This is a genomic window from Pseudomonas sp. NPDC077186, assembly GCF_044543505.1.
In the GTDB taxonomy this organism is placed as follows: domain Bacteria; phylum Pseudomonadota; class Gammaproteobacteria; order Pseudomonadales; family Pseudomonadaceae; genus Aquipseudomonas.
Genome location: NZ_JBITWE010000001.1, coordinates 1167972 through 1222065, shown reverse-complemented (window position 1 = coordinate 1222065; position 54094 = coordinate 1167972). Strand labels below are relative to the sequence as shown.

Here is a 54094-nt window from a genome sequence, read left to right as displayed (position 1 = left end):
GGGTTGTAGCGGGTCAGCAACAGGTGTTCCTTGATCGGCTCCTCGCCCTTCTCGGCGCGGCGCGACTTGCTCGCCAGCAGGCCGAGCATGCGGTCGGAGTCGCGCACCGAGGAGACTTCCGGGTTGGTCACGACGATCGCCTCGTCGGCGAAGTACATGGCCAGGTGCGCGCCTTTCTCGATACCGGCCGGCGAGTCGCAGACCACGTAGTCGAAGGTCTGCGACAGTTCGCCGATCACCTTCTCCACGCCTTCCTGGGTCAGCGCGTCCTTGTCGCGGGTCTGGCTGGCGGCCAGCACGAACAGGTTCTCGATGCGCTTGTCCTTGATCAGGGCCTGGGTCAGGGTGGCTTCGCCGTTGACCACGTTGACGAAGTCGTACACCACGCGGCGTTCGCAGCCCATGATCAGGTCGAGGTTACGCAGGCCGACGTCGAAGTCGACGATGACGGTCTTGTGCCCGCGCAGGGCGAGGCCGGTACCGATGGCAGCGCTGGTGGTGGTTTTACCGACGCCACCCTTGCCGGAAGTGACTACGAGGATTTTGGCCAAGGTGATTCACCCCAAGAAATGAAGAAAAAGCGGGAATCCGTAGGCGTCTTAGGCTTCCAGATGCCCTTTTTGTGTCCTGCCGTCCCCGGCGGCCACCCTCCGGGCCGTCGCAGGGCGACGTCAAAAAACGCTCCCGGCGTTCTTTTGTGTCCCTGAAAATTGGCCGCAGTATCCGTTAAAGGCGGGTGATGTTCAACACGTCACCCGACAGGCTGACATGCACCGCATCGCCCCACAGCGGGTCGCGGCGCAGGTCTTCGGCGACCTTGTAATGACCGGCGATCGACAGCATTTCGGCGCCCATTTGCTGACAGAAAATCCGCGCTTTGCCGTTGCCCTTGACGCCGGCCAGGGCGCGACCGCGCATGGGCGCGTAAACATGGATGTTGCCGTCGGCGAGAAGTTCCGCCCCGGCGCTGACCGGGGCCAGGACGATCAGGTCGCCGCCCTGGGCGTAGACCTGCTGGCCGCCGCGCACCGGGCTGGTGATGATCTTGCTCGGCTTGTGCTCGGGTTCGGCCGGCTTCTCGACCTTCTTGGGTGCCGGGTCGAGCGGTCGTTCGCGCGCGCCGGAGGGCGGCAGCACCGGCAGATCCATGGCCTCGGCGGCGGCGATATCGGCCTCGCGGCTGGCGCGGATGGCCAGGGTGCGCAGACCGTGGCGGCGGCACAGGGCCATCAGCTCGGCCAGGTCCAGTTCGCCTTCGCCGTCCGGCAGCTTGTCCAGGGCCAGCACCAGCGGGGTGTTGCTGAAGAAGGCCGGGGCCTGGGCGACCTTTTCCGCCAGTTGCGCGTCGAGGCGGGCCAGGTCGTTGTGCGCCAGTTCCATCACGGTGATGGCGAGCATGCTGCCCTTGAGCTGGAACACGGGGTCTTGGGCGAGGAGGTCGGCTTGGCTCATGGGAGGGCGATGGGCCTTGTGGCGAGTCGGAAAGGTGCCCGGACTTATAGCGATTCGAGCTGCAAGCCGCAAGCCGCGAGCCATCCGGCAATCGCGGCGCCGCGCCAGCCTGTTAGAATGCGCGGCTTTGCCAGTGACCGGAAACCTTTCATGGACCGCCCCCGTTTTCGCGCCTATTTCCTCCACCCGCGTTTCTGGCCGCTATGGCTCGGCCTGGGCCTGCTGTGGCTGATGGTGCAGTTGCCTTACGCGGTGCTGCTGCGGCTCGGGCGCGCGCTGGGCTGGCTGATGTACCGCACGGCCGGCTCGCGCCGACGCATCGCCGCGCGCAACCTGGAGCTGTGCTTCCCGCAGCTGAGCGCCGCCGAGCGCGAACGCTTGCTCAGGGAGAACTTCGCCTCCACCGGCATCGCCTTCTTCGAGATGGCCATGAGCTGGTGGTGGCCCAAGGCGCGCCTGGCGCCGCTGGCGCATATCGAGGGGCTGGAGCACCTCAAGCAGGCGCAGGTCGAAGGCCAGGGCGCGATCCTCATGGCGGTGCACTTCACCACCCTGGAGATCGGCGCCGCGCTGCTCGGCCAGCGCCACACCATCGACGGCATGTACCGCGAGCACAAGAATCCGCTGTTCGACTTCATCCAGCGCCGCGGCCGTGAGCGGCACAACCTCGACGCCAGCGCCATCGAGCGCGAGGACATCCGTGCCATGCTCAAGGTGCTGCGCGCCGGCCGCGCCATCTGGTACGCGCCTGACCAGGACTACGGGCGCAAGCAGAGCATCTTCGTGCCGCTGTTCGGCATCCCCGCCGCCACCGTCACCGCCACCAGCAAGTTCGCCCGCCTGGGCAAGGCGCGGGTGATTCCCTTCACCCAGCAGCGCCTGGCCGACGGCAGTGGCTATCGCCTGAGCATCCACCCGCCGCTGGCGGACTTTCCCGGCGACAGCGAGGAGGCCGACTGCCTGCGCATCAACCAGTGGATCGAGCAGGTGGTCGGCGTCTGCCCCGAGCAGTACCTGTGGGCGCACCGGCGCTTCAAGACCCGCCCCGAGGGCGAGGCCAAGCTCTACGGGAAGCGCAAGTAGCTCGCCTATACTCGGATAAACCCCAGGATTTGCCCCGATGACCGTCATTGCCCGCCCCCACGAGCCTGTCACCGGGCTGATCCTCTCCGGCGGCGGGGCGCGGGCGGCCTATCAGGTCGGCGTGCTGGCGGCCATCGCCGACCTGCTGCCGGATGCCGCGCACAACCCCTTTCCGGTGATAGTCGGCACCTCGGCCGGCGCGGTGAACGCCGTCGGCCTGGCCTGCGGGGCGCTGCATTTCAGCGAGGCGGTGCGACGCCTGACCGCGGTGTGGCAGGGTTTTCACACCCATATGGTGTACCGCAGCGACTGGCCGGGGGTGCTGCGCCAGGCGGCGCGCTTCGTCGGCCACAGCCTGCTCGGCCTGGGCCGCGAGGTGCCGGTGGCGCTGCTCGACAGCTCGCCGCTGCGCGAGCTGCTGGCGCGCGAGCTGGATTTCTCCGGCATCGCCGCGGCGGTGCGCCATCGTCAGCTGCGCGCCGTGGCTGTGACCGCCTTCGGCTACGAGAGCGGCCAGGCGGTGACCTTCTACCAGGGCCGCGCCACCATCGACCCCTGGTTCCGCCACCGCCGCGTCGGCGTGCCGACCCGCCTGCAGCTGGAACACCTGCTGGCCAGCGCCTCGATCCCGCTGATCTTCCCGCCGGTGAAGATCAACCGCGAATATTTCGGCGACGGCGCGGTGCGCCAGTCGGCGCCGATCAGCCCGGCGCTGCACCTGGGCGCCAGCCGCGTGCTGGTGATCGGGGTCAGCGGCAACGCCCAGCTCGAGCCCAGTCAACCGGCGCCGCGCCTGCTCAGCAATCGCCCGCCGAGCCTGGCGCAGATCGGCGGCCATCTGCTCAACAGCACCTTTATCGACAGCCTGGAAAGCGATATCGAGCTGCTCGACCGGCTCAACCAGTTGAGCGGCCTGGTGCCGACGGAGCATCGCCCGCGCGGCCTCGGCCTCAATCCGGTGGACGTGCTGGTGATCGCCCCGAGCCGGCCGCTGGATCAGATCGCCGCGCGCCACCAGCGCGAGCTGCCGCGGGCGCTGCGCCTGTTCCTGCGCGGGCCGGGGGCGACCAAGGCGGGCGGCGCCGGGGTGCTCAGCTACCTGCTGTTCGAGCCCGGCTACTGCAGCGAGCTGATCGAGCTGGGCTACCAGGACGCCATGGCGCGCAAAGCCGACCTGTGCGCCTTTCTCGGTCTGGCCGAGGTGGCGCAGCCGGCCTGACGCCGCGCCGGATCAGGCCAGCACGCCGTCGCGGAAGTCGCGCAGGGCCTGCTCGATCTCCTCGCGGCTGTTCATCACGAACGGGCCGTACTGCACGATGGGCTCGTTGAGCGGCGTGCCGGCGATCAGCAGCACCCGTGCGCCCTGGGCGCTGGCCAGGTGCAATTCACCCGCGTCGGACAGCCGCACCAGGCGCCCGGCGGCGACCGGCTGGGCGCCGGCCTGCGGCAGCTCCAGCACGCCTTCGTAGACATAGAGCATCGCCCGCTGGCCGTCGGCCAGGCGCGGCGCGATCCGGCTGCCGGGCGGCAGGTGCAGGTCGAACAGCTGCGGCTGGGTGTGCGGGCGCTGCACGGCGCCGGCCTGGCGGAGCTGGCCGTCGTCGAACTGGCCGGCGATCACCACCGCTTCGACCCCGCCTGCCGTGGTCAGGCGCGGAATCTCCTCGGCCGGAATATCGCGGTAGCCGGGGTCGCCCAGCTTGTCCCGGGCCGGCAGGTTGAGCCACAGCTGGAAACCGCGCATGGCGCCGGACTGCTGCTCGGGCATCTCGCTGTGGACGATGCCGCGCGCGGCGGTCATCCACTGCACGCCGCCCGTGCCGAGCAGGCCGACGTTGCCCAGGTGGTCCTCATGGCGCATGCGCCCCTCGAGCATATAGGTGATGGTCTCGAAGCCGCGGTGCGGGTGCGGCGGGAAGCCGGCGATATAGTCGTCCGGGTCGCTGCTGGAGAATTCGTCGAGCATCAGGAAGGGATCGAAGCGCTCCAGGCCGGGGCCACCGATGACCCGGTTGAGGCGCACGCCGGCGCCGTCCGAGGCCGGCTGGCCGGGTTGGATGCTGAGGATGCGGCGGGCTTGGGTCATGGCGTGGACTCCGTCGGTCGAGGCGATGGAGACCATGCTACGCCTATCCTGTCGATCAAATAGCGCAAGTTTTGCGGGCTACTGATCGATCTGTTCGATGTTTCAGTGGGCGGGGCAGGGGCTGGCCGGGCGGTTTTCGCCGGGCAGGTCGAAGTCCTCGATCAGCTGGCAGATGGCCTGGCCGTCGGCCGCGCATTGCGGCCGCGCGGCCCAGTCGGCGAGGGCGCGCTGCATCACTCCGGCCAGGCGCTGGCATTCGGCGATATGCGCCTCCAGTGCGTGCAGGCGCTCGCCGAGCAGTTCGCGCACCTCGGCGCAGGGCTCGGCGCCGCTGTCGGCGCGGGCGAGGATGGCCTGCACGTCCTTGAGGCTGAAGCCCAGGCGGCGGGCGCGGGCGATAAAGCGCAGGCGCTTGAGGTCCTCGGCGGCGTACAGCTGGTAGCCGTTGTGCGGATCGCGCCGCGGTTTGAGCAGGCCGAGGTCGGTGTAGTGGCGCACGGTATCGCCGCTGACGGCGGCGGCCTTGGCCAGTTGGGCGACGCGCATGCTGCACTCCTTCAGGTGGCGAGAGGCCGTCAGCTTAAAACCGCGGGGCGGCCCCGCGGTCAACGGGGTTATCCCGCCGCTCGGCGGCCTGTCATTCGGCGATCTTCAGCTTGCGCGACTCGTGATAGAAGTAGCGCAGCTTCTCGTACTCGAACGGCGAGTTGAGCTGGCCGTAGCGGAAGCTGGTGTGCGCCCGCTCGTCCACCGCGCGCAGCGCCGTGATGCCGGGGTTGCGGCTGCTGGCGTCGGCCACATCGAGGTAATTGACCGCGCTTTCCAGGCTGTAGTCCGCCACCAGCCCGCCGGTGTCGCGCAGGTTGGAGGGGCCGAGCAGCGGCAGCATCAGGTAGGGGCCGGCCGGCACGCCGTAGTGGCCGAGGGTCTGGCCGAAGTCTTCGCGCAGCCGGGGCAGGCCCATCCGGCTGGCCGGGTCCCAGATGCCGCCGATGCCGAGGATGGTGTTGAACAGCAGCCGCGCGGTGCTGTTCATCGCCCGCTGGCCCTTGAGCTGCAGCAGGCTGTTGGCCAGGGTCGGCACTTCGCCGAGGTTGCTGAAGAAGTTGTGCACGCCGCTTTCCACCAGGTTCGGGGTGACGTAGCGGTAGCCGTCCACCAGCGGCAGGAACACCCACTGATCGAAGCGGTAGTTGAAGTGGTAGACGCGGCGGTTCCACGACTCCAGCGGGTCGTACACCTGCAGGGCGTCGTTGGAAGCGCGCTCGAACTCCTGCTGATCCAGCCCCGGGTTGAACCGCAGGTGCTGCAGCGGGTTGGTGAAGCCGTCGGGGTCGGCGTGGTGTTCGGCCAGGGCCGGCGCGCTGGCCAGCGCCAGGGCGATCAGAATCCAGTGCTTAGCCACGGAAGAACTCCAGCATGGCGTCGCTGTTGACGCGGTAGTTGAGGTTGCCGCAGTGCCCGCCGCGCGGGTACAGGGTCAGGCGCTCGCCGAAGGCGCGGCGCAGGAAGCCGATGTCGCCGGGGCCGAGGATCAGGTCGTCGGCGTTGTGCATCACCGCCACCTTGTCGCTGCCCTTGAGGTAGTCCTCCAGCGCGTAGAGGCTGGCCGCATCGATCAGCTGGTTGAGGCTGCCGCCGTCGTAGCGGGCGCGCCACATCGGCACCAGCTGTTCGGCAATGTAGCAGTCGAAGTCGCAGCGCAGCGCCAGCTGGAAGAAGGGCGTGAGGCTGGTGCCCTCGCTGATGCGGTAATCGCGTGGGGTGATCAGGCCGCGGCGGTTGAGCAGGTCCGAGCTGAACACGATGTCGGCGGCGGCGAAGCGGAACACCGTGCCGATGAGCATGGCCATCTGTTCGTCGGAGAGTTTCTCCTTGGACTGCTGGAAGTCGTAGAGCATGGCTTCGTTGATATCCAGGTAGCCCTTCTCGTTGAAGTAGCGGGTCAGCTTGCCGAGCACCAGGTCGTAGAAGTTGGTGCTGTTGTCGATGCCCTCGACCTTGGTCTGCACCAGGCGGTCGAGGTTGCTGATCGAGGTGTAGAGGTTGACCGGCGGGTTGAGCAGCAGCACGCGCTTGAAGTCGAAGGCGCGGCGGGTCTCGTCGAGCTGGCTGACGAAGGCGGCGTGCAGGCCGCCGAGGCTGTAGCCGGTGAGGTGGAACTCGCTGACCTCGAGCTTGGGGTGCTGGGCGCGTACCGCCTGCATGGCGCGGTACAGGTCGTCGGCGTCGTCCGGGGTGTAGCCCGGGGTGGCGAAGCGCGAGGCGGCGGCCATGAAGTCGTAGCTGGTCGGCGAGGACAGCTGCACCACATGGAAACCGGCGCCGTAGAACAGCTTCTTCAGATATTCCGGGGTGCCGCTGGCGTAGTGCGCGCCGGTGCCGGCGATGATGAAGATCAGCGGCGCGCGGCCCTTCTGCTGGGCCAGGCGGTACTGCAGCTTGGTCACCGGCCAGAAGTTCTCCAGCAGCTCGAACTGGCGATCCGGGCGGATGCGCACGGCATAGTCGCGCTGGTCGATGGCCTCATCCGCCGGCAGCGCCGGGCGCAGCGCCGGCGGGGTGGTGGCGATGGTCGCCTCGAATGGGTTGGCCAGCGGAAAGCCATAGCTTTCGGCGTCCACGTCCGTCGCCGCGGCGGACGCACAGAAGGCCAGGCCGCCGAGCAGGGCGGCGAGTCGGGCAAGGCTGGGCATGTGGCAAGTTCCTTTTAAGAAAAGAACGTCTCGATTGAACAGCCCGCTTATGACAGCAATAGCTGGGGCAAAGTGCCAGAGCCGCCGTCTATCGGGGCTGTCCGGCCAGCGCGCCCAGCGCCTCGCCGGTCAGGCGGTAGACCGTCCAGTCGTCCTGCGGCGTGGCCCCCAGGCTCTCGTAGAAGCCGATGGCCGGCGTGTTCCAGTCCAGCACCGACCACTCCAGGCGGCCGCAGCCGCGATTCACTGCCAGGCGTGCCAGTTCGGCCAGCAGCGCCTTGCCCAGGCCGGCGCCGCGGGCGGCGGGGCGCACGTAGAGGTCTTCCAGGTACAGACCGGGACGGCCGAGGAAGGTGGAATAGTTGTGGAAGAACAGGGCGAAGCCGGCGGCCTCGCCGTCCACCTCGCCGATCAGCACTTCGGCGAAGGGGCGCGGGCCGAACAGGTGTTCGGTCATCTGCAGCGGATCGGCGACTACCTGGTGGCTGAGCCGTTCGTACTCGGCCAGCTCCTGGATAAAGTCGAGAATCAGCGAAATATCGGCGGGTTGCGCGGGGCGCAGGCTCAGCTTGGACATGGCGGCTCCTTGTGGATGCCGCCGAGTATGCCGCGGGTGCCCAGGGCTCTGGCAAGTCGCCGATCAGACGTGGTGGTGCAGCCAGGCATGCCCGGGAATGGCCGACTCGCGCTGCTTCGCCTCCAGGCGCGCCCAGAACTTCTCGTGGAAGTAGAAGCCCACCGAGTTGCACAGCGGCTCGACCGCCGCCACCAGGCCGCTGACCGCGATGCTGCCGGTCAGCGCGTAGGCCACGCCGAAGGCGATGCAGAAGTGCATGAGGGTGAAGGTCAGGGTCTTGAGCATGCTGCACCTCGATGAGAATCGTTTCGCGTCGAAAGCAAGGCTAGTCGCCCTGTTGTCCGTGTGGAAATACGGGCTGTGCATGGCTTCGATAGTCAGGCTGTATGAATTTTTCTTTATTGAAAGTGCACTTCTATTCAGCTCGCGCCGCTGTGGTGCTGGGCTAAGCTGAGTCGCCCTGTTGAGCGGAGTCCTGAGCATGCAGATCGACGATATTCCCTTCGGCGTTACCGATTGGGCCGCGCTGCCGCGCAGCGAGCATCCCGGCGAGAAGGGCACGGCGTACTGGCGCACCTGCCAGTTCGGCGCGCTGCCGGTGCGCATGGTCGAGTATTCGCCCGGCTACCTGGCCGATCACTGGTGCCACAAGGGTCATGTGCTGCTGTGCCTGGAAGGCGAGTTGCATACCGAACTGGAAGACGGCCGGGTGTTCGTGCTCAAGCCCGGGATGAGCTATCAGGTCGCCGATGCCGCCGAGGCGCACCGTTCCTCGACAGCGAGCGGCGCGCGACTGTTCGTGGTGAACTGATGCTGCTGCGCCTGGCCGCCGATGCGCTGGTGCTGCTGCACCTGGCCTTTATCCTCTTCGTGCTGGGCGGCGGCCTGTTGCTGCTGCGTTGGCCGCGGCTGGCCTGGCTGCACCTGCCGGCGGTGGCCTGGGGCGCGACGGTGGAGTTCTTCCACCTGCTGTGCCCGCTGACGCCCTGGGAGAACCAGTTGCGCCGCGCGGCGGGGCAGGCCGGTTACGACGGCGGCTTCGTCGAGCACTACCTGATTCCGCTGATCTACCCGGCCGGGCTGACGGCGCAGCTCCAGCTGTGGCTCGGCGCCGTGGTGCTGCTGGTCAACGGCGCGGTGTACGGCTGGCTGATCTGGCGCTGGAAGCGCAGGCCGTAGCGCCGATTTGCCCTGCCTATTCATAAGCCTGATGAAGGGCTGGCGGCACTATTTCCTTCGCTACACTGCCAGCCATTCCAACCGGACATTGAAAGGCAGACCGCTATGCAAAACCGCATGATGATTACTGGCGCCGGTTCCGGCCTGGGGCGCGAGATCGCCCTGCGCTGGGCGCGCGATGGCTGGCGTCTGGCCCTGGCCGACGTCAACGAGGCCGGCCTGGCCGAGACCCTCAAGCTGGTGCGCGAGGCCGGTGGCGACGGTTTCACCCGCCGCTGCGACGTGCGCGACTACAGCCAGCTGACGGCGCTGGCGCAGGCCTGCGACGAGCAGTTCGGCGGTATCGACATCATCGTCAACAACGCCGGGGTGGCGTCCGGCGGCTTCTTCAGCGAGTTGTCGCTGGAAGACTGGGACTGGCAGATCGCGATCAACCTGATGGGCGTGGTCAAGGGCTGCAAGGCCTTCCTGCCGTTGCTGGAGCAGAGCAAGGGCAAGATCGTCAACATCGCCTCGATGGCGGCGCTGATGCAGGGCCCGGCGATGAGCAACTACAACGTGGCCAAGGCCGGCGTGGTGGCGCTGTCGGAAAGCCTGCTGATCGAGCTGCGTCAGCAGGAGATCGGTGTGCACGTGGTCTGCCCGTCGTTCTTTCAGACCAACCTGCTGGACTCCTTCCGCGGTCCGACCCCGGCGATGAAGGCGCAGGTCGGCAAGCTGCTGGAAAGCTCGCCGATCAGTGCGGCGGATATCGCCGAGTACATCCACGCCGAACTGGCCAAGGGCAGCTTTATGATCCTGCCGCACGAGATGGGCCGCATGGCCTGGGCGCTCAAGCAGCAGAACCCGCAGGCGCTCTACGACGAGATGGCCAACATGGCCGACAAGATGCGCGGCAAGGCCAAGCCCGCGGGCTGACCGAAAGGTCAGTTAATTGCCGGCGCAGGCTTGCCCGAGCGGGCCTGCGGGGGTAGGGTGGCCGATCCGGCCTGCCTGCCGTTCTGACCTTGGATAATCCGTGAAACCAGTCCCTCGGGCCCTGTTGCTGGTGGCCCTGGTGCTGGCGGCGATCAACCTGCGCCCCGGCATCACCTCCCTTGCCCCGCTGATCGAGCGGATCGCCGCCGAGCTGTCGCTGAGCCGCAGCTTTATCAGCCTGACCACCGCGCTGCCGGTGCTGTGCATGGGCCTGCTCGCCCCGCTGGCGCCGCGCCTGGCGCTGCGCTGGGGGCTGGAGCGCACCATCGTGTTGTGTCTGGCGCTGATCGCCCTGGCCCTGCTGGCGCGCCTGGCGGCGCACCAGAGCGCGGTGCTGATCGCCAGCGCCATCGCCCTCGGCGCCGCCATCGCGGTGGCCGGGCCGCTGCTGTCGGGTTTCATCAAGCGCTATTTCGCCGGGCAGATGGGCCGTGTGGTGGGCTGGTACTCCCTTGGCATGGCCATCGGCGGCGCCGCCGGTGCGGTGCTCACCGCGCCGGCCACCGCGTTGCTCGGCGATGCCTGGCACCTCGGCCTGGCGGTCTGGGCCGCGCCTGCGCTGCTCGGCGTGCTGCTCTGGCTGTGCCTGCCCAACCAGCTCGGCGCCGGCGAGACGCAGGAGGGCGGCCTGCCCTGGCGACAGCCGCGGGCCTGGTTGATCAGCTGTTTCTTCGCCCTGCAGGCCGGCCTGTTCTACGCCCTGGCCACCTGGGTGGTGGCGCGCTACCACGAGGCCGGGCTGAGCCTGCTGCGCAGCAACTCGCTGCTGAGCATTTCCATGCTGATGGGGCTGCCCAGCTCCTTCCTGCTGCCCTGGCTGGCGCAGCGTTTCGATGCCCGCTACTCGCTACTGCTGGCGTGCGGTGCGCTGAGCAGCCTGTGCCTGGCGATGATCAGCTTTGCCCCGAGCCTGGTTCCCGAGCTCTGGGCGGTGCTGATCGGCTTCGGCCTCGGCGGCTCCTTCGCCCTGTCGCTGGTGCTGCCGCTGTACGAGGCCGGCTCGCCGCTGGCGGTCAGCCGCTGGACCGCGATGATGCTGTTCACCGGCTACGGCCTGGCCTGCACGACGCCGATCCTCACCGGCCTGGCACGCGACCTGTCCGGCAGCTACCGCCTGCCGTTCGCCGCGCTCACCGGCCTGGCCCTGCTGATGACGCTGATCGCCTGGCTGCTCGGGCGCAGCCAGCGGCGCCAGCGGTGAAGAATTCGCGCCAGTTCCTTTCTTGCCCGCCGGGGCTGTGTTAGAAGGCGGTCTGTTTTTCCTGGAGTGCCGGTGTGGAGTCCGAATCCATCGTCTATGGCTGCATCCGCGACTGGCCCTCGGATGATCCCGAGCTGCGTCGCCTGCGCCGCGAAACCAACCACGGCGTGCTGGCCGACCTGCCGGCCGGCGACCTCTGGCCCTTCCTCGGCCGCGAGATGTTCTCCTTCTGCGAGCAGCCCGGCGCCGGCCTGTACCAGACCCAGGTGATCCACTTCGGCGCCAGCTACGGCGCGGTGGAGTACGAGTGGAACCTGTGGATCGAGGCCTTCGAGGCGCTGCTCAAGCGCCTGTACTGGGCCAATGCGGTGGTGCACCTGGAAACCGAGCTCAATGGCGTGCACACCTTCCGCTGGGAATCCGACAGCGGCTTCCACAGCCCCCAGGAGGGCGCCCTGCGCGTGCGCTGCGCCTGGGAACGCGAAGGCATGCTGCGCGGCTGAGGAGGCGAACGTGCTCAACTACCTGTGGTTCCTGCTCGCCGCGCTGCTGGAGATCGCCGGCTGCTACGCCTTCTGGATGTGGCTGCGGCTCGACCGCAGCGCCTGGTGGATAGTGCCCGGGCTGCTCAGCCTGGCGCTGTTCGCGCTGATCCTGACGCGGGTCGAGGCGGCGTTCGCCGGGCGCGCCTACGCCGCCTACGGCGGGGTCTATATAGTCGCCTCGCTGGCCTGGCTGGCGCTGGTCGAGAAGACCCGGCCGCTGGCCAGCGACTGGCTGGGCGCGGCGCTGTGCCTGGCGGGCGCCACCATCATCCTGTTCGGGCCGCGCTTCGCGCCGTCCTGAACCGCGGGCCAGAGCACTGCGCTGCTTATAGATAATCGAAGTAAAAAAGTTCCGTTGTCATGAAATCTTTATATATCGGCAACTGAGCTGAAATAACCCCTCGCCAAGATTCCCCCCAGCACGAACGAGCCCAGCGCTCGGGTGTTTTCAACACTAAAAGTCCAACAGGGGAATCTCGATGATCCGTAAGCACTTCGCCGGTTTCGCAGCCAGCGCCCTGGCCCTGGCCGTTTCCGCCCAGGCTTTCGCCGGCACCGTCACCACTGACGGCGCCGACCTCGTGATCAAGACCAAAGGCGGTCTGGAAGTCGCCACCGTCGACAAGGCCTTCAGCTTCAAGCTGAACGGCAAGCTGCAATGGGACGCCATCAACTTCGACGGTCTGCAGGCGGCCAGCCAGAACCAGCCGTTCGACGATACCTTCAACACCTTTATCCGCCGCGGTGAGTTCGGCCTGGAAGGCGTCGCCTACTCCGATTGGGGCTGGGGCCTGCGCCTGAGCTACGACGACAGCGCCGAAGGCGACAACACCGCCGTCGACCGCGCCTTCATCACCTACGCCGGCCTGGGCTTCGCCGACGTCACCATCGGTCGCTATGGCGTCGACTACGGTCTGGAAAACACCACCAGCTCCTCCTGGATCACCGGCATGGAGCGCCCGTTCATGTACGACCTGCTCAACGGCGACGAGGACACCAAGTTCGGCGTCAACGTCATGCACGCCGGCGACAACTACGGCCTGATGGCCCAGGTGGGTCACTACAACACCTACGAGTCCGCCGACAGCGGCAACGACGAAGCCTACGGCTACACCCTGCGTGCCAACTGGGCGCCCTACCTGAACGGCACCGACGTGATCCACCTGGGCGCCAACTTCCACAGCTCCAACCCGGACGACGACCGTGCCCGCGCCCGTACCCGCCTGGGTATCCGCAGCGACAACGACGACCGCCTGGTATTCGCCGATTCGCGCGTGGCCGACAAGGACACCGAATGGGTTCTGGAAGCCGGTGCCCAGTTCGGTGCCTTCCGCGCCCAGGCCGAGTACTTCCAGCGCAACATCTCCGGCGAGACCGCCGGCGGCGCTTCGGCCGATGCCGACCTGAGCGGCTACTACGGCCAGGTGTCCTATATGTTCGGCGGCGTGCGCGGCTACAAGGCCGGCGCCGGCAAGTGGGACAAGCCGACCCAGGCCGGTGCCATCGAAGTCTTCGCCCGCTACGAGAGCAATACCGTCGACTCCGACGCCGGCGCCATCCCCGGTCAGCTGAACGACCAGGTCGCCGGCATCATCGCCGCCGATGTCACCGACGAGTTCGAGGCCAACGCCTTCGTGGTCGGCGTCAACTACTTCCCGACCCCGGCCGTGCGCATGAGCCTGAACTACGTCGACTACGAGGTGGACAACATCGACACCACCCAGCAGATCGCCGGCGAAGACGTCCAGGACGACGGCAAGGCCATCATGGGCCGCCTGCAGTACGTGTTCTAAGCAGCCATTACTGCTCCTTTGAGCCCCGCCCCGTGCGGGGCTTTTTTGTGAATCCGCGTTATCAGGAGTTGCCACATGAACAAGATGTTGAGTCTGTTGCTGGCGGCGGGGCTGAGCCTGTCGGCCGCTGCCGAGGATTACCGCGCCGCCCAGCCGGGCGAGCTGCTGCAGGTGCGTCTCGAACAATTGCACCCGACCCAGGCGGCGGTCGGTCACGACCAGATCCACTACAAGCTCGCGCGTTTCGCCAGCGAGCCGCAGAAACTGTTCGACGAGTACTGCGAGGCCAACGGCCAGGGCGAGAGCAGCCGGGTGCCGAAGGGCGCCGATCTGCACCGGCCCGACAGCTTCGCCTGCCAGGGCGAGGTCGGCTCGCGCGCCGGCGAGATGAAGACCGTGGTGGTCGGTCCCGGCGGCCAGCTGTTTCTCACCGACGGTCACCACACCTTCACCAGCCTGTGGGAGCAGCCCGGCGCCGGCGCGCAGCTGCGCATGTGGGTCAAGGTGACCGACAACTTCAGCGACAGCGCCGACCTGGCCGCCTTCTGGCAGCGCATGCAGGCGGCGCGCAAGGTCTGGCTGCGCGACGGCGCCGGGCAGCCGCTGCAGCCGCGGCAACTGCCGGCGCAGCTCGGCCTGGCCAATCTGGGCGACGATCCTTACCGGGCGCTGGTCTACTTCACCCGCGAGGTGGCCTACGACAAGCCGCGCTCCGGCGAAGTGGCGCCGGAGTTTCTCGAGTTCTACTGGGGCAACTGGCTGCGCGAGCGTCTCGACCTGAGCCGTTTCGACCTGCGCGAGCGCGGCGGCTATCGCGATGCGGTGCAGGCCGCGGCCGAGCTGATGGTGGCGCTGCCGGCCGAGGAGCGGGTCGGCGACAGCGGTTTCATGGCGCGCGAGCTGGGCGGTTATGCCGCCATCGACCGCAAGGAGCTGAACAAGGTGGCCAGCCGCAAGCTGAGCCTGCTGGTCGGCTACAAGCCGCGCGGTTGATCTGCAAAGGAAGCGACAAGGCTAGTCCCGCGCAGGCGGGACAGTGGCCTCATCGCCGAACAGCGTTTGCGCTGGCCCGAAGGGGAATAATCCACAACCGCTGCAGTACCTGGGCTCCCGCCTTCGCGGGAGTGACGGTTCAGTACTTCCCTGGGTTCGGGTGGCGGGTCGATGCCCGGTTCTGGCTGTGTGCACCGCGTCGCCCGCCAGCATCGCGGATAAATTCGCTCCTACAGGGTCTGTAACGACTAACGATGACCTGGCCAACAAAAAAGCCCCGGAGTTCCGGGGCTCTTGCCTGGCGTCGGCCTCAGGACTGCTTGGTGTAGCTGTCCATCGCCTTCTTGATCATCTCGCGAGCTTCGGCGGCGTTGCCGTAGCCGTTCAGCTCGACCTTCTTGCGGCCCTCCGGCAGCTGCTTGTAGACGCGGAAGAAGGCCTCGATGCGCTGGCGCTCGACGGCCGGCAGGTCGTCGATGTCCTGGATGGCGTCGTAGGTCGGGTCGATGTCGCTGCTCGGCACGCCGATGATCTTCTCGTCGGCCTCGCCGCCGTCGATCATCTTCAGGTAGCCGATGGGCCGGAACTTGATCAGCACGCCCGGGTGCAGCGCCTCGCGGGTCAGCACCAGGCCGTCCAGCGGGTCGTTGTCGCCGCCCAGGGTGCGTGGCAGCGAACCGTAGTTGGCCGGGTAGGTGACCGGCATCGACTGGAAGCGGTCGACGAACACCAGGCCCTCGCCGTTGATCTCGTACTTGGTGAAGCTGCCGGCGGGAATCTCCACGGCCATGTGCACGTCGTTCGGCGCGTTCTCGGCCTGGGCCGCGTGGAAGGGGTGGACGATGGCCGGTTCGGCCTGCAGCAGAGGGCTGCCGAGCAGGCAGGCGGTGCTGAGGGCAAGCAGGGTCTTGCGCATGATGGCTCCTAGCGGGTCTTCGAGTTGTGGGTGCGGGCTCGCGGCGTCATCATGCTCGGCCATTGTTAGAGATATATTGCAGCCCCGCCGCCGGAGTGCCGCCATGACCCTGCGCCTCGCCGCTTCCCTGCACGACGTACCGGCCGCCAGCTGGGACGCGCTGCTGGCCGACGCCCAGCCCTTTCTGTGCCACGCCTTTCTCAGCGCCCTGGAAGACAGCGCCAGCGTCGGCGGGCGCAGTGGCTGGCAGCCGGCGCACCGGCTGTGGCTGGATGCGCACGGCACGCTGCGCGCCGCCATGCCGGCCTACCTCAAGCAGCATTCCTACGGCGAGTACGTGTTCGACCACGGCTGGGCCGACGCCTGTCGCCGCGCCGGCATCGCCTATTACCCCAAGCTGCTCGGCGCGGTGCCCTTTTCCCCGGTCGGCGGCGCGCGCCTGCTCGGCGATCGGCAGGCCGCCGGGCAGCTGCTCGACGAGCTGTGTACGGGGCTGCAAGAACAGGGGCTGTCCGGCCTGCATATCAACTTCACCGCGCCGGCCTGCGACGCCCTGCTGCAGGGCCGCGCCGGCTGGCTGGAACGCCTCGGCTGCCAGTTCCACTGGAAGAACCGCGGCTACCGCGACTTCCAGGACTTTCTCGAGGCGCTGAGTTCGCGCAAGCGCAAGCAACTGCGCAAGGAGCGCGAGCAGGTGGCGGGGCAGGGCATCGACTTCGACTGGCGCCAGGGCGGCGAACTGAGCGAGGCGGACTGGGACTTCGTCTACCAGTGCTACGCCAACACCTACCAGGTGCGCGGCCAGGCGCCGTACCTGACGCGCGCCTTCTTCAGCCTGCTGGCCGAACGCATGCCCGACGCCATCCGCGTGGTGCTGGCGCGCCAGCGCTCGCGTCCGGTGGCCATGGCCTTCAGCCTGCTCGGCGGCGGCTCGCTCTACGGCCGCTACTGGGGCTGCCTGGCCGAGTTCGACCGGCTGCATTTCGAGACCTGCTTCTACCAGGGCATGCAGTTGGCCATCGACCAGGGCCTGGCCCGTTTCGATGCCGGCGCGCAGGGCGAGCACAAGCTGATCCGCGGTTTCGAGCCGGCGATCACCCGCTCCTGGCATTACCTCTGCCATCCCGGCCTGCGCGCCGCGGTGGCGGATTTCCTCGCCCAGGAACGCCCCGGCGTGCTGGCCTATGCCGAGGACGCGCGGCGCTACCTGCCCTATCGCCAGGGCTGAGGGCGGCACCGCGCGCCGGCTCGAACGGCCGTTCGCCGGAAGTTCCCCGGGCTGGAGCTTTCTGTAAAAACTCCAGAGCTTTTTGCAAGAAGCCCGCGCCGCTCTGCCACTAAATTCCGCCCTTCACTTTTCGTCACGACCGTTTCCGGCCGCGCCCATTGGTCAGACCAGCGATGCTGAGCTAGACCGATAACAGCGGCCAGCACGGTGGTGGCGCGATTCGGTGGCCGCAGGCGTCAGCCAGGGAGGTCAGGGAGGGTGCCCAGGCACTTGCCGATGCAGTGACGATGCGGTGGAGATCCCACAGCGCCGGTTTCTGCCCTTGCCTGTGCCCGCCAATGCGCCGGTGCGACGAGTGACAGAGAGCGGAGCCCGGCACTCGCCACGAGCGGGTGCGTTTTGCCATTCAGGGCATGGGCGGTCGCCGATGCCCGATAACAACAAACGAGAGGGGAGCCCCCCAATGACAGCTAGTACTCCAATGCTCGTCACCTTCGTGGTGTACATCGCAGCCATGGTGCTGATCGGCCTGGTCGCCTATCTGCGCACCAAGAACCTTTCCGACTACATCCTCGGCGGCCGCAGCCTCGGCAGTTTCGTTACCGCGCTGTCCGCCGGTGCCTCCGACATGAGCGGCTGGCTGCTGATGGGCCTGCCGGGCGCCATCTTCATCGCCGGTATCTCGGAAAGCTGGATTGCCATCGGTCTGGTCATCGGTGCCTACCTCAACTGGCTGTTCGTCGCCGGCCGTCTGCGCGTGCAGACCGAGCACAACGGCAACGCCCTGACCCTGCCGGACTACTTCACCAACCGCTTCGAAGACAACAGCCGCATCCTGCGCATCTTCTCCGCCGTGGTGATCCTGGTGTTCTTCACCATCTACTGCGCCTCCGGCGTGGTCGCCGGTGCCCGTCTGTTCGAGAGCACCTTCGGCATGAGCTACGAGACCGCACTGTGGGCCGGCGCCGCCGCCACCATCGCCTACACCTTCATCGGCGGCTTCCTCGCGGTGAGCTGGACCGACACCGTGCAGGCCACGCTGATGATCTTCGCCCTGATCCTCACCCCGATCGTGGTGCTGATCGCCACCGGCGGCGCCGATGCGACCTTCGCCGCCATCGAGCTGAACGACGCCACCAACTTCGACATGCTCAAGGGCGCCACCTTCGTCGGCGTGATCTCGCTGATGGCCTGGGGCCTGGGCTACTTCGGCCAGCCGCACATCCTGGCGCGCTTCATGGCCGCCGAGTCGGTGAAGGCCATTCCGGCCGCACGCCGCATCTCCATGACCTGGATGATCCTGACCCTGGCCGGTGCCGTGGCCGTCGGCTTCTTCGGCATCGCCTACTTCGCCGCCCACCCGGAACTGGCCGGCCCGGTCGCCGAGAACCCGGAGCGGGTGTTTATCGAGCTGTCCAAGCTGCTGTTCAACCCCTGGATCGCCGGCATCCTGCTGTCCGCCATCCTCGCCGCGGTGATGAGCACCCTGAGCTGCCAGCTGCTGGTGTGCTCCAGCGCCCTGACCGAGGACTTCTACAAGGCCTTCCTGCGCAAGGGCGCCTCGCAGACCGAACTGGTCTGGGTCGGCCGCGCCATGGTGCTGCTGGTGGCGCTGATCGCCATCTGGCTGGCCGCCAACCCGGAAAACCGCGTCCTGGGCCTGGTGTCCTACGCCTGGGCCGGCTTCGGCGCCGCCTTCGGCCCGGTGGTGATCCTCTCCCTGGTATGGAAAGGCATGACCCGCAACGGCGCCCTGGCCGGCATGCTGGTCGGCGCCACCACGGTGATCGTGTGGAAGAACTGGATCGGTCTGGGCCTGTACGAGATCATCCCCGGCTTCATCCTCGCCACCCTGGCCATCCTGATCTTCAGCCGCATCGGCAACGGCCCGAGCAAGGCCATGCTGCAGCGCTTCGACGAAGCGGAGAAGGAATACCAGTCGGTCTGATCCCCCGGCTGTGACGACACAGGCGGTGGTTGCCTCGGCAACCACCGCCTTTTTTGTACCTGCACTGCGGGTCGGCCAGCCTTTGCGCCAGCGCCAGGCGGCCCGGCAGACGACGCCCGGCCGCCGACTGGCTATGCTTAGGCCTGAGTTCCCTATCACAGGGGCCGCTTTCCTTCAGTCGCGCGGAGGGCGCGGGCATGGCCAACGATTTACTCGGCGTCGGCGAGGCCGCGCCCTGGTTCGTCTGTCCCACGCAGAGCCGGCAGCGCTTCGTGTTCGACACGGTCGGCGGGCGCTACATCCTGCTGTGCTTCTTCGCCTCGGCCGCCGAGCCCGCCAGCCAGGCGCTGCTGGCCGGGCTGAACGCGCAGCGCCAGCGCTTCGACGACCTCAACCTGGCCTTCTTCGGCGTCTCCGTGGATGCCGACGACGCGCGCCTGCAGCGCGTCGCCGAGTCGCTGCCGGGGGTGCGCTACTTCTGGGATTTCGACCGCCAGGTCAGCCGCCTGTACGGCGCCTGCCGCGAGGACGGCCGCTACCAGCGCGTCAGCTACGTGCTCGACCCCATGCTGCGGGTGCTGGCGGTGCTGCCCTTCGCCGGCGAGGTGGCGGCGCACCTGCAGGCGCTGACACAGGTGCTGGACAGCCTGCCGCAGATCGGCGCGCCCTGTCGCGCGGCGTTCCAGGCGCCGGTGCTGGTGCTGCCGCGGATCTTCGAGCCGAGCCTGTGCCGCGAACTGATGAACTACTACCAGGCGCGCGGCGGCGAGCCGTCCGGTTACATGCAGGACATCGACGGCAAGACCGTGCAGGTGATCGGCCAGACGCACAAGAGCCGGCGCGACTGCCTGGTGGAGGACGAGGCGCTGCGCGAAGTCTGTCGCCAGCGCATCCACCAGCGCCTGGTGCCGCAGATCGAGCGCGCCTTCCAGTTCAAGGTCTCGCGCATGGAGCGCTACCTGATCGGTTGCTACGACGCCGAGGAAGAGGGGCACTTCCGCCCGCACCGCGACAACACCACCAAGGGCACGGCGCACCGCCGCTTCGCCGTCTCGCTGTTTCTCAACAGCGGCGAGTACGAGGGCGGCTGGTTGCGCTTTCCCGAGTTCGGCGCGGCGCTGTACAGCGCGCCGCCGGGCGGCGCCGTGGTGTTCGCCTGTTCGCTGCTGCACGAGGCGCTGCCGGTGACCCGCGGGCGACGCTTCATGTTCCTGCCGTTTCTCTACGACGAGGCGGCCAAGCAGATCCGCGAGGCCAACCTGGGCTATCTCGAGGAAGGCGTGCGCGGCGCGGCCGATGTCGCCGACGACTCGCCGGCGGCGAGCAACTGAGCGGGCTTTCGCCGGCGGCCGCCTTTGGCTAAGGTGGCGGCCCTTCCCCCAACCCGCACAGGCTGCCCCATGACCGCGAAAGACCCGCTCCACGGCCTCACCCTGCAGGCCATCCTCAGCGCCCTGGTGGAGCGCCTGGGCTGGGACGGCCTGGCCCGGCACATCGATATCCGCTGCTTCAAGCACGAGCCGAGCCTCAAGTCGAGCCTGGCCTTCCTGCGCAAGACGCCCTGGGCGCGGGCCAAGGTCGAGGCGCTCTACCTGCAGCAGTTCAAGGATCGGGCCTAGGCGCGCGCCTCTCGCTGTTTCCCGATCCGGATGCCTGGCAAGCCGCGCCCGGATTGCATCCGGGCGACGTGCTGGCACCGTGCAAAAACAGCGGTGAATCCCCCGGCCGCCGCCTAGTTCAAACCCAGCCCCAGGGCCTGCAGGGCCTGGCGGTAGCTGCTGCCGGCCATGCGCAGGCCGTTGTTGTGGTTGGCGCCGTCGATCAGCAGCAGCTGCTTGGGCTCGCTCGCCGCGGCGTACAGCGCCTCGCTGAAGCGCGCGGGGATAAAGCGGTCGTCGCGGCCGTGGGCGATCAGTACCGGCATCCCCACCTCGGCGATCTTGCTCAGCGAGTCGAACTCCTGCGACAGCAGCCAGTGCACCGGCAGGCGCGTGCGGGTCACCGCGCCGGCGACATCCGCCAGGTTGGTGAAGCTGGATTCGACGATCAGCCCGCCGGCCTGCGCCGCCTCGTCCGCTGCGGCCAGCTCGCGGGCCAGATTGATCGCCACCGCGCCGCCGAGGGAATGGCCGTAGATCAGGCGCTTGGCCGGCTGCGGCTGCAGCCTGGCCAGATGCTCCCAGGCGATGCGCGCGTCCTGGTAGACGCTGCGCTCGGAGGGCAGCTGGCCGCGGCTCTGGCCGAAGCCGCGGTAGTCGACGGCCAGCACGGCAAAGCCCATGGCGTGCAGCTGTTCGATGCGAAACAGCTGGCCGGTGAGGTTCCAGCGCGAGCCGTGAAGGTACAGCAGGGTCGGCGCCTCGGCGCGCGCGGCCGGCCACCACCAGGCGTGCAGGCTTTCCTCGGCCGTCAGCTGCGGCGACTGCAGCTGCAGCTCCTCGATGCCGGCGGGCAGGCCGCTGAACCAGCGCGCGGTACCCGGCTCGATGCGAAATACCAGCTCGCGCTCGGTCTGCTCCAGCTTGGCGCAGCCGATTGGCAGCAGCACCAGCAGGCAGGCCAGGACGAACAGACTCAGGCGCCGGCGGCGCAGCAGGGCGATCCAGGATGGGGGCATGGCGGCTCCAGACGAAAGTCCTAGGCTAAACGGACACTGCAGCCATGGACTGCTCGTTCGTCGCCCGGTTGCGCGCTGGCGGCGCCGGCGTGGTTACCGGGTGTTACCGCCAGCTGATCTGCGGCGCGCTCTGCGGCGCCTGGCACAGGGTGGCGCTGCCCGGCTCCAGGTAGGGCGCGAGGATCGGCGCCATGCCCTTGAGCACCTGCACCGGCAGCGCCGAGGTGAAGGTGAATTTCTCCGCCTCGCGGCCGGGGACGAAGGCGGTGAGGGTGCCGTAGTGGCGCGGGCCGAGGAAGAACACGAAGGTAGCGGTGCGGTTCATCGCACGCGAGCTGAGCACCCGGCCGCCGGCGCCGACGCTCTCGATGCGGTTGTCGCCGGTACCGGTCTTGCCGCCGAGGGTCAGGCTGCGCCCGTCCTGCAGCAGGAAGCTGCCCTGCAGGCGCCGCGCGGTGCCGCCTTCGACCACCTGCGACAGCGCGCCGCGCAGCGCCGCGGCGACCTCCGAGGACATCACCCGCTTGGCAGTGCGGGTATCGCGCGCGACCCGCGTCTCGTAGGGCGTGGCGGCGGCGAAGTGCAATTCCTCGATGCGCAGCACCGGCTGGCGGATGCCGTCGTTCTGGATGATGCCCATCAGCTCGGCCAGCGCCGCCGGGCGGTCGCCGGAGCTGCCGATGGCGGTGGCCAGCGACGGCACCAGGTGGGCGAAGGGATAGCCGAGGTTCTGCCAGCGCCGGTGGATGTCGGAGAAGGCCTCCACCTCCAGCATGATGCGGATGCGGCTGTCGCGGGCGCTCTTGTGCCGGCTGCGGAACAGCCAGCCGTAGACCTCCTGGCGCTCGTCGACGCTGGCGGCGACGGCGTCGCCGAAGCCGGCCTGCGGGTTCTCGATGAGAAAGCCCAGCAGCCACAGCTCCAGCGGGTGCACCCGGGCGATATAGCCCTGGTCCGGCAGGCTGTAAGCGCCGGGGCCGTAGTCCAGGTAGAGGCGGGCGATGCGCTGGTCGGTCAGTTTCTCCTGCGGCACCTGGGCGCGCAGGAAGGCGGCGAAGCTGGCCTCGTCGGCCTGCGGCATCAGGTAGCGGTGCACCGCGGCCAGGCGTACCGAGGTCTGCCGCAGGCCGCTGAGGAAGGTTTCCAGGCGCTGCTGCTCCGCCTGGCCCTGGTACTTGCGCCAGAAGCGCAGGAGGAAGGTGCGCCCCTCGCGGTCGGCGAAGCCGCGCAGGTATTCCTCGCGGCGCGGGTCCTTGTCGTCCTTGAGCAGCTCGGCGCTGCTCTGGTAGGTGCTGTAGCGCACCAGGTCGCGCATCAGGCGGATGAACGGCAGGTTGATCGACTCGCGCAGCGACTCGCGCAGGGTCGGGTTGCGGCCGTTGTCCTCGCGGCGGAAGTTGCCGAAGGTGTGCAGGCCGCCGCCGGTGAAGAAGCGTTCGTGCGGGCTGGCGGAGTATTTGCGCTCCAGCGCCGCGTCGAGCATGGCCGGCAGGCTGGCGCCGGGGTTGCCGCGCAGGTAGTCGATCGCCCAGCGGCTGAGGTTGTCCTGTGGGGCTATGTCCAGCGCGCGCAGCTCCTCGGCGCTCTTGCCGGCATGGCGCTGGTGCAGCTCGGCGATCATCTCCAGGTAGGTGGCCAGCACCCGCAGCTTGGCGGTGGAGCCCAGCTCCAGCTTGCTGCCCTCGTTGATGTCGAACGGCTGGTCGGTGCTGTCGGTCTGCACCCGCACCCGGCTGCCGCTGGCGGTGCGCTCGAACAGGGTGAAGCTGTAGCGCACCTCGGCGGTCTTTTCCGGCGACAGCAGGCGTTCGCCGAACAGGCCGATCTGCCCGGCGAACTCCGGCTCGGCCAGGCGCTGCAGGTAGGCGCTGGCCTGCTGCTGCAGGTCGCGCTGCAAGGTGGTGCGGGCGGCCAGGTCGAGGCGATCGAGGTCGTACAGCGGCATATTGAGCAGGTTGGACAGGCGCGAACGGGCCACGCTGATGCCCTTGTCGCTCTCCACCGGGCGCAGGTTGGGCTCCAGCTGCCAGTCGCGGTAGCGCAGCTTCTGCGCCAGGGCGGCGTCGCGCAGGGCGCCGTCGATCAGCCCGCCGCCGGCCAGCAGGCGGATATGGCTGTCGGTCAGCGCCTCCATCTCCTTGCGGCCCTGGGCCAGGTAATAGGACGGGCGACGCTGGGCGATCATCAGCGACAACACCTGGCGTAGTGCCAGGCCGCGCTCGGCCAGGCTGGCCTCGGGCGTGCGGGCGGGGTCGAGCAGGGCGTTGCTACGCTCGAAGTCGGCGCCGTACCAGATGCGCAGGCCGTCGGCCAGGCCGTGCACCTCGCCGTGCCCCGGCGCGGCGGACAGCGGCACGCTGTTGAGGTAGTCGCGCACGATGTTCTGCCGCGCTTCCAGGGTCTGCGGGCCCTGCTGGTAGGCGCGCACGCTGGCGGACACCATCTGCCGCAGTTTCTCCCCGGCCGACAGGGTCAGGCCGTCGGGCGAATGGCGGTACTTCTCCAACTGGGTGGCCAGGGTGCTGCCGCCGGCGGACTGGTCCTGTACGTCGAGCAGCTTGCCCAGCTGCGACAGTGCCGCCATGGCGAAGCGCGGCCAGTCCACCGCCGGGTTGGCCAGCGGCTGGCGCGTGTCGAGCAGATGACGGTTCTCGATGAACAGCAGGCTGTTCACCACCAGCGGCGGGATGGCGGCGAAGTCGGCATAGCCCTGCTGCGGGTAACGGAACTCATAGAAGGGCGTGCCGCGGCAGTCGGCGATGCTCAGGCCGCTCTGGCTCTTCTCGACGAACGGCGGGAAGAAGCCGCGGCGGCTATAGGCCAGTAGCGCCGGGGAGAAGCGTGCCTGCTCGCTGATCAGAAAGTCGCGCTGCTGCAGGCGTTCGAGCATCAACGGCAGGTAGGCGTAGCCCTGGCGTTTGTCGAACGGCCCGTCGCTCGGATAGACGATGGCCGGGCTCGGCCCGGGTTCGATGCGATAACTCAGGCTGGCGGCGTAGCGGCTCAGTTCTCGGGCCTGGAAGTGCGCGCTGCGCAGCTCGAAGGCGAGCAGCGCGGCGCCGAGCAGCAACAGTAGCGCCACCAGCAGGGACAGCAGCAGGCGCCAGCGCCGCGACGGCGGACCCGGCGTCGGTTCGGTCGCCGCGATAGCGTCCGACGCAAGGTCGCGCTGCTGAGGATCGGATTGCCATAATGCGCCCATAATCCACCGGCCTGGCCTGTCAGCTCACGGAAATCCCCCGGGTGGGCACCGCCGCAAGGCGGCTCACCGCGTTTGCCTGATATCAGCTTAGACGCTGGCGCAGCGTCTAGAATCCACTCCACCGCAAAAATGCAGGAAATTGGCATGCAGCGCGATCATCGAGAACAGCTTCAGCAGAGCTGGCAGGCCAACGCCGATGCCTGGGCCGCCGCGGTGCGCGAGCAACGCATCGAGAGCCGGCGGCTGGTCACCGATGCGGCGATTCTCCAGGCGGTGCTGGCCCTGGCGCCCAAGTGGGTGCTGGATATCGGCTGCGGCGAGGGCTGGTTGTGCCGCGGCCTGGCCGAGCACGGCATCGAGTCGGTCGGCGTGGATGCCTCGGCGCCGCTGATCGAGGCGGCCCGCGCCGCCGCAGGTGGACGCAGCCAGTACCGGGTCTGCGGTTACGCCGAACTGGACAGCCAGGCCGAGGCGCTGGGCCGCTTCGAGGTGCTGGTGTGCAACTTCGCCCTGCTCGAGGAGCCGCTGCAGCCGCTCCTGCACAGCCTGCACGGGCTGCTGGCGCCGGGCGGCAGCCTGCTGATCCAGACCCTGCATCCCTGGCGCGCCAGCCACGGCGAGGCCTATCGCGACGGCTGGCGGGTGGAGGACTTCGCCGGTTTCGGCGAGGGCTTCCAGGCGCCCATGCCCTGGTTCTTCCGCACCCTGCAGTCGTGGCTGACGCTGATCGGCGAGACCGGCTGGCGCCTGGAGTGGTTGCAGGAGCCGCTGCACCCGGAAAGCGTGCAGCCGGTGTCGCTGCTGTTGTTGCTCAAGCCGCTCTAGCCATGCAGCTGCTGCTCAATCTCGACGTGCCCGACCTGGCGGCGGCCGAGGCCTTCTATACCCACGGCCTGGGCCTGCGGGTCGGGCGCCGGTTGTTCGCGGGCAGCGTGATCGAGTTGCTGGGTGCCGCAGTGCCGTTCTATCTGCTGCACAAGGCGGCGGGCAGCGCCCCCTGCGGGCGGCAAGGGATCGTCCGCGACTATGGTCGCCACTGGACGCCGCTGCATCTGGATGTCGTCGTCGACGACCTGGATGCGGCCTTGGCCCGCGCCCTGGCCGCCGGCGCCCGTCAGGAGGGCGCAATCAGCGAACAACAATGGGGGCGTCTGGCGACGCTCAGCGATCCCTTCGGCCATGGTCTGTGCCTGTTGCAGTGGCGTGGCGATGGCTATGAGCAGGTCAGAAGTCTTTCAGGAGAGAGCGATGCGAACGATTGAACTGTCCGGTATTGAGGTGCCGGTGATCGGCCAGGGCACCTGGCGCATGGGCGAGGACCGCCGCCAGCGGGCGCGCGAAGTGGCGGCCCTGCGCGAAGGCCTCGAGCTCGGCCTGCGGCTGATCGATACCGCGGAAATGTACGGCGAGGGCGGTGCCGAGGAAGTGGTCGGCGAGGCCATCGCCGGGCGCCGCGAGCAGGTCTTTCTGGTCAGCAAGGTCTATCCGCACAATGCCAGCCGCCAGGGCGTGCAACAGGCCTGCGAGCGCAGCCTGCGCCGCCTGGGTTGCGAGCGCATCGACCTGTACCTGCTGCACTGGCGCGGCCAGCACCCCCTGCAGGAGACGGTGGAAGGCTTCGAGCGCCTGCGCGAGCAGGGCAAGATCGGCGCTTGGGGCGTGTCCAACTTCGATCTGGACGACCTGGTCGAGCTGGACGAGGCGGCCTGCGCCGCCAACCAGGTGCTGTACAACCTCGAGGCGCGCGGCATCGAGTACGACCTGCTGCCCTGGCAGCGCCGCGCCGGCATGCCGCTGATGGCCTACTGTCCGCTGAGCCAGGCCGGCGCCCTGTTGCGCGAGCCGGCGCTGGGCGAAGTGGCCGCGCGGCACGCCGCCACGCCGGCCCAGGTGGCGCTGGCCTGGACCCTGCGCCAGGGCGGGGTGATCGCCATTCCCAAGGCCGTGGAGGTCGCGCATCTGCGTGACAATGCCGCCGCGGCTGCGTTGGTGCTGAGCGAGGATGACCTAGCCCTGCTCGACGCGGCCTTTGTCCCGCCGCAAGGCAAGCAGGGCCTGCAGATGGTCTAGGCGCAAGGCGCGCGCTAAGGCTTGACGTACCAGTAGTCGTACCAGAAGCCCATGACCTTGGCCGGGTATTTCAGCTGGCCGAGGCTGCCGTTGTAGCGGGCCAGGGCGCGGCTGAGGTTGCCGTTTTCGCGCTTGAGGTAATAGGCCAGGATGGTGCAGCCGTAACGCAGGTTGGTGGCGTTGTCGGTGAGGTTGTCCTGCGGCCGGCCCAGTTCGGCCTTCCAGAAGGGCATCACCTGCATCAGACCCTGGGCGCCCACCGCAGAAATGGCGAAACGGTCGAAGTGGCTTTCGGCGTGGATCAGGGCGATCACCAGGTCCGGGCGCAGCCCGGCCTTGCTGGCCTCGGCGTGCACCAGGCGCAACAGCGTCAGGCGCTGCTGGTCGTCGGGGATATAGCGGGTCAGGCGGGTGGACATGTCCAGCAGCCAGACCTCGGCATCGAAGCGGTCGGCGAAACTGTCGGCCTGGCTCACCGTGCGTTGCAGCAGTTCGCGCAGTTCCGGCTCGGGCGCCTGGCGCAGGTTGGCCTCGGCGGCACCGGCGGCCAGCAGCAGCGCCGCCAGCAGCAGTCGAGGCAGGGGCACGGGCGCCTCAGTTCACCACAGGGTCGGCGGCCAGGCGGCCGGCGTCTTCCAGCAGGGCCTTGAGGAAGGCGTCCTGCAGTTCCGGGTCGTTGCGGGTCAGCTCGATCAGGCTCTGCTCCAGCTCGCTGGCTTCTTCTTCCAGGCCCAGGTCGGACAGGCGCTTGACCCGGTGCACCCACTGCGCCACGTCGTCGTCCTCGAGGTCGTCGAAGATCAGGTCGTGGGCCTCGCGCAGCTTGCCGCGCAGGCTGTGGCTGACCAGCAGGCTGGCCTCGGCGCGGGTCTCGTCGCGGTCGTCCTCGACGCTGAGCAGGAGCATGCCGAGGCGGCCGATGTCCTGTTCGGTGAAGGGGCTGTCCAGCAGGTTCAGGCGCAGCACGCCGCTGCGGTCGGTGAGCAGCTCGAAGCTCTGCTCGCCGGCCTTGACCAGCACCGGACGCTCGGCCCAGGGCAGGCTGGAGTATTCCATGCGGCGATCCTGCTGAACCTCTTCGATGCTCGCCAGGTTCTGCTCGGCGCGGCCGTTGGACTCGACGTTCATGAAGGGGTTGAGCCCGGCCATGCCGTAGCTGATCCAGTCGCGTGTCGCGCTGTCCGGCAGGCTGCCGAGCAGCACCACGTTGAGCACGTTGGCGCCGATGCCGGCGACCACCGCCACCGCGCCCAACGGCACCTCGTACAGCTCGCGCCAGGGCTGATAGGGGGTGTAGCGGTCGTAGCGGCGGGTGACTTCGAAGGCGGTGACCTCGAAGTTCTTCTGATCATGCACGCGCACCCGGCGCTGCGGCAGCTCCAGTACCTTGGGCTCGCCCACGTCGATCTGCAGCTGGTGGTCCAGCAATTTGCGTTCGACGCGCTCCTCATGCTCGCTGCGTTGCGGCAGATGGTTGGCGCAGCCGCTGAGGAAGAGGGCGCCGCACAGGGCGGCGCCGATGAGGCGAAGGTTGTTGCTCGTGTGCATGATGTCTCGGTGCGGCGTGATCAGCGGCTGATACGGGCTTGCAGGAAGGGCAGGATCTCGGCCAGCGGCACGGCCTGGGCTTCGGTCTCGGCGCGGCTCTTGTATTCCAGGTTGCCGTCGGCCAGACCGCGGTCGCTGACCACCACGCGGTGCGGAATGCCGATCAGCTCCATGTCGGCGAACTTGATGCCGGGGCTGGTCTTCTTGTCGCGGTCGTCCAGCAGCACCTCGAAACCGGCGGCGGTCAGCTCGGCGTAGAGTTTGTCGGTGGCCTCGCGGACCTGCTCGGTTTCGTAGCGCAGCGGCACCAGGGCGATGTGGAAGGGCGCCAGGGCGTCGTTCCAGAGGATGCCGCGCTCATCAAAGTTCTGCTCGATGGCCGCGGCCACCACGCGCGACACACCGATGCCGTAGCAGCCCATGGTCAGGGTCACCGGCTTGCCGTTTTCGCCCAGTACCTGGCAGTTCATCGCCTCGCTGTACTTGCTGCCGAGCTGGAAGATATGCCCGACTTCGATGCCGCGCTTGATCTCCAGGGTGCCCTGGCCGTCCGGGCTGGGGTCGCCGGCGACGACGTTGCGCAGGTCGGCTACCGCAGGCAGCGGCAGGTCGCGCTCCCAGTTGACGCCGAAGTAGTGCTTGTCCTCGATGTTGGCGCCGGAGGCGAAATCGCTCATCAGCGCCACGCTGCGGTCGACGATGCAGGGGATCGGCAGGTTGACCGGGCCCAGCGAGCCGGGGCCGGCACCGATGGCGGCGCGAATCTCGGCTTCGCTGGCCATCTGCAGCGGGCTGGCGACCTGCTCCAGGTTGGCGGCCTTGATCTCGTTGAGCTCGTGGTCGCCACGGACGATCAGGGCGATCAGTTTGCCTTCCTCGGCAGCGTGCACTACCAGGGTCTTGATGGTCTTCTCGATGGCCAGGCCGAAGCCCTGCACCAGGGCGTCGATGGTCTTGGTGTCGGGGGTGTCGACCAGGCGCATCTCTTCGGTGGCGGCGCCGCGCGCTTGCTCGCGCGGGATGGCCTCGGCCTTCTCGATATTGGCGGCGTAGTCGGAGACGTTGCTGAAGGCGATATCGTCTTCGCCGGACTCGGCCAGCACGTGGAACTCATGCGAGCCGGTGCCGCCGATGGAGCCGGTATCGGCCTGCACCGGGCGGAAATTCAGGCCCAGGCGGCTGAACACGTTGCAGTAGGCCTGGTGCATGCGCTCGTAGGTTTCCTGCAGCGAGGCCTGGTCGGCATGGAAGGAGTAGGCGTCCTTCATGATGAACTCGCGGCCACGCATCAGGCCGAAGCGCGGGCGGATCTCGTCGCGGAACTTGGTCTGGATCTGGTACAGGTTGATCGGCAGCTGCTTGTAGCTGTTCAGCTCGTTGCGCGCCAGATCGGTGATCACTTCCTCATGGGTCGGGCCGACGCAGAAGTCGCGCTCGTGGCGATCCTTCAGGCGCAGCAGCTCGGGGCCGTACTGCACCCAGCGGCCGGACTCCTGCCACAGCTCGGCCGGCTGGATGGCCGGCATCAGCACTTCCAGGGCGCCGGCGGCGTTCATTTCCTCGCGCACCACCTTCTCCACCTTGCGCAGCACGCGCAGGCCCATCGGCAGCCAGGTGTACAGGCCGGAGGCCAGCTTGCGGATCATGCCGGCACGCAGCATCAGCTGGTGGCTGATCACCACGGCATCGGAAGGGGTTTCTTTCAGGGTCGAGAGCAGGAACTGACTGGTACGCATGTTTGGCCGTTCTGTCGGTTGCTAGGGCTTGGAATAGGGCGGCATTGTACGGTGCCTGTACAGTGGCGTATAGGACGGGGCGCCGGCAGACCGGCCGCGTGCCTGCGCAACGACGGCGATAAGCGGGAGGTCGAGGTGGCGGGATTGACTGCGGGGGAGGTTCAGGCGCTGATTCGCGCGGGGCTGCCGATGGCCGAGGATATCGATCTGCACATCGACCGGCTGGACGGCGAGAGCGTGCTGGCGCGGGTGCCCTTTCAGGCCAAACTGGTGCGTCCGGGCGGCACCCTGTCCGGGCCGACCATTATGGCCCTGGGCGATGCGGCCATGTACGCCATGGTGCTGGGCCGCCTCGGGCGGGTGGAAATGGCGGTGACTTCTAACCTCAATATCAACTTCCTGGTCAAGCCCAGGCCGGTGGACCTGCTCGCCGAGGCGCGCATCCTGCGCCTGAGCCGCCGCCAGGCGGTGTGCGAGGTCTCGCTCTATTCGGCGGGCAATGAGGACGAGTTGGTGGCGCATGTAACGGGGACTTACGCGTTGCCGCTTTGAACGCTTCGGTTAATTGAAGTGCAAAGAAAAAGCCCGGCGAATGCCGGGCTTTTTTAACTAGCTATCGAATAACGCAGGAGTTACAGCACTTCCAGCGGGTATTCGACGATCAGGCGGAAGTCGTTCAGGTCGGAGCCGTATTCAGCGTTCTGCACGCTGTTGGCGCGCCAGATGGAGCTGCGGATGCGGAACGACAGGTCCTTGGCTGCGCCTTCCTGAACGACGTACTTGGTTTCGAAGTTGAACTCGTGTTCTTTACCTTCTTCATCGAAACCTTCGACGTCGATATTATCGCCGTAGATGTAGCGAGTCATGAAGCTCAGGCCCGGTACGCCGTACTCGGCCATGTTCAGGTCGTAGCGAGCCTGCCAGGAACGCTCGTCCTTGCGGTCGAAGTCGGAGTATTGAACCGAGTTGGCCAGCCAGATGGTGCCGCCGCCGTCCACGCCATAGGCGTAGGCGCTGTCGCCGGAGGAGCGCTGGTGAGCGACGGTAAAGGTATGGGCGCCCAGCGAGTAAGCCGCTGCCAAGCTCCAGATCTTGTTGTCGACTTCGCCCGACAGTGCCTGGCCGTCATCCCTGGTGCGGTAGCCGTTGAAGTCGAAGTTCAGGGCCTGATCTTCTGCCAGCGGCAGGTTGTAATTCAGGTTGATGTACTGCTTCTTGAAGTGATCTTCGACGTCGGAAGCGTGAATGGCGCCGCTGAAGTTGTCGGTGAAGCTGTAGCTGGCGCCAACGATATTGGCTTCGGTCAGGGCGAAAGTGTCGCGATCGGTGCTGACCTGGCTGCTCATGGCGGTGAAGCGACCGGCGGTCAGTTCCAGGCCTTCGATTTCGTTGCTGGTGATCAGCGTGCCGGTGGTGGTTTCCGGCAGGATACGGCTGTCGTCGGTGCTGAACACAGGGCTGGCAGTGAACATGTTGCCGTGCTTCAGGACGGTGTCGGAAATACGGAACTTGACGGCGCCGCCGACTTCGGTCTGGGTATCGTCACCACGGCCGTCGCCAGTGGTGTCGAACAAGCCATTGCTGTGGCGGCCGCGGCCGCTGTCGAGCTTGATGCTGCTCAGGGAGTGAGCGTCGAAACCGACGCCTACGGTACCTTGGGTGAAGCCGGATTCGTACAGCAGGCGAATGCCCAGGCCGGTTTCTTCGCGATAACCATTCTTGGCGCCGGTGACGCTGTTGAAGTTTGCGCCGCCATTCTTGAAATCGCGGTTCATGTACAGAACGCGATTGAAGATGTTGAAGCTGGTATCTTCAATGAAGCCGTTGGATTCGGACTGGCTGGACGCCACTGCCATTTGGGAAGTGCCCGCGGCTACTGCCAGGGCGATTACGCTCCACTTCATCACTTGCATCGTGATTGCTCCTTTGGTTTAGAAGAGTTGCGCTGCCCATCTAATTATTGTATGGGCGGCTCTTTCTTTTTGTGTCGGCGCTAACTTATAGCACGCAGCCAATGTTGGCGATAGTTGCAATCTATTCGTTGCGATTTCTTCACAGCAGTGTCGCAAAGGCTTATGAAGGATGTCGCAAATCTGTAGTTCTGCACTTGCGTCCCGTGGCGCCGACTGGTTCCGCGGTTTGAGTTGCCGGATACCGCTGTTATTGACCCGCTGCGCGGCGTGCCGAGCATTGCCCAAACCGATAGCAAAAGTCGTGCTCAAAACCCCAGTTCGGCGTTAAAAGCTCGCTTTTGCCGGCGGCCAGGGGCGCTTGGGCCCAGGCCGAGCCGGCTCCGCCGCGGGTTCGCCGTGGCCGCGTCGACGCATTGCTGCGGAGGCGGGGGAGGCGCCTTGAGGCCCTTGGCGGCCGCATCGGAAGCCGCGTGCGGTAACGTGCGACGGCGGTTATTACGGTAGGAAACAAAATGGTGCACGCCTGCGGTGCGCGTCGCGCCTAACTGCCTTGCGCTGGTGCGTGGCGGCGGGGTGAATTGTCGCCGCCGGCCACGTATGCTGCGCGCCCAGTGCGCCGAGCTGGTCCGGCGCTAAGCTTGGTTGATGGCTTGATGCGAGGAGAGTCGCCATGTTCGTCCTGGATTCGCGTTTGCAGCAGGACTGCCTGCTGATCGGGGACTTCCCCCTGTGTCGTCTGTTGCTGATGAACGATGCCCACTACCCCTGGTTCATCCTGGTGCCGCGGCGCGAGGAGGTCAGCGAGTTGTTCCAGCTGGATGCCGCCGACCAGACCCGGCTCTGGCAGGAAACCACCCTGCTGGCCGAGAAGCTCAAGGACACCTTCGCCGCGGACAAGATGAACGTGGCGACCCTGGGCAACCTGGTCAGCCAGCTGCACATGCATGTGATCGTAAGGCGCCGCGAGGATGTCGCCTGGCCGGCGCCGGTCTGGGGGCGGCAGCCGGCGCAGCCCTACGCCGAGGACCAGGTGCGGCAACTCAAGGACAAGCTGCGCCTGGTGCTGACCGAGGATTTCCAGTTCGACGGAGAGGCGGCATGAGCCTCGAAGCGCGGGTCATGGAACTGGAAAGCCGCCTGGCCTTCCAGGACGACACCATTCAGGCGCTGAGCGACGAGCTGGTCGAGCAGCACAAGCGCATCGAGCGCCTGCAACTGCAATTGACGGCCCTGGCGCGGCGTCAGGAGGAGTTGCACGGGCAGGCGGGCGTCGCCGAGGACGAGGCGCCTCCGCCGCACTATTAAAGAAACTCTGAATAGCCGTCATTCCCGCGCAGGCGGGAATCCAGAACCTGCGTAGTCCCTGGGCTCCCGCCTTCGCGGGAGTGACGATAGATGGCTTTTTCAGAATTTCCTTAAGGCCACAAAAAAGCCCGCGATGATCGCGGGCTTTTTTGTGGCTGCGAGGTTCAGCGCCGTGCGGGCGCGGCGGCGATCACGTCTTCGGCCTGCAGGCCCTTGTCGCGCTGCATCACCGAGAATTCCACGCGCTGACCTTCGACCAGGACGCGGTGGCCCTCGCCGCGGATGGCGCGAAAGTGCACGAAGATGTCTTCGCCCGAGTCGCGGGAGATAAAGCCGAATCCCTTGGAGGTGTTGAACCACTTGACCGTGCCGGTTTCGCGGTCGTCCTGCTCGCTGGTCGCGGCGTGCTGACCAGGTTGCGCGCGCGGGCTGCGTTGACTGCTCTGGCGCGGCTGCTGGCGCAACTGGCTGGTCAGGTGCAGCAGGGTGGCGACGGCGGCGATCAGCAGGCTCAGCCAGATGGCGGGCTGGCCGCCGATATTCGGCAGCGGCGCGAGCAGGATCAGGCCCTGAACCACGGCGGCGAGGATCAGCAGGGCCGATGCCAGACCCTGCAGCTGCTGGCGGGCTGCGCCGAGGTTGAGCGCTTGCTGCGGCGCGAGCAGCAGGTTGAGCAGGCCGATCAGGGCCAGGTAGGGCGCGTCGGGGGTGGCGAGGAACGTGCCGGAAAAACTGGGAACGGCAGACAGCAGCAGGGCGGCAAACCCTGTCACAAGATGGGCAATCTTCAACATCTTCGATGAACTCACTGATTGAATGACGACTTAGGGTGCTGCGGATGCGGCGAGTTCGCCGGGCCAGCTGGACGACCATGGCGCACGCCGGTGTATTGCGTCGCGCGCGCCGCAGGACAAGAAGCGGCGCGCGGGGCGTATTTAACAGCAAAGGCAGGGGCTTCTCAAATCAAGCGCTTAGCATGCTTTCGCCGGCGGCGGGGTGAACCTGGTTGCGGCCATTGCGCTTGGCCTGATAGAGCGCGTCGTCGGCGCGGGTGAGCAGGGCTTCGAGGCTGTCGCCGGCTTCGGCCAGGGCGCAACCGAAGGAGGCGGTGATGCTGTCGAGTACCTGGTCGGTGCGGCGCACCTTGACCCGCAGGGCCTGGATCTTGTGGCGCAGCTGCTCGGCGAAGTTGCGCACGCCGGCGAGGTCGGTGCAGCCGCGCAGCACCACGCAGAACTCCTCGCCACCGTAGCGGGCGGCGAAGGCGCTCGGCGGCAACAGCTCGCGCATCAGCTGGCCAACGTGTTGCAGCACGCGGTCGCCCAGGGGGTGGCCGTACTGGTCGTTGAACTGCTTGAAGTGGTCGATATCGAGAATCACCAGGGCCAGGCCCTCGTGCGATTCGCTCAGCGCCTGCTCCAGCAGGCGGGTGAAGGCATGGCGGTTGAATACGCGGGTCAGGCTGTCGAGAGTGGCGGCCAGGTGGGCGCGCTCCAGCTGGCCGCGCAGGTGCTTGATCTCCTCCTGGGCGGCGCGCAGGCGATAGAGGAATTTTTCCTGCTGATCCTGCATCAGCTGGGTGCTTTCCTGCAGCTCGCTGAGCACGCTGGGCAGGTCGTCGATGATCGGCTCCTGCAGGGCGCTGAGGCCGTGGTTGAGGCTGTGCTGGTAGTTCTGGCTGCCGATCACGCTGCGCGAGACGTCGCCTTCGATGTCGTCGACCAGCTCGATCACCTGTTGCTGGCCGGCGCGGGCCTCGTCCAGCTCGGCGCGGATGATGTAGTCGCGAAACAGCTTGACCGCGGTATCCGGCGGGAACACGTCGAAGTCTTCCACGGCCTTGTCCAGGCGGCGGTTGAGCTCCGGCTCGCTACCCTTGCTGTAGGTGTACCAGAGGGCGTAGTGCACCGGGTTGGGGGCGATGGCGTGGCGCATCATCAACGGCACGGCCTGTTTCAGCAGGGCCGCCGCTTCGCGGGTTTCTTCCGGGTAGAGCTCGAGAATGCTGGGGGATCTGGGCGGCTGACTCATATGCGTCACGAAACTCGGTGGCGAATGGCCAGAGCATAGAACAGGCGGGGGTCGACTGCCTAATGAAAAGGCCCGGATTGCCGGGCCTCGGGGCGGGTCAGGCGGCGAGCAGGCTGCGCAGCATCCAGGCGGTCTTCTCGTGCACCTGCATGCGCTGGGTCAGCAGGTCGGCGGTGGGTTCGTCGCTGACCTTGTCCAGCAGCGGGAAGATGCCGCGAGCGGTGCGCACCACGGCCTCCTGGCCCTGCACCAGTTGCTTGATCATGTCCTCGGCGCTGGGCACGCCTTCCTCTTCCTTGATCGACGACAGGCGGGCGTAGGCGGCGTAGGTGCCCGGCGCCGGGAAACCCAGGGCGCGGATGCGCTCGGCGATGGCGTCGACCGCCAGGGCCAGCTCGTTGTACTGGCCCTCGAACATCAGGTGCAGGGTGTTGAACATCGGGCCGGTGACGTTCCAGTGGAAGTTGTGGGTCTTCAGGTACAGGGTGTAGGTGTCGGCCAGCAGGCGCGACAGGCCTTCGGCGATGGCGGCGCGATCCTGTTCGGCGATTCCGATATTGATTTCCATAGGGTTTTCTCCTCTCAGGTGAGCCCGGGGTGTCGATCCCTTAGAGCCTGTTTTTAACGCAGTAGGGCCGACGCGCAGCAGATCGTGGATAGGCTCTCAGTGTTGGGCGGAGCCTAACACGGGACCATTCGGGGCAATCTTGGCTTGTGTCAATGAAAGCCATGTTTAGAAGCTATCGATAGCTTGCGGTTCACTTTTTATGCAGAAGCTTGGCCAGCAGCCTGGGGTAGGCCGCCGGTAGCAGGCGTTGGACGCGGTCGAGAAAGCGCGCGTCGCTGCCGATCAGGATGCGTGGCCGGCCGGCCTTGATCCCGGCGACTATCGCCTCGGCCGCCTGCGCGGCGCTGGTGCGTGCCAGCTTGTCGAAGTTGTGGGCGGCGCGCGCGGCGTCCTGCGAGCCGTCGATGCCGCGGTAGAAGCGCGCGGAGCGGGCGATATTGGTCTTGATCCCGCCGGGATGCACGCAACTGACCGCCACGCCGCGGCAGGCGACTTCCTGGCGCAGGGCCTCGGTGAAGCCGCGCACGGCGAACTTGCTGGCGTTGTAGGCGCCCTGGGTCGGCAGGCTGACGATGCCGAAGATGCTCGACAGGTTGACGATATGCCCGCTGCCTTGCTTGAGCAGGTGCGGCAGGAAGGCCTTGCTGCCGTGTACCACGCCCCAGAAGTTGATGTTCATCAGCCACTCGAAGTCGTCGTAGCCGAGCGCCTCGATGGTCTGCGACACGGCGACGCCGGCGTTGTTGACGATCAGGTCGGCGCTGCCATGTTCGGCCAGCACGCGGTCGGCGAAGGCGTAGACCGCCGCGCGCTCGGCGACGTCCAGGGCGTGGCAGCTGACGCGCGCGCCGCTGCTGCGCAGGGACTCGGCGTTGCGTTCGAGCTGCGCCAGGTCGATGTCGGCCAGGGCCAGTTGGCAGCCTTCGGCGGCCAGGCGGGTGGCCAGGGCCTGGCCGATGCCGGAGGCGGCGCCGGTGATCACGGCGACCTTGCCGGAGAGAGAGTGCATGGTGGCTCCTTGCGCGCGGTGGTTGTCCATGGAGGCCGGAGCTTAGCCACTCGCGGCGGGGCGGCACAACAGTTTCAGCCGTGGGCCAGGTTGGGGTCCTGCTGCAGGGTGCGGTTGAACACCTCGACCCAGTGCGCGCTGAACTGCTGGCCGGCGAGGTTGTTGATCTCCAGGATGGCGCGCAGCAGCGGGCGCTTGCTCAGGGTCTGGTGGGCGCGCTCGTGGGTGCGCGCGTCGAAGGCGTCGGCGATGTGCAGGATCAGCGCGCCGGGGCTGATCTCCGCCTCGCGCAGGCCCTTGGGATAACCGCTGCCGTCGGCGTGCTCCTGGTGCTGCAGGACGATCTCCATGGCCGGCGCCCAGTCCGACATGCGCCTGAGCAGGTCGCCGGCCAGGCGCGGATGGCCCTGCATCAGGCGGCGTTCCTCGCGGCTCAGGTCGGCCTGCTTGTGCAGCAGCTGCAGCGGCAGGAAGGCCATGCCCAGGTCGTGCAGGCAGACCGCCGCCGCCAGCTGTTCCGGGCGTTCGGCCAGGCCGCCCTGGGCGTTAATGCTCAGGCTCAGGTCGAGCAGGCGCAGGTTGCGCCCTTGCCAGTAGCGCGAGCGCTGCTCGGCGGCCTGGGTCAGGGCGGCGAAGAACTGCAGGTCCGGGTGCGCGGCGATGCCGTGGTGGGCCAGCAGGGCATCGGTCGGGCTCTGCAGCGGCGCGAGCGGGGCTTGCAGCTGGGTGCTGGGGTCCAGTCGCTGCAGCAGCTGGCGGCGGATTTCCCCCTGCTGGCTCGCCGGCGCCATGGCCAACGCCTGCAGGGCCTGGCACAGCTGGTCGAGCTGGGCGGCGCCGAGGCGTGCGTTGGGGCCGCCGAGGGCCTGGTCGATCAGGGCGCGCAGGTGGTCGAGGGTCAGCAGCAGGATGTCGCCGAGCAGGCTGTCGAACGCCAGGCGTTCCTCGCGCAGCGCGCCGAGCACGTCCTCCATGGCCTGCGGCAGCGGCATCAGTGCATCGAGGCCGACGTAGCCGAGGTTGCCCTTGAGCGTGTGCACCAGGCGAAACAGCTCGCGCAGCCGCTCGCCGCTGCTGGGTGCGCGCTCCAGTTCGATCAGCAGTTGTTCGCAGCGCGGGAACTGCTCGGCGGCGTCCAGGCGAAAGTCGTCCAGCAGGTCGCTGGAGAGGTCGGCGGGGCGGGGCAGGGGCATGGCGGTTCTCCGCGGCGAAGGCGCCCTTCATTATAGAAGCCATCCGCCGGGCGGCTGCGCCCCGGCGATTTACCCTATATAATCCCGCTCTTTTCAAGACGCGGCGGGCGGCTGGACGCTTGCCGCGGCGTGGCCTCTGCCCAGTGCGCAGGGCGCCGCCTGACCAATCCAAGACCTAGAGAAGCGAACCACGATCATGATGCGCAGCCACTATTGCGGCCAACTGAACGAGAGCCTGGATGGCCAGGAAATCACCCTTTGCGGCTGGGTGCACCGTCGCCGCGACCACGGCGGGGTGATCTTCCTCGACATCCGCGATCGTGAAGGCCTGGCCCAGGTGGTGTTCGACCCGGATCGCGCCGAGACCTTCGCCAAGGCCGACCGCGTGCGCAGCGAATACGTGGTCAAGATCACCGGCAAGGTGCGCCTGCGCCCGGCCGGTGCGGTCAACCCGAACATGGCCAGCGGCGCCATCGAAGTGCTGGGCTACGAGCTGGACGTATTGAACGAGGCCGAGACCCCGCCGTTCCCGCTTAACGAATACACCGACGTCGGCGAAGAAACCCGCCTGCGCTACCGCTTCATCGACCTGCGTCGCCCGGAGATGGCCGAGAAGCTCAAGCTGCGTTCGCGCATCACCAGCAGCATCCGCCGCTACCTGGACGACAACGGTTTTCTCGACGTCGAGACGCCGATCCTGACCCGCGCCACCCCGGAAGGCGCGCGCGACTACCTGGTGCCGAGCCGTACCCACGCCGGCAGCTTCTTCGCCCTGCCGCAGTCGCCGCAGCTGTTCAAGCAGCTGCTGATGGTGGCCGGCTTCGACCGCTACTACCAGATCGCCAAGTGCTTCCGCGACGAGGACCTGCGCGCCGACCGTCAGCCGGAATTCACTCAGATCGACATCGAGACCAGCTTCCTCGATGAAAGCGACATCATGGCCATCACCGAGACCATGGTGCGCAACCTGTTCAAGGAAGTGCTGGACGTCGAGTTCGGCGAACTGCCGCACATGCCGCTGGCCGAAGCCATGCGCCGCTTCGGTTCGGACAAGCCGGATCTGCGCATCCCGCTGGAGCTGGTGGACGTCGAGGATCAGCTCAAGGACGTCGAATTCAAGGTCTTCGCGGGACCTGCCAACGACCCGAAATGCCGCGTCACGGCGCTGCGCGTACCGGGCGGGGCGAGCATGCCGCGCAAGCAGATCGACGACTACACCAAGTTCGTCGGCATTTACGGCGCCAAGGGCCTGGCCTATATCAAGGTCAACGAGCGCGCCGCCGGCGTTGACGGTTTGCAGTCGCCGATCGTCAAGAACATCCCGCTGGACAACATCAACGTCATCCTCGACCGCGTTGGCGCCGTCGATGGCGATATCGTGTTCTTCGGTGCCGACAAGGCCAAGATCGTCAGCGAAGCCCTGGGTGCGCTGCGCATCAAGCTGGGTCATGACCTCAATCTGCTGACCTGCGAGTGGGCGCCGCTGTGGGTGGTCGACTTCCCGATGTTCGAGGAAAACGACGACGGCAGCCTGACCGCCATGCACCACCCCTTCACTTCGCCGAGCTGCAGCCCCGAGGAGCTGGAGGCCAACCCGGCCGCCGCGCTGTCGCGCGCCTACGACATGGTGCTCAACGGCACCGAGCTGGGTGGCGGTTCGATCCGTATCCACGATAAGGCCATGCAGCAGACCGTGTTCCGCGTGCTCGGCATCAGCGAAGAGGAGCAGCAGGAGAAGTTCGGCTTCCTCCTCGATGCGCTCAAATACGGCGCGCCGCCCCACGGCGGCCTGGCCTTCGGCCTGGATCGCCTGGTGATGCTGATGACCGGCGCCAGCTCGATTCGCGAAGTGATCGCCTTCCCCAAGACCCAGAGCGCCGCCTGCGTCATGACCCAGGCGCCAGGCATCGTCGACAACAAGTCGCTGCGCGAGCTGCATATCCGCCTGCGCGAGCAAGCCAAGGCCGAGTAAGCCTGTACAAGAAGCCTGGATTGCCAGGCTTCTTCGTTTTGGGGTGGAGAGACTCGAACCCTCGCACCCTGGCAACTGTTAAATGAAAGAAACGGAGTGAGTTATGGCTGGTCATTCCAAATGGGCCAATATCAAGCACCGCAAGGGTCGTCAGGACGCCAAGCGCGGCAAGATCTTCACCAAGCTGATCCGTGAGCTGACGGTGGCGGCCAAGCACGGCGGCCCGATCCCGGCGGATAACCCGCGCCTGCGCCTGGCGGTGGACAAGGCGTTGACCGCCAACATGTCGCGCGACGTCATCGACCGCGCCATCGCCCGCGGCGCCGGCAACAACGAAGCCGACAACGTCGTCGAGTTCAGCTACGAGGGCTACGCGCCGAGCGGCGTGGCGATCATCGTCGAGGTGATGACCGACAACCGTAACCGCACCGCCGCCGAAGTGCGCCATGCCTTCAGCAAGTGCGGCGGCAACCTCGGCACCGACGGTTCGGTGGCCTATATGTTCGAGCGCAAGGGCCAGCTCAGCTTCGCTCCCGGCGTGGATGAGGACACCCTGATGGAAGCGGCGCTGGAAGCCGGCGCCGACGATGTGGACATGGGCGAGGACGGCTCGGCGCTGGTGTCGACCAGCTTCAGCGACTTCCATGCGGTCAACGAGGCGCTGGCGGCCGCCGGCTTCAAGGCCGACGAGGCGGAAATCGCCATGATCCCCTCGATCAGCGCGCCGATCGGCGATCTGGAAACCGCGCAGAAGGTGATCAAGCTGATCGACATGCTGGAAGACCTCGACGACGTGCAGAACGTCTACCACAACGCGGAAATCCCCGACGAGATCATGGATCAACTGGGCTGAGCCATAGGGCAAGCCGAGAGCCGGAAGTCGCCGCGAGCGCTTCCGGCTTTTTCATATCCAGACGCCGGGCATCCGCTACTGGATGACGGCGGCCTGTCGGCGCCCCTATACTCGCGCCCTGGATAAATAGACAGTGTGACGCCTGGTGCGTCATCGATGGATAACAGGCATGACGCTGATTCTGGGGATAGATCCCGGCTCGCGCATCACCGGCTACGGCGTGGTGCGCGATACCGGCCGCGGCTGCGAGTACGTCGCCAGCGGCTGCATTCGCACCGGCGACGGGCCCCTGGCCGAGCGCCTGCAGGTGGTCTTTCGCGGCGTCGGCGAGGTGATCCGCAGCTACGGGCCGGTGACCATGGGCATCGAACAGGTGTTCATGGCGCGCAATGCCGATTCGGCGCTCAAGCTCGGCCAGGCGCGCGGCGCCGCCATAGTCGCGGCGGTCGAAGCCGGGCTGGAGGTGGCCGAGTACACCGCCACCCAGGTCAAGCAGGCGGTGGTCGGCACCGGCGCGGCGGACAAGCAGCAGGTGCAGATGATGGTCATGCACCTGCTCAAGCTGACGCAGAAGCCGCAGATCGACGCCTCCGACGCCCTCGGCATCGCCCTGTGCCATGCCCACCATCGGCAGAGCCTGATTCCCCACGGCCTGGCCGGCGCCAAGCGGCGTGGCGGGCGCCTTCGTTTGTAATCTGATTAAAGGACAGCAGCGGTGATCGGACGTTTGCGCGGCACCCTGGCGGAAAAGCAGCCGCCGCATTTGCTTCTGGATGTAAATGGCGTCGGTTATGAGCTGGAAGTGCCGATGACCACCCTATATCGTCTGCCCTCGGTGGGCGAGCCGCTGTGCCTGCACACCCACCAGGTGGTGCGCGAGGATGCCCAGCTGCTCTACGGCTTCTTCGAGAAGCGCGAGCGCGAGCTGTTCCGCGAGCTGATCCGGCTCAACGGCGTCGGCCCCAAGCTGGCCCTGGCGCTGATGTCCGGGCTGGAGGTGGACGAGCTGGTACGCTGCGTGCAGGCCCAGGACGCCGCGGCGCTGACCAAGGTGCCGGGCGTCGGCAAGAAGACCGCCGAGCGCCTGCTGGTGGAACTCAAGGATAGGTTCAAGGCCTGGGAAAGCCTGCCGGCCATCGCCACCCTGGTGGTTGAACCTCGCGCCGGGGTGGCAGTCTCAAGCGCGGAGAACGACGCGGTGAGCGCCCTGATTTCCCTGGGTTACAAGCCGCAGGAGGCCAGCCGGGCCGTGGCGGCTGTCAAGGAGGATGGTTTGAGCAGCGAAGATTTGATCCGCCGCGCCTTGCGCGGCATGGCGTAGGGTGGATGACGCTTTTCTCATCCACCGGCTTTCGGGTGGAAAACGCTGCGCGGTTTTCCACCCTAGATTGCAGTTCAACGGACTCTTAGTGGAAAACCCTCGATGATCGAAGCCGATCGCCTGATCACCGCCAGCCCGCGCGAGCGCGAAGAGCAGCAGGATCGCGCCATCCGCCCGCTGAAGCTGGCCGAGTACATCGGCCAGCCCGGCGTGCGCGAGCAGATGGCGCTGTTTATCCAGGCTGCCAAGGGCAGGGCGGAAGCCCTCGACCACACCCTGATCTTCGGCCCGCCGGGTCTGGGCAAGACCACTCTGGCCAATATCATCGCCCAGGAAATGGGCGTGTCGATCAAGAGCACCTCCGGCCCGGTGCTGGAGCGGCCGGGCGATCTGGCGGCGCTGTTGACCAACCTGGAAGCCGGCGACGTACTGTTCATCGACGAGATCCATCGCCTCTCGCCCATAGTCGAAGAGGTGCTGTATCCGGCGATGGAGGACTTCCAGCTCGACATCATGATCGGCGAAGGGCCGGCCGCGCGCTCGATCAAGCTCGATCTGCCACCCTTCACCCTGGTCGGCGCCACCACCCGCGCCGGCATGCTGACCAACCCGCTGCGCGACCGTTTCGGCATCGTCCAGCGCCTGGAGTTCTACGGTGTCGACGACCTGGCGACCATCGTCGCTCGTTCTGCCGGTATCCTCGGCCTGCCCACTGAAGACCAGGGCGCCTACGAGATTGCCCGTCGCGCCCGCGGCACGCCGCGTATCGCCAACCGCCTGTTGCGCCGGGTGCGCGACTTCGCCGAGGTGCGCGGGCGCGGCCATATCACCCGCGACATCGCCGATCAGGCGCTGAATATGCTGGATGTCGACGAGCATGGCTTCGATCACCAGGATCGCCGTTTGTTGCTGGCCATGATCGACAAGTTCGACGGCGGCCCGGTCGGCATCGACAACCTGGCCGCGGCCATCGGTGAGGAGCGCGGAACCATCGAGGATGTGCTCGAGCCCTACCTGATCCAGCAGGGCTACATGATGCGCACGCCACGTGGGCGCGTGGTGACCCGTCACGCCTACCTGCACTTCGGCCTGAACCTTCCCAAGCGCCTCGGCGAGCAGCCGGGTGCGGACCTCTTCGCGGTGGGCGACGAATGACGAAAAAATTGTTACCAAGCCGGATTGGCAAGCGACAGGGTGGGGACTAGAGTATGCGCGCGCAAAACGGAGTCCAGCCGTTCAGCCACCGTTGCCGGGTCTACTACGAGGACACCGACGCCGGCGGTATCGTCTACTACGTCAACTACCTCAAATTCATGGAGCGGGCTCGCACCGAGCGTCTGCGTGAACTGGGTTATGCCCAGTCGGCGCTGGCCGGTGAGGGCCTGTTGTTCGTCGTGCATTCGGCCGAGGCGCGCTATCACGCGCCGGCGCGGTTGGACGACGAGCTGTGCATCAGCGCCGAGGTGATCGAATTGAACCGTGCCAGCCTGCGTTTTCGTCAACAGGTCAGGCGGGCCGCGGATGCTGTGCTGCTCTGCGAAGGGCAGTTCCTGGTGGCCTGTGTGCGCGCCGACAACTTGAAACCCCGGGCCATCCCCGAATCCCTGCGCCATGAGTTCGCCGGGGTGCAGGCGCCGGGCCTAATTGCAGCAGGAGAGTAAGCGTGGAAGCCAACGCCAACGCCGTTGACCATATGTCGATGTGGAGTCTGATCAGTAACGCCAGCCTGGTGGTGCAGTTGGTGATGCTCACCCTGGTGGCCGCCTCGGTCATTTCCTGGGTGATGATCTTCCAGCGCAGCAATGCCATCCGCGCCGCCAAGCGCGCCCTGGACGCCTTCGAGGATCGCTTCTGGTCCGGTATCGACCTGTCCAAGCTGTATCGCCAGGCCGGCAGCAACCCCGATCCGGATTCCGGTCTGGAGCAGATCTTCCGCGCCGGCTTCAAGGAGTTCTCCCGCCTGCGCCAGCAGCAGGGCGTCGACCCGGATGCAGTGATGGACGGCGTGTCGCGCGCCATGCGCGTGGCCATCTCGCGCGAAGAAGAGAAGCTGGAAACCGCGCTGCCGTTCCTCGCCACCGTCGGCTCCACCAGCCCCTACATCGGCCTGTTCGGCACCGTATGGGGCATCATGAACTCCTTTCGCGGCCTGGCCCAGGTGCAGCAGGCCACCCTGGCCACCGTCGCCCCGGGCATCGCCGAGGCGCTGATCGCCACCGCCATCGGCCTGTTCGCCGCGATTCCGGCGGTGATCGCCTACAACCGCTTCGCCGCCCGCGGCGAAATGCTGATCGGCCGTTACTACACCTTCGCCGACGAGTTCCAGGCCATCCTGCACCGCAAGGTGCATACCTCGGACGAATAACGCGCGCGCAGAGGATAGGTGTTAGCCATGGCGAGAATTCGCAACAGACGCAAACCGGTCGCCGAGATGAACGTGGTGCCCTACATCGACGTGATGCTGGTGCTGCTGGTCATCTTCATGGTCACCGCGCCCATGCTCAACCAGGGGGTCAAGGTCGACCTGCCCAAGGTCAGCAGCGAGGCGCTGCCGCAGGACAACGACGCCCAGGTGCTGACCATTTCCATCAAGGCCGACAAGACCTACTACTGGAACATGGGCAGCGAGGTGGACGTCGACACCGAGCAGGAGCGTGCCTCGACCCTGGAACAGATGACCCAGGCGGTGTCGGCGATCATTGCCGAGAACCGTCGTCAGGGTAAGCCGGTGCAGGTGTTCGTGCGCGGCGACAAGTCGGTCGACTACGGCACGGTGATGGCCGCCATGGGCGGCCTGCAGCAGGCCGACGTGGGCAACGTCGGATTGATTACCGAGGCGCCCTGATGCAGCACAGCGAGCGTTCGCCCTCGGAAAGCTACTTCTGGCCCGTGGTCTGGGCCGTGGGTCTGCACGTCCTGATGTTTGCCATGCTGTTCGTCAGCTTCGCCTTCAGCCCCGAGCTGCCGCCGGCACGCCCGGTGGTGCAGGCCACCCTGTATCAATTGAAATCGCAGAGCCAGGCCACCACCCAGACCACCCAGAAGGTGGCGGGCGAGGCGCAGAAGACCTCGGCGCCGCAGTTCGAGACCGAGCGTCTGGAGCAGAAGAAGGCCGAGCAGCAGAAGCTCGCTGCGGCCAAGGCAGCGGAACAAAAGAAAGCCGAGGAGGCTCGAAAGGCGGAAGCGGCCAAGGCCGAGGCGGCGAAGAAGGCGGAGGCCGAGAAGAAGGCCGCCGAGCAGAAGCGTCAGGCCGACATCGCCAAGAAACGCGCCGAGGAAGAGGCGAAGAAGAAAGCTGCCGAAGAGGCCAAGAAGAAGGCCGCGGCCGAAGAAGCGAAGAAGAAGGCAGCCGCCGAGGCGGCCAAGAAGAAAGCGGCCGAGGACGCCAAGCGCAAGGCCGAAGAGGCGCGGCGCAAGGCGGCCGAGGATCAGAAGGCGGCGGCACTGGCCGAGCTGCTGTCGGACAACGTGCAGAACCAGCAGGCGCTGGCCGAGACCCATGGCGACCAGGTGGCGGGCAACCTCGACGACCTGATCATCAAACTGATCACTGAGAACTGGCAGCGGCCGATGTCGGCGCGCCGCGGCATGAGCGTCGAACTGCTGATTCAGATGCTGCCCGATGGCACCATCGCCAACGCCAGCGTGTCGCGCTCCAGCGGCGATGCGCCGTTCGACAGCTCCGCCGTGGCCGCGGTGCGCAACGTCGGCCGTATTCCCGAAGTGCAACAATTGGATCGCGCTACCTTTGACTCCCTGTACAGGCAGCGTCGCGTTATTTTCAAACCGGAGGATTGAGCGCTGTGAAAACCCTGATTCGTATGGCCCTGCTGGGGCTGGTCATGCTGGTCGGCAGCGTGCAGGCGGCCGATCCGCTGGTGATCTCCCATGGCGCCGACCGGGCCACGCCGATCGCCGTGGTGCCCTTCGGCTGGCAGGGCGGCTCGGTACTGCCCGAGGACATGGCCGAGATCATCGGCAACGACCTGCGCAATTCCGGCTACTTCGAGCCGATTCCGCGGCAGAACATGATCAGCCTGCCGACCCAGGCCAGCGAAGTCATCTACCGCGACTGGAAGGCCCTCGGTGCCCAGTACGTGCTGGTCGGCAGCCTGGTGCCGAACGCCGGTCGCCTGCAGGTGCAGTACGCGCTGTTCAACGTCAGCACCGAACAGCAGGTGATGACCGGCAGCGTCGGTGGCGGCACCGATCAACTGCGCGACATGGCGCACCATATCGCCGATCAGTCGTTCGAGAAGCTCACCGGGGTCAAGGGCGCGTTCTCCACCCGCCTGCTGTACGTCACCGCCGAGCGTTTCGGTGCCAACAACACCCGCTACACCCTGCAGCGTTCCGACTACGACGGCGCCCGTGCGGTGACCCTGCTGCAGTCGCGCGAGCCGATCCTGTCGCCGTCCTTCGCGCCTGATGGTCGCCGTATCGCCTACGTGTCGTTCGAACAGCGCCGTCCGCGCATCTTCGTCCAGCATATCGACACCGGCCGCCGCGAGCAGATCACCAATTTCGAAGGCCTCAATGGCGCCCCGGCCTGGTCGCCGGACGGCAATCGCCTGGCCTTCGTGCTGTCGCGCGACGGTAACCCGGAAATCTACGTGATGGACATGGGCAGTCGGCAGATGCGCCGTATCACCAACCATTACGCCATCGACACCGAACCCTTCTGGGGCAAGGACGGTCAGACCCTGTACTTCACCTCGGATCGTGCCGGCAAGCCGCAGATCTACAAGACCAACATCAATAACGGAGCGGTGGAGCGCGTGACCTTCGTCGGCAACTACAACGCCAACCCGAAGTTGTCAGCCGACGAGAAGACCCTGGTGATGATTCATCGCCAGGACGGTTTCACCGTGTTCAAGGTGGCCGCGCAGGACCTGGAAACCAACCGCCTGCGCATCCTCTCCGACACCAGTTTGGACGAGTCGCCCACTGTTGCGCCCAATGGCGCCATGCTAATCTACGCCACCCGCCAGCAGGGCCGGGGAGTCTTGATGTTAGCGTCCACCAATGGGCGCGTGAGGCTCCCTCTTCCTACCGCTCAAGGCGAAGTTCGAGAGCCTTCTTGGTCCCCTTACCTGAACTGATGCGGCGCTACACCTTTATTGCTTAACACAACTGGGGTTCATTAGGAGTTACATGATGGAAATGCTGAAATTCGGTAAGTTCGCTGCACTGTCCCTGGCTCTCGCCGTCGCTGTTGGTTGTTCCTCCAAAGGCGGTGACGCTGCCGGTGAAGGCGCGGTCGACCCGAACGCCGGTTACGGTGCCAACACTGGTGCCGTCGACGGCAGCCTGAGCGAAGAAGCCGCCCTGCGCGCTATCACCACCTTCTACTTCGAGTACGACAGCTCCGACCTGAAGGCCGAAGCCATGCGCGCTCTGGACGTACACGCCAAGGACCTGAAAGGCAATGGCGCTCGCGTCGTTCTGGAAGGCCACGCCGACGAGCGCGGTACCCGCGAGTACAACATGGCTCTGGGCGAGCGTCGTGCCAAGGCCGTTCAGCGCTACCTGGTACTGCAGGGCGTTTCCCCGGCTCAGCTGGAACTGGTTTCCTACGGTGAAGAGCGTCCGGTTGCCATGGGCAACGACGAGCAGTCCTGGGCTCAGAACCGTCGCGTAGAGCTGCGCAAGTAAGCTGCCATGCGTAATTGCCGCCGTACCCTGACCCTTCTGACGCTCGCCCTGCCGCTCGCGGCGATGGCGGAAGTTCCCGTACTGGAAAGCAGCTCCATGCCGCAAGGCAGCAGCTATCCACCGGCGGGTTATGGCACGGCCGGCTCCTACGCCGGGGGCGGGGCGCAAGCCCCGGCCTCGGCGCAGGGTATGCTGTTCAATCAGCTCGAGCAGATGCAGCAGGAAATCGCCCAGCTGCGCGGCATGCTCGAAGAACAGCAGAACGAAATCCAGCGCCTCAAGCAGGAGAGCCTCGAGCGCTATCAGGATCTGGACCAACGCCTGTCTTCCGGTGCTGGCTCCGCTGCTCCCGCACAGAATTCCGCCGCTGGCGCGATCAACGCCAACGGTACCCCGACGCCACCTGCCGCCCAGCAGCAGGCCAGCGCCGAGCCGGGTGATCCGGCCAAGGAAAAGCTCTATTACGACGCCGCCTTCGACCTGATCAAGGCCAAGGATTTCGACAAGGCGTCGCAGGCCTTCACCGCCTTCCTCAACCGCTATCCGAACAGCCAGTACGCCGGCAACGCGCAGTACTGGCTGGGCGAGGTCAATCTGGCCAAGGGCGACCTGCAGGGTGCCGGCCAGGCCTTCGCCAAGGTCAGCCAGGCTTACCCGAGCCATGCCAAGGTGCCGGATTCGCTGTTCAAACTGGCCGACGTGGAGAAGCGCCTGGGTAACAACGACAAGGCCCGCGGCATCCTCCAGCAGGTCATCGCTCAGTTTCCCGGCAGTTCGGCCGCGCAACTGGCCCAGCGCGACCTGCAGCGCCTGCCGTAACGGCCCCACAGCCTGCGAAGAACCCGCGCACGTCGCGGGTTTTTTGTGGCTGGCCATCTCGTAGGGTGTGCCGCGCGCACCGATACCTCCCCTACGGCCGAGCAATGGCTGTGTGCAGGGCGCGCCCCATGGGTCGATGGCAGGGTGAAATATCGGCCAGGCGGTTTTTCGTTTAGAATCGCCAGCCCCGCAACGGGGGCGAAGTTTCAGCTCGGCTGATGCCTTCGCCGTGCGGGTAACCGATCGCTGCCGCTGCTTGCGGCAAGCATCCCGATTCAACGCAACGGAGGCGGATGGCCTGTTTCGTCATCACGCCCGTGGCCACTATGCAAACAACCCTGCGCATCACCGAGATCTTCTACTCGCTGCAGGGCGAGACGCGTACCGCCGGCTTGCCGACGGTATTCGTGCGCCTGACCGGCTGTCCCCTGCGTTGTCAGTACTGCGACACCGCCTACGCCTTTAGCGGCGGCGAGCTGATTGCGCTGGACGCCATCCTCGACCAGGTGGCGGCCTACAAGCCGCGCTACGTCTGCGTCACCGGCGGCGAGCCGCTGGCCCAGCCCAATTGCATTGCCCTGCTCGAGCTCCTGTGCGACGCCGGCTACGAGGTGTCGCTGGAGACCAGCGGCGCGCTCGACGTATCGGCCGTCGATCCGCGGGTGAGCAAGGTGCTCGACCTGAAGACCCCGGGCTCGGCCGAGGTGCAGCGCAATCGCTACGAGAACATCGACTGGCTGAGCGCCAACGACCAGGTCAAGTTCGTCATCTGCTCGCGCGAGGACTACGACTGGGCGGTGTCCAAGCTGATCCAGTATCGCCTCGAGGCGCGCGCCGGTGAGGTGTTGTTCTCGCCCAGCCACCAGCAGCTGGACGCGCGCGCGCTGGCCGACTGGATAGTGGCGGACAACCTGCCGGTACGCCTGCAGCTGCAGCTGCACAAGATTCTCTGGAACGACGAGCCGGGACACTGAGCATGAACGACAAGAAAGCGCTGATTCTTCTCTCTGGCGGCCTGGACTCGGCCACCGTGGTGGCCATGGCCAAGGCTGAGGGCTACGCCTGCTACAGCATGAGCTTCGACTACGGCCAGCGTCATCGCGCCGAGCTGCAGGCCGCCGAGCGCGTTGCCCGGCAACTGGGGGTGGTCGAGCACAAGGTGATTGGTCTCGACCTCAACGGCATCGGCGGCTCGGCGTTGACCGACGCCTCCATCGCCGTGCCGGAAACCCCTGGCGAGGGCATTCCGGTGACCTACGTGCCGGCGCGCAACACGGTGTTCCTGTCTCTGGCGCTGGGCTGGGCGGAAGTGCTGGGCGCTCGCGATATCTTTATCGGGGTCAACGCGGTGGACTATTCGGGCTATCCCGACTGCCGGCCGGAATTTATCGAGGCTTTCGAGCGCATGGCCAACCTGGCGACCAAGGCCGGGGTGCAAGGGCAGGGCTTTCGCATTCGCGCGCCGCTACAGCAGCTAAGCAAGGGCGAGATCATCCAGGCCGGCATGCGCCTGGGCGTGGATTACGCGCTGACCGTGTCCTGCTACCAGGCCGACGACGGCCGCGCCTGCGGCAAGTGCGACAGCTGTCGTCTGCGCGCGGCCGGCTTTGCCGCCGCCGGTGTCGCCGACGCCACCCGCTATATTTGAAAAAGTTTTCGTGAAGTGTTGATTTCCTGAATTAAATCAGTATCATGCGCCTCGCGTTGGGTCGTTAGCTCAGTTGGTAGAGCAGTTGGCTTTTAACCAATTGGTCGTAGGTTCGAATCCTACACGACCCACCAGATCGCAAAAGCCAGTCGCCAGACTGGCTTTTTTTTGCTCTCGGAAAAGCCTTCTGGCCGATGCTGCCCGCCTGTGGCGATGGGCGGCCAGGGGGTATACTCGCAGCTCGCTTAAGAGCGCCGCAGGTTCGATGATATGACGCAGATTTCCGAACGCCTTCTGGTTCAAGCCCACCTCGATGCCAAGCAGCCCAAGCCGCTGACGGCCGAGGAGGAGGCCTTCTACCGTCGCGAGATTGCCGCCGAGCTGAAGAAGCAGAACGCCGTGCTGGTGGCGCACTATTACTGCGACCCGGTGATCCAGGCGCTGGCCGAGGAAACCGGCGGCTGCGTCTCCGACTCCCTGGAAATGGCCCGCTTCGGCAATCAGCACCCGGCGCAGACCGTGGTGGTGGCCGGGGTCAAGTTCATGGGCGAAACGGCGAAGATCCTCAACCCGGAAAAGCGCGTGCTGATGCCGACCCTGGAGGCGACCTGCTCGCTCGACCTGGGCTGCCCGGTGGATGAGTTCTCGGCCTTCTGCGACCAGCATCCCGAGCGCACCGTGGTGGTGTATGCCAACACCTCGGCGGCGGTCAAGGCGCGGGCCGACTGGGTGGTGACCTCCAGCTGCGCGCTGGAAATCGTCGAGAGCCTGATGGACAACGGCGAAACCATTATCTGGGCGCCGGACAAGCACCTGGGCAACTACATCCAGCGCGAGACCGGCGCCGACATGCTGCTGTGGGACGGCGCCTGCATCGTCCACGAGGAATTCAAGTCCAAGCAGCTGCTGGACATGAAGGCGCTGTACCCGGACGCCGCCATCCTGGTGCACCCGGAGTCGCCGCAGAACGTGGTCGAGCTGGCCGACGCGGTGGGCTCCACCAGCCAGTTGATCAAGGCGGCGCAGACCCTGCCCAATTCCACCTTTATCGTCGCCACCGACCGCGGCATCTTCTACAAGATGCAGCAGCTGTGCCCGGACAAGACCTTTATCGAGGCGCCCACCGCCGGCAACGGCGCGGCCTGCCGCAGCTGCGCGCACTGCCCGTGGATGGCGATGAACACCCTGGAGCGGGTGCTCACCGGCCTGCGCGAAGGCAGTGGCGAAATCCAGGTCGACCCGGCGCTGATTCCCAAGGCGATCAAGCCGCTCAAGCGCATGCTCGATTTCACCCAGGCCGCCAGGCTGAAGGTGGCGGGCAACGCCTGAGGGGGATGTGGTCAAAACGAAGCCCAGCAAATGCTGGGCTTCGTGCTTTGCGTAGCCCGGATGCAATCCGGGAATGGGAGGGCGGGCATTGCCCCGGATTACATCCGGGCTACGGCATTTAAGCATTGGTTGGACGCGATCAGTCCCCTCGCCCCTTCGGGGAGAGGGTTAGGGAGAGGGGAAAACTGGCTGTTTCGCAGTTATTTCGTCCCTCTCCCCCAGCCCCTCTCCCATAAATGGGAGAGGGGAGCACGGCGCGCGTGATCTTAAGTGAACGGCATTACGGAATATGCCGGGCCATGTTCAGGCCGCCCAGTTGCCCGGCAGGTTGACGAAATTCAGCAGCTCGCGCAGCCGGCCGTGGTCGCGGCCGTTGAAGGCGAAGGCCAGGCGGGTCAGGTGGCACAGCTCGGGCTCGTCGCGTTCCTGCTCGCAGTAGGGCTGCTGGCTGAAACCGCCCTGTTTGCACAGACCGGCGAACTCCTTCTGCAGCTGCTGCAGCGCGGCGTCGCTGAGCGGGTGGTTGAGGCGCAGGACGAAGCTGTCCTTGAGCCAGCGGCTGGAGTGGAAGTTGCGGTAGAACTGGGCGATTTCCTCGGCGGCGTCTTCGGCGCTGTGCACCAGGCGCATCAGGTTGAGGTCGCTGGGCAGGATATAGCCCTTGTCCGCCAGTTCTTGCTGGAGGAATTCGATGGCGCGCTGCCAGTAGCTGCCGCCCGGCTGATCCAGCAGCACCACCGGCACCAGCGGGCTCTTGCCGGTCTGGATCAGGGTGAGCACTTCCAGCGCCTCGTCCAGGGTGCCGAAACCGCCGGGGCAGAGCACCAGAGCGTCGGCCTCCTTGACGAAGAACAGCTTGCGCAGGAAGAAGAAGTGAAACGACAGCAGATGCTCGCTGCCCTGCATGGTGGCGTTGGCGTTCTGCTCGAACGGCAGGGTGATGTTGAAGCCCAGGCTGTTCTCGCGTCCGGCGCCTTCGTGGGCGGCAGCCATGATGCCGCCGCCGGCGCCGGTGATCACCATCAGGTCGTAGCGCGCCAGGGTCGCGCCCAGCTCGCGGGCCAGGGCGTAGACCGGGTGCTCGGCCGGCGTGCGCGCCGAGCCGAACACGGTGACCTTGCGCCGGCGCTTGAACTGCTCCAGGGTGCTGAAGGCGTGCTCCATCTCGCGCAGGGTTTGCAGCATGATCTTGGCGTCCCAGCGGTTGCGGTCGGCCTGGGCCATGCGGATCACGGTGGTGAGCATGTCGCGGTACAGCGGCAGGTTCGGGCTGTTGCCGGGGGCGGAGAGGGCGAGCAGCTCGTCCACTTTGCTGGCCAGGTCGATGCCACTGGTCTGGAAGTGGCGTGACAGGTAATCGTCCGGTTCGTAGGGCATGCAGCGTCTCCTTGATCGAGTCCGCTCGGCACCTCCAAGTCCCTGAAAGCCCGAGCCTTTTCAGAGTATGGACGTCTGCGGACGATGGCGGAAGGCGCAGCGGGCGCGAGCGCCGCTGGCGGCGCCGCTCAGATGGCGATCTGCTCGCCCGGCTCGGGGATGTTGGCGATCCAGTTCAGCCGCTGGCGCAGGGCCTGCTGCAGCGCCTGCATCTTCTCCAGCTCGCCATGCACCAGGTACAGCTCGGGGTGGTGCTCGAAATGGCTGGCCCAGTCGAGCAGCTGCGCTTGCCCGGCATGCGCCGAGAAGCCGCCCAGGGTGTGCACCTTGGCCTTCACCGCGATGCGCTGGTGCAGCACCTTCACCGTACTGGCGCCGTCGACTATCAGGCGGCCGAGAGTGCCCTTGGCCTGGAAGCCGGGGAACACCAGGTGGCAGTTCTCGCGCCAGAGGTTGTGCTTGAAGTGATGGACGATGCGCCCGCCGTTGCACATGCCGGCGCCGGCGATGATGATCGCGCCGCTGTTGATCCGGTTGATCGCCATCGACTCCTCGGCGCTGGGCGTACAGCGTAGGATCGGCAGCCAGTCCTCGACCCGCTTGACCCCCTTGGCGGCCAGTGCGGCACGATCCTCGGCGGCGAACTGGTCGTGGAAGCGGCTGTAGATGGCGTTGGCGCGGATCGCCATGGGGCTGTCGAGGAATACCGCCTGTTGCGGCAGGCGGCCCTCCTGGTAGAAGCGCCCCAGGTAGTAGATCAGGTCCTGGGTGCGGCCGACGGCGAAGGAGGGAATCAGCACGTTGCCGCCCTCGCGGTGGGCCTGCTGCAGGATCGCCGCCAGCTCCTCCAGAGTGTCCTCGCTACGGCGGTGGTCGCGGTCGCCGTAGGTCGACTCCATCAGCAGCACGTCGGCCTGGCTCAGGGTCGCCGGCGCCTGCATCAGCGGCGAGCAGGTATTGCCCAGGTCGCCGGAAAACACCAGGTGGCGGTGCAGGTGGTGGTCCTCGATCTTCATCTCGACGATGGCCGCGCCGAGGATATGTCCGGCGTTGTGGAAGGTCATCTGCACCCCCTTGGCCACCTCCACCGGCGTGCCGTAGGCGTGGGTGCGGCGCTGGCCGAGCGCCTGCTCGGCGTTGGCCAGGGTGTACAGTGGCTTGACCGCCGGCTTGCCCTGGCGCGCGCGCCAGCGGTTCTCCCACTCGGCGTCCTTCTCCTGGAGAAAGGCGGCATCCAGCAGCATCAGTTCGAG

The 54094-nt window shown here is 66.7% G+C and carries 56 protein-coding genes, 1 tRNA gene and 2 pseudogenes (2 of these 59 only partly in view); 36 read left to right on the top strand and 23 right to left on the bottom strand.

Annotated elements, in window-relative coordinates; translation table 11 throughout:
* Window positions 1–551, bottom strand: partial view of a septum site-determining protein MinD gene (gene minD / locus ACIGKL_RS05800; protein WP_397485739.1) — the 5' portion only. 262 nt of this gene lie to the left of the window's left edge; 551 of the gene's 813 nt are visible here — the first part of the coding sequence; the start codon lies at window positions 549–551; its stop codon lies off the left edge, out of view.
* Between the two features lie 175 nt (window positions 552–726).
* Window positions 727–1452 (bottom strand): septum site-determining protein MinC, encoded by a 726-nt coding sequence (minC, locus tag ACIGKL_RS05795; RefSeq protein WP_397485738.1) that lies wholly within the window; start codon window positions 1450–1452, stop codon window positions 727–729.
* 150 nt (window positions 1453–1602) lie between these two features.
* Between minC and ACIGKL_RS05790 the strand changes: the two genes are divergently transcribed.
* A complete protein-coding gene (locus ACIGKL_RS05790) occupies window positions 1603–2535 on the top strand; it encodes a lipid A biosynthesis lauroyl acyltransferase (protein ID WP_397485737.1) in 933 nt (310 codons plus the stop codon).
* 37 nt (window positions 2536–2572) lie between these two features.
* Window positions 2573–3754: a patatin-like phospholipase family protein gene (locus tag ACIGKL_RS05785; RefSeq protein ID WP_397485736.1), complete on the top strand. Its 1182-nt coding sequence runs from the start codon at window positions 2573–2575 to the stop codon at window positions 3752–3754.
* 12 nt (window positions 3755–3766) lie between these two features.
* Here ACIGKL_RS05785 and ACIGKL_RS05780 read toward each other — a convergent pair whose 3' ends face one another.
* The 6 genes from ACIGKL_RS05780 to ACIGKL_RS05755 form a co-directional block, all read right to left on the bottom strand.
* Entirely contained in the window at window positions 3767–4621 is an 855-nt protein-coding gene (locus ACIGKL_RS05780) for a pirin family protein (RefSeq protein WP_397485735.1), read from the bottom strand.
* A 102-nt stretch (window positions 4622–4723) separates the two neighbouring features.
* A complete protein-coding gene (locus ACIGKL_RS05775; RefSeq protein ID WP_397485734.1) occupies window positions 4724–5167 on the bottom strand; it encodes a MerR family transcriptional regulator in 444 nt (147 codons plus the stop codon).
* 91 nt (window positions 5168–5258) lie between these two features.
* A complete protein-coding gene (locus ACIGKL_RS05770) occupies window positions 5259–6026 on the bottom strand; it encodes a VacJ family lipoprotein (RefSeq protein ID WP_397485733.1) in 768 nt (255 codons plus the stop codon).
* Window positions 6019–7317, bottom strand: a complete 1299-nt coding sequence (locus tag ACIGKL_RS05765) for a serine/threonine protein kinase (RefSeq protein WP_397485732.1) — start codon at window positions 7315–7317, stop codon at window positions 6019–6021. Before ACIGKL_RS05765 ends, ACIGKL_RS05770 begins: the two co-directional genes overlap by 8 nt.
* Before the next feature lie 88 nt (window positions 7318–7405).
* On the bottom strand, window positions 7406–7894 hold the full coding sequence (locus ACIGKL_RS05760; protein WP_397485731.1) for a GNAT family N-acetyltransferase: 489 nt from the start codon (window positions 7892–7894) through the stop codon (window positions 7406–7408).
* A gap of 63 nt (window positions 7895–7957) precedes the next feature.
* Entirely contained in the window at window positions 7958–8179 is a 222-nt protein-coding gene (locus ACIGKL_RS05755) for a DUF2061 domain-containing protein (RefSeq protein ID WP_397485730.1), read from the bottom strand.
* A gap of 196 nt (window positions 8180–8375) precedes the next feature.
* Between ACIGKL_RS05755 and ACIGKL_RS05750 the strand changes: the two genes are divergently transcribed.
* The 8 genes from ACIGKL_RS05750 (at window position 8376) to ACIGKL_RS05715 (ending at window position 14583) form a co-directional block, all read left to right on the top strand.
* The gene (locus ACIGKL_RS05750) at window positions 8376–8705 is read left to right on the top strand and encodes a DHCW motif cupin fold protein (protein WP_397485729.1); all 330 of its coding nucleotides are present in this window, start codon (window positions 8376–8378) and stop codon (window positions 8703–8705) included.
* Window positions 8705–9073: a DUF2784 domain-containing protein gene (locus ACIGKL_RS05745; protein ID WP_397485728.1), complete on the top strand. Its 369-nt coding sequence runs from the start codon at window positions 8705–8707 to the stop codon at window positions 9071–9073. Before ACIGKL_RS05750 ends, ACIGKL_RS05745 begins: the two co-directional genes overlap by 1 nt.
* A 105-nt stretch (window positions 9074–9178) precedes the next feature.
* Complete coding sequence (locus ACIGKL_RS05740; RefSeq protein WP_397485727.1) at window positions 9179–9991, top strand: SDR family oxidoreductase; 813 nt, start codon at window positions 9179–9181, stop codon at window positions 9989–9991.
* Between the two features lie 100 nt (window positions 9992–10091).
* Window positions 10092–11252, top strand: a complete 1161-nt coding sequence (locus ACIGKL_RS05735) for a CynX/NimT family MFS transporter (protein ID WP_397485726.1) — start codon at window positions 10092–10094, stop codon at window positions 11250–11252.
* 74 nt (window positions 11253–11326) lie between these two features.
* A complete protein-coding gene (locus tag ACIGKL_RS05730) occupies window positions 11327–11755 on the top strand; it encodes a hypothetical protein (RefSeq protein WP_397485725.1) in 429 nt (142 codons plus the stop codon).
* 10 nt (window positions 11756–11765) lie between these two features.
* Entirely contained in the window at window positions 11766–12098 is a 333-nt protein-coding gene (locus tag ACIGKL_RS05725) for a YnfA family protein (RefSeq protein WP_397485724.1), read from the top strand.
* A gap of 178 nt (window positions 12099–12276) precedes the next feature.
* Window positions 12277–13590 (top strand): OprO/OprP family phosphate-selective porin, encoded by a 1314-nt coding sequence (locus ACIGKL_RS05720; protein WP_397485723.1) that lies wholly within the window; start codon window positions 12277–12279, stop codon window positions 13588–13590.
* Window positions 13591–13665: 75 nt separating this feature from the next.
* On the top strand, window positions 13666–14583 hold the full coding sequence (locus tag ACIGKL_RS05715; RefSeq protein WP_397485721.1) for a ParB/Srx family N-terminal domain-containing protein: 918 nt from the start codon (window positions 13666–13668) through the stop codon (window positions 14581–14583).
* A 310-nt stretch (window positions 14584–14893) separates the two neighbouring features.
* Here ACIGKL_RS05715 and ACIGKL_RS05710 read toward each other — a convergent pair whose 3' ends face one another.
* Entirely contained in the window at window positions 14894–15499 is a 606-nt protein-coding gene (locus ACIGKL_RS05710; RefSeq protein WP_397485719.1) for an inorganic diphosphatase, read from the bottom strand.
* 103 nt (window positions 15500–15602) lie between these two features.
* Between ACIGKL_RS05710 and ACIGKL_RS05705 the strand changes: the two genes are divergently transcribed.
* The 4 genes from ACIGKL_RS05705 (at window position 15603) to ACIGKL_RS05690 (ending at window position 20294) form a co-directional block, all read left to right on the top strand.
* On the top strand, window positions 15603–16727 hold the full coding sequence (locus ACIGKL_RS05705) for a GNAT family N-acetyltransferase (protein WP_397485717.1): 1125 nt from the start codon (window positions 15603–15605) through the stop codon (window positions 16725–16727).
* A 463-nt stretch (window positions 16728–17190) separates the two neighbouring features.
* On the top strand, window positions 17191–18675 hold the full coding sequence (gene putP / locus ACIGKL_RS05700) for a sodium/proline symporter PutP (protein WP_122107565.1): 1485 nt from the start codon (window positions 17191–17193) through the stop codon (window positions 18673–18675).
* A gap of 197 nt (window positions 18676–18872) precedes the next feature.
* Window positions 18873–20006: a redoxin domain-containing protein gene (locus ACIGKL_RS05695; RefSeq protein ID WP_397485716.1), complete on the top strand. Its 1134-nt coding sequence runs from the start codon at window positions 18873–18875 to the stop codon at window positions 20004–20006.
* 69 nt (window positions 20007–20075) lie between these two features.
* On the top strand, window positions 20076–20294 hold the full coding sequence (locus ACIGKL_RS05690) for a VF530 family DNA-binding protein (RefSeq protein ID WP_397485715.1): 219 nt from the start codon (window positions 20076–20078) through the stop codon (window positions 20292–20294).
* Window positions 20295–20407: 113 nt separating this feature from the next.
* Here ACIGKL_RS05690 and ACIGKL_RS05685 read toward each other — a convergent pair whose 3' ends face one another.
* Window positions 20408–21292, bottom strand: a complete 885-nt coding sequence (locus ACIGKL_RS05685; protein WP_397485714.1) for an alpha/beta hydrolase — start codon at window positions 21290–21292, stop codon at window positions 20408–20410.
* A gap of 103 nt (window positions 21293–21395) precedes the next feature.
* Entirely contained in the window at window positions 21396–24494 is a 3099-nt protein-coding gene (locus ACIGKL_RS05680) for a transglycosylase domain-containing protein (protein WP_397485713.1), read from the bottom strand.
* A 144-nt stretch (window positions 24495–24638) separates the two neighbouring features.
* Between ACIGKL_RS05680 and ACIGKL_RS05675 the strand changes: the two genes are divergently transcribed.
* From ACIGKL_RS05675 to ACIGKL_RS05665, 3 genes are read left to right on the top strand one after another with little or no spacing between them, the layout of a single operon-like run.
* Window positions 24639–25319 carry a class I SAM-dependent methyltransferase gene (locus ACIGKL_RS05675; RefSeq protein WP_397485712.1) on the top strand — a complete coding sequence of 227 codons (681 nt, stop codon included), beginning with the start codon at window positions 24639–24641 and terminating at the stop codon, window positions 25317–25319.
* A gap of 2 nt (window positions 25320–25321) precedes the next feature.
* Window positions 25322–25756: a VOC family protein gene (locus ACIGKL_RS05670; RefSeq protein WP_397485711.1), complete on the top strand. Its 435-nt coding sequence runs from the start codon at window positions 25322–25324 to the stop codon at window positions 25754–25756.
* Complete coding sequence (locus ACIGKL_RS05665; RefSeq protein ID WP_397485710.1) at window positions 25743–26564, top strand: aldo/keto reductase; 822 nt, start codon at window positions 25743–25745, stop codon at window positions 26562–26564. The genes ACIGKL_RS05670 and ACIGKL_RS05665 overlap by 14 nt, the downstream gene beginning before the upstream one ends.
* Before the next feature lie 14 nt (window positions 26565–26578).
* Here ACIGKL_RS05665 and ACIGKL_RS05660 read toward each other — a convergent pair whose 3' ends face one another.
* Genes ACIGKL_RS05660 through ACIGKL_RS05650 form a run of 3 tightly spaced genes read right to left on the bottom strand, consistent with a single transcriptional unit; the run spans window position 26579 to window position 29848 of the window.
* Window positions 26579–27151: a lytic transglycosylase domain-containing protein gene (locus ACIGKL_RS05660; protein ID WP_397485709.1), complete on the bottom strand. Its 573-nt coding sequence runs from the start codon at window positions 27149–27151 to the stop codon at window positions 26579–26581.
* Window positions 27152–27158: 7 nt separating this feature from the next.
* A complete protein-coding gene (locus tag ACIGKL_RS05655; RefSeq protein ID WP_397485708.1) occupies window positions 27159–28112 on the bottom strand; it encodes a hypothetical protein in 954 nt (317 codons plus the stop codon).
* A 20-nt stretch (window positions 28113–28132) separates the two neighbouring features.
* Window positions 28133–29848, bottom strand: coding sequence for a proline--tRNA ligase (locus ACIGKL_RS05650; RefSeq protein WP_397485707.1), 1716 nt, complete (start codon window positions 29846–29848; stop codon window positions 28133–28135).
* Between the two features lie 144 nt (window positions 29849–29992).
* Here ACIGKL_RS05650 and ACIGKL_RS05645 point away from each other — a divergent pair, with 144 nt between their 5' ends.
* The gene (locus ACIGKL_RS05645) at window positions 29993–30400 is read left to right on the top strand and encodes a PaaI family thioesterase (RefSeq protein WP_031303460.1); all 408 of its coding nucleotides are present in this window, start codon (window positions 29993–29995) and stop codon (window positions 30398–30400) included.
* 80 nt (window positions 30401–30480) lie between these two features.
* On the opposite strand, the gene ACIGKL_RS05640 is transcribed toward ACIGKL_RS05645, so the two are convergent.
* Window positions 30481–31761, bottom strand: coding sequence for an OprD family porin (locus ACIGKL_RS05640; RefSeq protein ID WP_397485706.1), 1281 nt, complete (start codon window positions 31759–31761; stop codon window positions 30481–30483).
* Between the two features lie 670 nt (window positions 31762–32431).
* On the opposite strand from ACIGKL_RS05640, the gene ACIGKL_RS05635 reads away from it, so the two are divergent.
* Both ACIGKL_RS05635 and ACIGKL_RS05630 read left to right on the top strand, forming a co-directional pair.
* Window positions 32432–32863 (top strand): HIT family protein, encoded by a 432-nt coding sequence (locus ACIGKL_RS05635; protein ID WP_397485705.1) that lies wholly within the window; start codon window positions 32432–32434, stop codon window positions 32861–32863.
* On the top strand, window positions 32860–33066 hold the full coding sequence (locus ACIGKL_RS05630) for a SlyX family protein (RefSeq protein WP_397485704.1): 207 nt from the start codon (window positions 32860–32862) through the stop codon (window positions 33064–33066). Before ACIGKL_RS05635 ends, ACIGKL_RS05630 begins: the two co-directional genes overlap by 4 nt.
* Window positions 33067–33230: 164 nt before the next feature.
* Here the strand turns inward: ACIGKL_RS05630 and ACIGKL_RS05625 are convergent.
* The 6 genes and pseudogenes from ACIGKL_RS05625 to ACIGKL_RS05600 form a co-directional block, all read right to left on the bottom strand.
* Window positions 33231–33449: pseudogene (locus ACIGKL_RS05625) on the bottom strand (cold-shock protein); the annotation flags it as partial.
* A 99-nt stretch (window positions 33450–33548) separates the two neighbouring features.
* Window positions 33549–33860: pseudogene (locus tag ACIGKL_RS05620) on the bottom strand (cold shock domain-containing protein membrane protein); the annotation flags it as partial.
* Window positions 33861–34029: 169 nt separating this feature from the next.
* Entirely contained in the window at window positions 34030–35097 is a 1068-nt protein-coding gene (locus tag ACIGKL_RS05615) for a GGDEF domain-containing protein (protein ID WP_397485703.1), read from the bottom strand.
* A 97-nt stretch (window positions 35098–35194) separates the two neighbouring features.
* Window positions 35195–35665: a Dps family protein gene (locus ACIGKL_RS05610; protein ID WP_021445044.1), complete on the bottom strand. Its 471-nt coding sequence runs from the start codon at window positions 35663–35665 to the stop codon at window positions 35195–35197.
* 190 nt (window positions 35666–35855) lie between these two features.
* Window positions 35856–36674 (bottom strand): SDR family NAD(P)-dependent oxidoreductase, encoded by an 819-nt coding sequence (locus tag ACIGKL_RS05605; RefSeq protein ID WP_397485702.1) that lies wholly within the window; start codon window positions 36672–36674, stop codon window positions 35856–35858.
* Between the two features lie 74 nt (window positions 36675–36748).
* On the bottom strand, window positions 36749–37867 hold the full coding sequence (locus ACIGKL_RS05600; protein WP_397485701.1) for an HD domain-containing phosphohydrolase: 1119 nt from the start codon (window positions 37865–37867) through the stop codon (window positions 36749–36751).
* A gap of 196 nt (window positions 37868–38063) precedes the next feature.
* On the opposite strand from ACIGKL_RS05600, the gene aspS reads away from it, so the two are divergent.
* The 16 genes from aspS to nadA all read left to right on the top strand — a co-directional run bounded on the left by aspS (window position 38064) and on the right by nadA (window position 51464).
* Window positions 38064–39839, top strand: coding sequence for an aspartate--tRNA ligase (aspS, locus tag ACIGKL_RS05595; protein ID WP_397485700.1), 1776 nt, complete (start codon window positions 38064–38066; stop codon window positions 39837–39839).
* A 103-nt stretch (window positions 39840–39942) separates the two neighbouring features.
* On the top strand, window positions 39943–40692 hold the full coding sequence (locus ACIGKL_RS05590; protein ID WP_397485699.1) for a YebC/PmpR family DNA-binding transcriptional regulator: 750 nt from the start codon (window positions 39943–39945) through the stop codon (window positions 40690–40692).
* A 169-nt stretch (window positions 40693–40861) separates the two neighbouring features.
* Complete coding sequence (ruvC, locus tag ACIGKL_RS05585; protein WP_397485698.1) at window positions 40862–41386, top strand: crossover junction endodeoxyribonuclease RuvC; 525 nt, start codon at window positions 40862–40864, stop codon at window positions 41384–41386.
* A gap of 21 nt (window positions 41387–41407) precedes the next feature.
* Window positions 41408–42013, top strand: a complete 606-nt coding sequence (ruvA, locus tag ACIGKL_RS05580; RefSeq protein ID WP_397485697.1) for a Holliday junction branch migration protein RuvA — start codon at window positions 41408–41410, stop codon at window positions 42011–42013.
* 102 nt (window positions 42014–42115) lie between these two features.
* Entirely contained in the window at window positions 42116–43168 is a 1053-nt protein-coding gene (gene ruvB, locus ACIGKL_RS05575; RefSeq protein ID WP_397485696.1) for a Holliday junction branch migration DNA helicase RuvB, read from the top strand.
* Window positions 43169–43221: 53 nt separating this feature from the next.
* Complete coding sequence (ybgC, locus tag ACIGKL_RS05570; RefSeq protein ID WP_397485695.1) at window positions 43222–43674, top strand: tol-pal system-associated acyl-CoA thioesterase; 453 nt, start codon at window positions 43222–43224, stop codon at window positions 43672–43674.
* Between the two features lie 32 nt (window positions 43675–43706).
* Window positions 43707–44378, top strand: a complete 672-nt coding sequence (gene tolQ / locus ACIGKL_RS05565; RefSeq protein ID WP_397486256.1) for a protein TolQ — start codon at window positions 43707–43709, stop codon at window positions 44376–44378.
* A gap of 27 nt (window positions 44379–44405) precedes the next feature.
* On the top strand, window positions 44406–44858 hold the full coding sequence (gene tolR / locus ACIGKL_RS05560; RefSeq protein ID WP_397485694.1) for a protein TolR: 453 nt from the start codon (window positions 44406–44408) through the stop codon (window positions 44856–44858).
* Window positions 44855–45811 (top strand): cell envelope integrity protein TolA, encoded by a 957-nt coding sequence (gene tolA / locus ACIGKL_RS05555; RefSeq protein ID WP_397486255.1) that lies wholly within the window; start codon window positions 44855–44857, stop codon window positions 45809–45811. The genes tolR and tolA overlap by 4 nt, the downstream gene beginning before the upstream one ends.
* Before the next feature lie 5 nt (window positions 45812–45816).
* On the top strand, window positions 45817–47115 hold the full coding sequence (gene tolB / locus ACIGKL_RS05550; protein WP_397485693.1) for a Tol-Pal system beta propeller repeat protein TolB: 1299 nt from the start codon (window positions 45817–45819) through the stop codon (window positions 47113–47115).
* Between the two features lie 55 nt (window positions 47116–47170).
* Entirely contained in the window at window positions 47171–47668 is a 498-nt protein-coding gene (pal, locus tag ACIGKL_RS05545) for a peptidoglycan-associated lipoprotein Pal (RefSeq protein ID WP_397485692.1), read from the top strand.
* Between the two features lie 6 nt (window positions 47669–47674).
* Window positions 47675–48487: a tol-pal system protein YbgF gene (gene ybgF, locus ACIGKL_RS05540; protein WP_397485691.1), complete on the top strand. Its 813-nt coding sequence runs from the start codon at window positions 47675–47677 to the stop codon at window positions 48485–48487.
* A gap of 326 nt (window positions 48488–48813) precedes the next feature.
* The gene (queE, locus tag ACIGKL_RS05535; protein ID WP_397485690.1) at window positions 48814–49461 is read left to right on the top strand and encodes a 7-carboxy-7-deazaguanine synthase QueE; all 648 of its coding nucleotides are present in this window, start codon (window positions 48814–48816) and stop codon (window positions 49459–49461) included.
* Window positions 49462–49463: 2 nt separating this feature from the next.
* On the top strand, window positions 49464–50135 hold the full coding sequence (gene queC / locus ACIGKL_RS05530; RefSeq protein WP_397485689.1) for a 7-cyano-7-deazaguanine synthase QueC: 672 nt from the start codon (window positions 49464–49466) through the stop codon (window positions 50133–50135).
* 58 nt (window positions 50136–50193) lie between these two features.
* A tRNA-Lys gene (locus ACIGKL_RS05525) sits at window positions 50194–50269 on the top strand.
* Window positions 50270–50405: 136 nt separating this feature from the next.
* Window positions 50406–51464, top strand: a complete 1059-nt coding sequence (nadA, locus tag ACIGKL_RS05520; protein ID WP_397485688.1) for a quinolinate synthase NadA — start codon at window positions 50406–50408, stop codon at window positions 51462–51464.
* 303 nt (window positions 51465–51767) lie between these two features.
* Here the strand turns inward: nadA and ACIGKL_RS05515 are convergent, their stop codons facing one another.
* Both ACIGKL_RS05515 and ACIGKL_RS05510 read right to left on the bottom strand, forming a co-directional pair.
* Window positions 51768–52841, bottom strand: coding sequence for an LOG family protein (locus ACIGKL_RS05515; RefSeq protein WP_397485687.1), 1074 nt, complete (start codon window positions 52839–52841; stop codon window positions 51768–51770).
* Between the two features lie 128 nt (window positions 52842–52969).
* Window positions 52970–54094: the 3' portion of an MBL fold metallo-hydrolase RNA specificity domain-containing protein gene (locus ACIGKL_RS05510; protein WP_397485686.1), read on the bottom strand. 279 nt of this gene lie beyond the right edge of the window; 1125 of the gene's 1404 nt are visible here — the last part of the coding sequence; its start codon lies off the right edge, out of view; the stop codon is at window positions 52970–52972.

Bases quoted from the DNA above. Each gene is read 5' to 3' on its own strand.
- ACIGKL_RS05600 (WP_397485701.1), bottom strand. From the start codon at position 37,867: ATGCCCCTGCCCCGCCCCGCCGACCTCTCCAGCGACCTGCTGGACGAC.
- ACIGKL_RS05680 (WP_397485713.1), bottom strand. From the start codon at position 24,494: ATGGGCGCATTATGGCAATCCGATCCTCAGCAGCGCGACCTTGCGTCG.
- ACIGKL_RS05745 (WP_397485728.1), top strand. From the start codon at position 8,705: ATGCTGCTGCGCCTGGCCGCCGATGCGCTGGTGCTGCTGCACCTGGCC.
- ACIGKL_RS05665 (WP_397485710.1), top strand. From the start codon at position 25,743: ATGCGAACGATTGAACTGTCCGGTATTGAGGTGCCGGTGATCGGCCAG.
- ybgF (WP_397485691.1), top strand. From the start codon at position 47,675: ATGCGTAATTGCCGCCGTACCCTGACCCTTCTGACGCTCGCCCTGCCG.
- ACIGKL_RS05590 (WP_397485699.1), top strand. From the start codon at position 39,943: ATGGCTGGTCATTCCAAATGGGCCAATATCAAGCACCGCAAGGGTCGT.
- ACIGKL_RS05640 (WP_397485706.1), bottom strand. From the start codon at position 31,761: ATGCAAGTGATGAAGTGGAGCGTAATCGCCCTGGCAGTAGCCGCGGGC.
- ybgC (WP_397485695.1), top strand. From the start codon at position 43,222: ATGCGCGCGCAAAACGGAGTCCAGCCGTTCAGCCACCGTTGCCGGGTC.
- ACIGKL_RS05630 (WP_397485704.1), top strand. From the start codon at position 32,860: ATGAGCCTCGAAGCGCGGGTCATGGAACTGGAAAGCCGCCTGGCCTTC.
- queC (WP_397485689.1), top strand. From the start codon at position 49,464: ATGAACGACAAGAAAGCGCTGATTCTTCTCTCTGGCGGCCTGGACTCG.
- ACIGKL_RS05670 (WP_397485711.1), top strand. From the start codon at position 25,322: ATGCAGCTGCTGCTCAATCTCGACGTGCCCGACCTGGCGGCGGCCGAG.
- ACIGKL_RS05760 (WP_397485731.1), bottom strand. From the start codon at position 7,894: ATGTCCAAGCTGAGCCTGCGCCCCGCGCAACCCGCCGATATTTCGCTG.
- aspS (WP_397485700.1), top strand. From the start codon at position 38,064: ATGATGCGCAGCCACTATTGCGGCCAACTGAACGAGAGCCTGGATGGC.
- ACIGKL_RS05610 (WP_021445044.1), bottom strand. From the start codon at position 35,665: ATGGAAATCAATATCGGAATCGCCGAACAGGATCGCGCCGCCATCGCC.
- ACIGKL_RS05690 (WP_397485715.1), top strand. From the start codon at position 20,076: ATGACCGCGAAAGACCCGCTCCACGGCCTCACCCTGCAGGCCATCCTC.
- queE (WP_397485690.1), top strand. From the start codon at position 48,814: ATGCAAACAACCCTGCGCATCACCGAGATCTTCTACTCGCTGCAGGGC.
- ACIGKL_RS05710 (WP_397485719.1), bottom strand. From the start codon at position 15,499: ATGCGCAAGACCCTGCTTGCCCTCAGCACCGCCTGCCTGCTCGGCAGC.
- ACIGKL_RS05755 (WP_397485730.1), bottom strand. From the start codon at position 8,179: ATGCTCAAGACCCTGACCTTCACCCTCATGCACTTCTGCATCGCCTTC.
- ACIGKL_RS05685 (WP_397485714.1), bottom strand. From the start codon at position 21,292: ATGCCCCCATCCTGGATCGCCCTGCTGCGCCGCCGGCGCCTGAGTCTG.
- ACIGKL_RS05675 (WP_397485712.1), top strand. From the start codon at position 24,639: ATGCAGCGCGATCATCGAGAACAGCTTCAGCAGAGCTGGCAGGCCAAC.
- ACIGKL_RS05605 (WP_397485702.1), bottom strand. From the start codon at position 36,674: ATGCACTCTCTCTCCGGCAAGGTCGCCGTGATCACCGGCGCCGCCTCC.
- pal (WP_397485692.1), top strand. From the start codon at position 47,171: ATGGAAATGCTGAAATTCGGTAAGTTCGCTGCACTGTCCCTGGCTCTC.
- ACIGKL_RS05715 (WP_397485721.1), top strand. From the start codon at position 13,666: ATGAACAAGATGTTGAGTCTGTTGCTGGCGGCGGGGCTGAGCCTGTCG.
- ACIGKL_RS05750 (WP_397485729.1), top strand. From the start codon at position 8,376: ATGCAGATCGACGATATTCCCTTCGGCGTTACCGATTGGGCCGCGCTG.
- ruvC (WP_397485698.1), top strand. From the start codon at position 40,862: ATGACGCTGATTCTGGGGATAGATCCCGGCTCGCGCATCACCGGCTAC.
- ACIGKL_RS05775 (WP_397485734.1), bottom strand. From the start codon at position 5,167: ATGCGCGTCGCCCAACTGGCCAAGGCCGCCGCCGTCAGCGGCGATACC.
- ACIGKL_RS05695 (WP_397485716.1), top strand. From the start codon at position 18,873: ATGGCCAACGATTTACTCGGCGTCGGCGAGGCCGCGCCCTGGTTCGTC.
- putP (WP_122107565.1), top strand. From the start codon at position 17,191: ATGACAGCTAGTACTCCAATGCTCGTCACCTTCGTGGTGTACATCGCA.
- nadA (WP_397485688.1), top strand. From the start codon at position 50,406: ATGACGCAGATTTCCGAACGCCTTCTGGTTCAAGCCCACCTCGATGCC.
- ACIGKL_RS05785 (WP_397485736.1), top strand. From the start codon at position 2,573: ATGACCGTCATTGCCCGCCCCCACGAGCCTGTCACCGGGCTGATCCTC.
- ACIGKL_RS05705 (WP_397485717.1), top strand. From the start codon at position 15,603: ATGACCCTGCGCCTCGCCGCTTCCCTGCACGACGTACCGGCCGCCAGC.
- ACIGKL_RS05635 (WP_397485705.1), top strand. From the start codon at position 32,432: ATGTTCGTCCTGGATTCGCGTTTGCAGCAGGACTGCCTGCTGATCGGG.
- ACIGKL_RS05655 (WP_397485708.1), bottom strand. From the start codon at position 28,112: ATGCACACGAGCAACAACCTTCGCCTCATCGGCGCCGCCCTGTGCGGC.
- minC (WP_397485738.1), bottom strand. From the start codon at position 1,452: ATGAGCCAAGCCGACCTCCTCGCCCAAGACCCCGTGTTCCAGCTCAAG.
- ACIGKL_RS05780 (WP_397485735.1), bottom strand. From the start codon at position 4,621: ATGACCCAAGCCCGCCGCATCCTCAGCATCCAACCCGGCCAGCCGGCC.
- ACIGKL_RS05515 (WP_397485687.1), bottom strand. From the start codon at position 52,841: ATGCCCTACGAACCGGACGATTACCTGTCACGCCACTTCCAGACCAGT.
- tolQ (WP_397486256.1), top strand. From the start codon at position 43,707: ATGTCGATGTGGAGTCTGATCAGTAACGCCAGCCTGGTGGTGCAGTTG.
- tolR (WP_397485694.1), top strand. From the start codon at position 44,406: ATGGCGAGAATTCGCAACAGACGCAAACCGGTCGCCGAGATGAACGTG.
- ruvB (WP_397485696.1), top strand. From the start codon at position 42,116: ATGATCGAAGCCGATCGCCTGATCACCGCCAGCCCGCGCGAGCGCGAA.
- ACIGKL_RS05650 (WP_397485707.1), bottom strand. From the start codon at position 29,848: ATGCGTACCAGTCAGTTCCTGCTCTCGACCCTGAAAGAAACCCCTTCC.
- ACIGKL_RS05615 (WP_397485703.1), bottom strand. From the start codon at position 35,097: ATGAGTCAGCCGCCCAGATCCCCCAGCATTCTCGAGCTCTACCCGGAA.
- ACIGKL_RS05740 (WP_397485727.1), top strand. From the start codon at position 9,179: ATGCAAAACCGCATGATGATTACTGGCGCCGGTTCCGGCCTGGGGCGC.
- ACIGKL_RS05790 (WP_397485737.1), top strand. From the start codon at position 1,603: ATGGACCGCCCCCGTTTTCGCGCCTATTTCCTCCACCCGCGTTTCTGG.
- ACIGKL_RS05720 (WP_397485723.1), top strand. From the start codon at position 12,277: ATGATCCGTAAGCACTTCGCCGGTTTCGCAGCCAGCGCCCTGGCCCTG.
- ACIGKL_RS05765 (WP_397485732.1), bottom strand. From the start codon at position 7,317: ATGCCCAGCCTTGCCCGACTCGCCGCCCTGCTCGGCGGCCTGGCCTTC.